Here is a 57,671-nt window from a genome sequence, read left to right on the forward strand (position 1 = left end):
GAGAAGCCTTGATGGGGGACTATAATAATGATCAAAGAACTGATGGTATTGTCGTATTAAGAGTGATTACCAGAGATCAACAGCAATTACATTATTTAGCCCTAGTGATCGATAATAACGGTACTGCCACTAACACCGATACTGTCCTGTTAGCCGATCGAGTAATTGTCGATAATCTGAGGGCTAAAGATGGTATGATCACCGTCAATATGAGAAGATTTCTCCCCCGGGATCCTTCCTGTTGTCCGTCGGGAGTTATCAACCAACAATTTGCGATTAATTCTAGTATTAATCAATTGACTTTACTGAGTACCAACGAAAGTCAACCCACCACCCCAAATGTGCAGGTAATACCCAGTTCTCCCCTGAGAATTAATAATAGTAATCTCCCCTTTCAACCTCCCGCTGGGGCCATCCAAATCCGCTTTTAACCCTGTTTTTAGTGCGTTACGCTGGGTACATCTCCTATTTGTGAATCTACTCAGTTGGGATTCCCTGATAATCTTTTTTTTAAAACTGTGCTTTCTGGGTTTTTTGTCTTATAATTCAGACTCTTGGGGGGTTCTATCCCCCGAGCCTCCTGTGCATTAGTTTTTCGGTGAAATGCTTAGACGCATTTGTTTATATATTTGTACCAGTCTAAGAGTCACTGATAATTCCTGAAGGCAACTCTCCTGACTCCTGACTCCTGACTCCTGACTCCTGATAAAAAATGGACTACAAATATCCCATCCAACGCTGGTATATTGCCGCAAGTAATCCCGAAAAAATTGATAGGTTAGCGCGGGAAATGGGATTATCATCCTTATTAGCAACTATCTTAATTAATCGCGGTATTGATACCCCCGAATTAGCTAAAACTTATATAGATCCCGAAGTGGATACCTTACCCTCTCCCCTGGGAGAATTTCCCGACTTAGAAAAAAGTGTCAATTTATTAGTAAAAGCGATCGCTAGGGGCGATAAAATTGCTATCTGTGGGGACTACGATGCCGATGGCATGACCAGTACATCTTTACTGTTAAGAGCCTTGAGACATCTCGGTGCTAGGGTAAATCATGCCATACCCAGTCGCATGAAAGAGGGATACGGAATTAATCAGCGCATTGTCGAAGAATTTGCCGAATCGGGAGTCGGATTGATTCTCACCGTTGATAACGGTATTTCCGCTCACGAACCGATCGCCCTAGCGATAGAATTAGGATTAAAAGTTATTATCACCGATCATCACGATCTGCCGCCAATTTTACCAAATGCCTCCGCTATTCTCAACCCAAAATTATTAACCCCTAACTCTCCCTATCAGGGATTAGCGGGGGTGGGAGTCGCCTACATTTTAGCGGTGACAACTGCCCAAAAAATGGGCAAATTACAGGGATTAACCGAGTCATTATTAGCATTATTTACCCTAGGCACTATAGCAGATTTAGCCCCATTAATCGGGGTAAATCGTCGCTGGTTAAAACGGGGTTTAAGAAAATTACCCAAATCTCAATTAGTCGGGATTCAATCCCTGATGCAAATAGCGGGAATTAGCGAGGAACAAAAGCAATTACAACCGGATGATATTGGCTTTAAATTGGGACCGAGAATTAATGCCATTGGCAGAATTGGTGATCCCCAGATAGTTATTGAATTATTAACCACCGATGAGGCTGGAATTGCCTTAGAAAGAGCGATGCAGTGCGAACAAATTAATCGTACCCGTCAAGAATTGTGCGAAAAAATTGAAGAAGAAGCGATTAAATTAGTGGAAGAAACGCCGATTCTTTGGCAAAAAGATCGAGTTTTAGTTTTAGTCGAAAAAGATTGGCATCATGGGGTAATTGGTATTGTGGCCTCCCGTTTAGTGGAACGCTACGGAGTGCCAGTTTTTATCGGTACTTACGAGGAAGAAGAGCCAGGTAAAATTCGCGGTTCTGCCAGAGGAATTGAAGAATTTCACGTTTTTGAAGCCCTGCAATTTTGCCAAGATTTACTAGGAAAATTTGGCGGTCATAAAATGGCGGGGGGTTTTAGTTTACCCACAGCTAATTTACTAGCATTTAAACAAAGATTAAGTCAATTTTCTCACAAAATTTTACAAATAGAACAATTAAAACCTTTAATCAAAATTGATACTATCATTGATTTTAAACAAATAAACCTGCAACTTTTTCAGCAAATTGATAGTTTGCAACCCTGGGGAATTGGGAATGAATTACCCGTTTTTTGGACTCCTAACGTGCGAGTATTGGAACAGAAAACCATCGGAAAAAATCATTTAAAATTATTGCTGGCTCAAAGGGATGATACCAGAATTCAAGCCCTAGCTTGGCGTTGGGGCGAATATTGTCCTTTACCAACTCGTTTAGATATTGCCTATAAACTCAAAGAAAATACTTGGAATGGTAATACAACCATAGAAATTGAATTAGTGGGAGTGCGATTACCCCAAGAAAATGATAATGTTAAAAAAGCAATTTTTATGCACGCCGATAAAATGTATCAATGTAGTTTTTGGGGTGATGTAAACGAGATTCGCATCAAAAATGAACAGGGCGATATTTTAGTCGTGCAGAAAGGGCAGCGCATTGGTTTATTAGGCAAAAATCGGCAACAAGCTAGAGAAGTCAACGTGACTGAACCCCGTTTTTATACTTTAATTAAAGTTGCCATCAAAGCTTTGGCTATCTAGCAACACCCCCAAAAAAAGCTCCTTGACGATGAACCAAACCATAGTGATCAAAATCGGTACTTCCAGTTTGACCGATAATGAAACCAGTCAATTATCCCTCTCCACGATCGCCGCTTTAGTGGAAGTCCTCACCCGGTTGCGTGCCGCCGGTCATCGGGTGGTATTAGTATCTTCCGGGGCCGTGGGGGTGGGCTGCCGTCGTCTGGGAATACAGGAAAGACCGAAAAAAATCGCCCTCAAACAAGCGATCGCCGCCGTCGGTCAAGGTCGTCTGATGCGGATCTATGATGACCTCTTTACCAGTCTTGGTCAACCGATCGCCCAAATTTTGCTGACCCGTCCCGAATTGATGGAACGCACCTGTTATGTCAACGCCTATAATACCTTTCAGGCTTTGTTTGAATTAGGGGTGATTGCCATTGTCAACGAAAATGATACGGTGGCGATCGATGAGTTAAAATTCGGCGATAATGACACTTTATCAGCCCTTGTCGCCAGTTTAATCGAGGCTGACTGGTTATTTATCCTCACCGATGTGGATCGCCTCTACAGTGCCGATCCGCGGCTATTTCCCGAAGCGGCGGCCATTGCCCGAGTTACTCCTGCGGAATTAGCGCAACTATCGATCGATGCCGGTAGTAGTGGCAGTCAGTGGGGGACCGGGGGTATGGCGACTAAATTGGCCGCGGCCCGGATTGCCACCAGCGCCGGGGTAGAAATGGCGATTACTAGGGGACGGCAGCCCAGTAATATCTTAAAAATTATGGCAGGAGAGGCGATCGGAACCCGTTTTGAGGCCCAAAAACGCAGTGATAACGCCCGCAAACGCTGGATCGCCTACGGACTAATGCCCATGGGTCAAATCTATCTCGATGCTGGGGCGATTCAAGCCATTTGTCAGGGGGGAAAATCTCTCCTCGCGGCCGGGATCACCAAAGTGGAGGGGGAATTTAGCGCCTCGGAATCGGTGCAATTGTGCGATCAAGAAGGCCGGGAAGTGGCCCGGGGAATTGTTAATTATAGTAGTGAGGAGATAGATCGAGTGAAAGGTCAACATTCCGAGCGTATTGCCAGTTTATTGGGTTATAGGGCGGCGGAAACCATCATTCATCGCGATAATCTCGTCATTTTGAGTGCCTCGTCCACCACCTCGACTAATCAGGGATAATTCCGCCACCCAGAGCCGGTCCAGCCAATGCCTTAAATGTAAAGAAATGTCTCAAAAAAACAACAAATTGTTAGACAAGCAAGAGAGTTAGACTGGGGATGTCCCCCGAAGTTCAACGCTGTGAGATTATAAATAAAGCGAAACTCAAAAATGTCTTTATTGCTGTTGGGAGAAACTTAATAATGCGAGACGCGGTAACTAGCCTGATTAGAAAATACGATGTCACCGGACGTTATCTCGATCGAGATGCGATCGATAATCTTAAACAATATTTCGCCTCGGGAACTGCCCGTCTAGCTGCCGCCGCCCTAATTAACGCTAATTCGGCGGCGCTCGTGCGTGGGGCGGCGATTCGTCTATTTGAAGAAGTTCCCGAATTGATCCGCGCCGGGGGTAATGCCTACACCACCCGTCGTTATTCTGCCTGTCTGCGGGATATGGATTACTATCTCCGCTATGCCAGTTATGCCCTAGTAGCTGCTGATACTAATGTTCTAGATGAGCGGGTACTGCAAGGACTGCGGGAAACCTATAATTCCCTCGGTGTTCCCATCGGTCCGACGGTGCGCGGTATCCAAATCATGAGCGAAATGATTCAAACCATGGCTACTGAGGCGGGTATTGCCGACACATCTTTTATCGCTGAACCCTTTGATCATCTGACTCGCGAATTAAGCGAAGTGTCTATCTAAATTCAGTTATCAGTTATCAGTTATCAGTTTTGTTCGTTCAATCAATGAGTTGGTTTTTTGCTGGCTAGAATTGAGTAAAGTCTTCCTTTACTGCGGTCAGATAACCGAGTTTCTTAGTAGATTCTTTTGATGAACAGCAAACAGTTACTCTCATGAGAGTAACTGTTAATCTCGGCATCCCCTTGGCGTTGTCAAATTAAAAGATGAGCCGAATCAGCACCGGAACTGAAATTACTTTGATAGCAAGGATTGCATTGCATCTTTCATATTCTGCTCTGACAACGCCCGTTTTTTAGTTGACAGTGTTGAGGGAATCTAATTGACTGTCTATGCTGCTTTTTCTTGAAGTTAGGATATTTAGCTCTACCTTCAAAGAAATTGAGCAAAGCACTAGAAAGATTGAAAGGGACTTGTTGTAGCACTTGCGATGGTGCTTCGGTTAGCCATTCCTATTCTTTCTTGAGAGAAGGCAGTAGCTTGATTATTTCATTTCTGCTGTTTGCTTGTAGGTTTCAGATGTTAAGTTTAGGGCGTAATTGTAAAACCATATTTTTAACCTTCAATGCTCTCTTTTTTGTCAAGTACATCTTATACCATTTTAGATGAGCTTACCCTAGCAACCTTAAGTGAACACTACTGTGCGATTAGCGTAAACCAAAACCCGATTTTGCAAGTGTAAACGTACCGCTCGCGCTAACACCACCCTTTCTAAATCCTTACCTTGACGAATTAAATCTCCTACGGTATCGCGATGGCTAACTCTGACCACATCCTGCTCGATAATTGGCCCCTGATCGAGATCGGCAGTGATATAATGGGCGGTAGCTCCAATAATTTTTACTCCTCGATCGTAGGCCCGTTGATAGGGATTAGCTCCCGCAAAAGCTGGTAAAAAAGAATGATGAATATTGATAATATTGGGGAAAAAGTTAATAAAATCTGGGGTGAGAACCTGCATATATTTCGCTAAAATCACTAAATCTATCCGGTATTCCCGCAGTAAATCTAATTGTCTGGCTTCCTGTTCAATTTTGGTTTCGGCGGTAATAGGAAGATGATAAAACTCAATACCAAATTGATTGGCAACTGATTGTAATTTTCGATGATTGCTAATAATTAAAGGAATTTCTGCCCTAATTTCTCCCGCCTGTTGTCGCCATAATAAATCGAGGAGACAATGATCCTGTTTTGTCACCCAAATAGCTAGACGCGGGACAGCATCGGAAAAATGTAGGGACCAACTAGCCTGCAAAGGTTTGGCAATAGCGGCGAAAGCTGGTTCGATCATCCCACGGGGTAAATTAAACCCCTCTAATTGCCATTCTATCCGCATCAGAAACAATCCCGCCGAAAAATCCGTGTGTTGGTCGGCGTGGATAATATTGCCGCCATTAGCGTAGATAAAATTAGCGATTTTCGCCACCAGACCAATCTGGTCGGGACAAGAAATTAACAAGGTTGCAGTGGCAGCAGTCATAAATTATCGGCGGCAAGAATTGACTTTTTCTATCCCTAATTTATTACAATTTTAGGCACTTCGTCCCTTTGATGCACAAAAAAGATCGTTTGTCAATAGCGATCGCCGATTAAATTTCTGGTTAAACTGATAGGCTCTTCCCTTGCTCAGAAGTGGCAAAATGCCGCTCGATTAGGGAGGGGACATCTTGGGGAGCTACCTGATTATAATGCTTTTTATCGGGCATAACCACCAGATTCGGGCCTTTTTTGCACTGTTTTAAACAGCCGGTTAATTTAATATTCACCGCTTCTCCCAGTCCTTTTTCCTCTAAACTACTCTCTAACCTTTGGCAGACTCTCGCACCGCCATTTTTCCAACAATCGGACTTCTGACAGATTAAGACGGTGGCTTTTTGCGCTTTTACTGGGGCCACTTCTGGGGTTTTTTCCCCGGATAAATGCTCAATCCCCAGTACCCTCAGTTTTAATTTTCCCTTCTTTGAACGAATACTACTTTCTCCCGTCACTTTTAGCCATGAGTGGAGAGCAATATTAAGAGGTATGTGGTCTCGCAGTGGTTTTTCTGGCTTAAACCAATATTCCCGTTTATCAACACTGATTCTCAGGTATTTTACCTTATATCCGTCCTTGAGGACAAAACCGAGGAATTGACCGACTACTTGAAAGGGAACCATGGTAGTTACAGATTTTGACATACTTTCTCACTTTTTACTCTCAGATTGCTAATTTTTCTCAAGGATTATGCTTGCCAACGGGTTTCTAGTCAAGCGATTAAACAGCCTCGGGAAGCCTCTATCTGTCGCAGGACAATCCACAGCTATAAAAGTTGAGCGGAGGCATCGATGCGAACCCGCAAAGGCTGATGGAGCCGGCATTGACATTCAATGTCTAGGGCCTGCAGCTGGTGGTAAACCTGCCAGCGATCCCAAGCACTAAGATGGAAGATTTTCTCACCTTCCGATGGCCATTTGTCTATACCCATGGGGCTTTTAATTGAGAACTATTAGCAATATAACTCTAGGCTGATGTTCTCAGTATAACCGACAACTGCAAATAATTGTCAATAACCCGAAGAAAAAAAAGTTACCCGGTAGCGGCGATCGGCTAAAATCTTGCTTGTCCGCTTTGCCGACAGGAATCCCTACCGCCTACAATTGTCAAAGAGATAAAAATGGAGATAACAAGAATTTATTAACGAAAATTATGGATAAAAAAGCTCAAAAAACCGATAATTCAGCAGTTCTCTATTTTGATGGTGGTTCTCGCGGCAATCCAGGGAGAGCAGCCGGTGCAGCGGTAATAGTTTTAGCCGAGGGTAATTCCTTGACTACGACTAGATATATGGAGAGAGCCACTAATAACGAAGCTGAATACACGGGATTGATTATTGGATTGGAAAAAGCCCAAGAATTAGGCTTAAAAAGCCTAGAAATTTGCGGAGATAGTCAATTAGTCATCAATCAAGTTAAGGGGGACTGGAAGGTAAAAAGCGATAGTTTACGTCCCTTTTATCAGCGTGCTTGTCAATTAGTTGCCCGATTCGATCGCATTAGCTGGTGCTGGATTGAACGAGCTAAAAATAGTGTCGCTGACGCTGCTGCTAATCAGTGTATGGATGCGGCGAAAAAATCGCCAGAAAAAGCGGAGGAAGGCGAAACTAATCTCGATATTCTGCTCCAATCCCTGAAACCAATCCTAAATACTGAAGAATTCGTTTTCTCTTCCCTCACAGCAACAGCACTAGAACAGCTACAATTAAACCCTATCTGTCAATTTCAGGAAGAGGAGGGCATAACGGTGATTATTCCCCGTCAGCAAGCCGATCGCAAGAATTTGCAGTACAAATATATTTATAGACAAATTACTCTTTCTGTGCATTCTAGTTTAGCGGCGGTGGGATTTTTAGCGGTAATTAGCGAGAAACTGGCCGAAGCAGCAATTAGCGTCAATGTCATTTCTGGTTATTATCACGATCATTTATTTATCCCTAGGGATAGGGTGACAGAAGCGATGGCTATTCTCGAAGAAATTAGCCGCTCATAACAGTTATCAGTTATCAGTTAGCAGTTATCAGTTATCAGTTATCAGTTATCAGTCATTAGCAGTCAGGAGTCATACTAAATCCGTTGAGTATAAGCTACATATCAGGACAGGCAAAAGGCAAAAGGCAAAAGGCAAAAGGCAAAAGGCAAAAGGCAGCTTTGTTCTCCCCACACCCCACACCCGTTCGGACTTCGGCGTGAGCTCAGTCGAACGCTGATCTCACGGCCGAAGCCCACACCCCACACCCCACTCTCCACTTCCCACTTCCCTTTAAACAGGATTTATTTTTATGGTTCTTCCGAACTTACACTGTAGAAAATTCCTCAAGCTCCCGCTCTGCCCAGCAATGCTCTAAAGTTGATAAATATCAATCTGACAAAAACTCAAAGCCTTATTATACAAGCTTTACAAGCATGAGTTGTTGATAGTTTTACATGACAGGTTCGGTAGAGCCATTTTTATTTATTCTCCCCACTCCCCAATTCATCATTCATCATTCATCATTCATCATTCATAATTTATCATTCTCTTGCTGCGAGCGGATGATATCGATGGTACTTTTCAGCACACTAGCGATGGGAACTGCTATCAATAAACCGAGAATTCCTGCCACTTTGCCCCCGATAAAAAGAGATAGAATAATCCAGACGGGATTAAGTCCGATCATACCTCCCATTAACCGAGGGGCGATGACATTATCATTAATTTGACCGACAATAATAGTCAGGGTCAAAACTTTTAACCCTAACCAAAAATCTTGAAACATCAGTAGGGTACTAATGCCAATAATGGTAAAGGCACTGGCAAAAGGAATTAATGTAGTTAGACCGATCGCCACCCCGAATAATAGGGCATAATCGACCTTGAGAATCACAAAAACAAAAATTTGAGCAAGGCTGAGAATTCCTGCTAAAATGGTTTGACCAGCAAAATAGGTTTCAAAAGTTTGACGAATAATCGTTCTTAATTTGAGATTCCAGGGAGCAGGAATCCAGCTTAAAATTCCCTCCCAAATTTGTTCGCCATAGAGAACCAGAAAGACGGTTAGAACTAGAACAAAGAGAATGTTTAGGATACTGTTGATAGTTCCCAGCACAAAGCTTAGTAATTGAGTGCTAAGAGTTTGTAAAACATTGGTTAGTCGTTCCGATAACTGGGTGATTGATTGCTCGATATAAATCGCATATTTCTGAGTTTTATCCCACTTTTCCAAATTTTGTATCTGTTCGGTTCCCGACTCGATCCACTGGGGCAAACTATTGATTAAACTGCTTAATTGTTCGACAATCTGGGGAATTAAAATTAAACCTAAAACAATTAAAATTAATAGGGCAATTAAAAAGACAATAGCGATCGAACCACTGCGATTAACCCCGCGTCTTTGCAGCAGTTTGATGGGAACATCTAAGACAAAAGCTAGTAAACTAGCAGTGACAAAAATACTGACTAAGGGTTCTAGATAGCTAAATAATTGGAATAATAACCAACCATTGAGAAATAAGAGCGGAAAAACTAGACTTAGCCGCAACCAACGAGGTAGTTGCTTAAAAAGCTCTATCATTAATTTTGTCCTGAGAGAGTATCGATGTATGTAAAAAGAGACTTTTCTAACCAGAAATCCTCTTTCAATCTACCATCTCCTCGCCACTTTTTTGGTTCCAGTAACCCTGAAACTCTTATCCTAACTGTATGGAGCTAAGCGGATTCGAACCGCTGACCCCCTCAATGCCATTGAGGTGCTCTACCAACTGAGCTATAACCCCTTGAAGACCATTTTTGAATATAGCTTAAATAGAATCATTTTGTCAAGGGGGGACGAGAAAAAAATTTGTCCCTCACAATGCGATCGCTGATAAGACAATGGTAAAACAATCGCCCCCATTTAGACAGGAGCCGGAATTTGGGTTAAATAGGTTAAACAGTGACCCATGAGGAAATAAACTACTAACATAGCCGCTGCCGCTGCTGCCACCAAGGTTCCCGCCAGCATCAAGGAAAACTCTTGCTTGTCGAACGCTTGCTGCATCAGATGCAATGACCAAGCCACAAGACCGAGGTCAAAGATGAGAATCGGAACTAACATATTTTAAATTTTGTTAACTTTCCTCTATTCTAATACATAATTTTCCCTGGGGATAATCGGAGGGAAGTTAAAAACAGGGATTTTTTGCCGGTTTCTCGATCACGGCTGTCAGCCGTCGGCCATTGACTTTCAGTAATAGCTGTAAACCTTGCTCTTCTTGGGTTTCAGTCCGAAGAAATTGGCAGTAACTAATAGCATTAACCGACTCAATCACTAGATTAAGTTCTGCAAATCTGGCTCTCATTTTCCCTAGCTAACGCACGGGTACTTGTTGATTTTGCAGATAATTTTTGACCTCAGCGATGGTTAATTGACCATAATGGAGTAAAGAAGCCAATAAAGCCGCTTCTGCCCGCCCTTCCGTCAATGCTTCGTAAATATGCTGACAATTACCCGCTCCTCCCGAAGCAATCACAGGAATCTCCACCCTTTCAGCGATCGCTTTTGTCAAGGCCAGATCGTAACCCGCTTGCGTGCCGTCGGCATCCATACTGGTAACTAACAACTCACCCGCCCCGCGTTTTTCCACTTCTTGGGCCCATAATAAAGCATCAATACCCGTATTTTCGCGTCCACCCCGAACATAAACCTCCCAACCGGGGTTATGCACATCCTTACGTCGTCTAGCATCGATCGCCACCACAATACACTGTTTACCAAAGCGATCGCTGGCTCGATCAAGCAATTGCGGATCTCGCACGGCAGCCGAGTTAATGCTGACTTTATCGGCCCCGGCTCTTAACAAATTTTTAATATTTTCTAAGGATTGGATACCACCCCCCACGGTCAGAGGAATAAAAACCTGTTCCGCCGTGCGATAGACTACATCAATAATCGTGTCGCGATCTTCATGGGTAGCAGTAATATCAAGAAAAACCAACTCATCAGCCCCTGCCTGATTATACAAGCGGGCCAACTCCACGGGGTCGCCAGCATCCTGAAGATTGACAAAATTAACCCCTTTCACTACCCGACCTTTATTGACATCCAAACAAGGCAAAATCCGCTTCGCTAACATATCCTAGACTCTTGATTGTAACAATGGCCATCAAACGATCGCATAATTCCCCCCCGGCTGCCCAGGAAAATCTGCTCACTGCCAATCCCACTATAGAAGAAACGGAAAAAGCAGAAGCGCAGATCCGTCCGCAATCCCTAGAGGATTATATCGGTCAACAGGACTTAAAGGCTAATCTAAAAGTCACCATCGCCGCGGCCAAAGCTAGACAAGAAGCGATCGATCATTTGCTCTTCTACGGGCCGCCGGGATTAGGAAAAACCACCATGGCTTTAATTTTAGCGGCCGAGATGGGAGTAAATTGCCGCATTACCGCCGCTCCCGCTTTAGAGCGTCCCCGGGATATTACCGGCATCCTGATCAATCTTAAACCCCGGGATATTCTTTTTATCGACGAAATTCATCGACTGAATCGGGTGACGGAGGAGTTATTATACCCGGCGATGGAGGATTATCGACTGGATGTGACGATTGGCAAGGGTCAAGCGGCGAAAATTCGCAGTATTTCTTTACCTCCCTTTACTTTAATCGGTGCTACTACCAAAGTTGGCTCTTTAACTTCGCCTTTGCGCGATCGTTTTGGCATGATTCAACGTCTGCGCTTCTATACAGTGGAGGAATTGACCACAATTCTTCTCAGAAGTGCCACTATTTTTAATATTCCCATGACTGAAGCAGGTGCGATCGAAATTGCCCGTCGCAGTCGGGGAACTCCACGCATTGCCAATCGTTTATTAAAACGGGTACGCGACTATGTGCAGGTGAAGGGAGAAACTATGATTACCCCCCAGTTAGCCGCTGAGGGATTAAATCAATTAAATGTGGATTCTATGGGTTTAGATTGGACTGATCGATTAGTATTAAAGACGATGATCGAACAGTTTCAAGGCAGACCCGTGGGATTGGAAGCGGTAGCGGCAGCCACGGGGGAAGATGCCAAGACAATCGAGGAGGTCTATGAGCCTTATTTATTACAAATAGGTTATCTTAATCGTACTGCCCGGGGTCGCGTGGTGACGGCCGCCGCCTACGAACATTTAGGATTACTGGCGAAATTGCCGAAAAATAAGGATCAGAGTTTGCCTTTGTTTGAGTTGTAGTTTTCTAGATATTACAGCGTTTCTCCGATAGATGAGCTAAGTTTTTGCGTCTGAAATCCTTACTTCGGCAAGGTTTAATCTATACTTCACCTTTACGAGAAAGGCTGTAGGAATAATCCGGTCGCTTCTGTCCCTTCTCAATTAACACTTCTTGTTGCGCTGACTAAATTACAGCGTTTTAGCTCATTTGTGTCTTTAAATACTGCCTTGACTGCGTGAAATCACACCAGTCTTTATACAAAGGCTGTATCATAATCAGAGTGAATGACATTGTTGTGATTGCTTTCCGCTTCTAATCTAGATGTATTGGGATTTGTCAAAGCTAATTGCAATAGTGATCCTTTACAGCCAATGGTTCTTTAAGTCTGTTAGCACGCTATGTCTGTTCTAAATAAAGAAAATCTTAAGCTGGAAACTCTTAGCCTGTTTCAAAAATACCAAAAAACAGGCGAGAATAAGTTACGGGATCGGATTATGGAGTTGAACCTAGGATTAGTCAGAAGGGAAGCTCATCATTGGGTCAATCAATGCCATGAAACTTACGAAGATTTAGTGCAGGTTGGCTGTATGGGGTTAATTCGGGCGATCAATCGTTTTGACAGCAGCAAAGGTCATGCTTTTAGTTCTTTCGCTATTCCCTATATTCGCGGCGAAATTCAACACTATTTACGCGATAAAGGTTACACGGTTCGGATTCCTCGCCGTTGGTTGGATTTAGGCAGACAAGCGACAAATGTGCGTCGGGATTTCCAAACTGTCCACAACCGTCAACCCAATGATACGGAAATCTCCCTCGCTTTAAATATTTCCCTCGAAGAATGGCAAGAGGTAAAACTGGCTTTCCAAAATCGTGAACCTCTTAGTCTTGATGTGACGGTTAATGATGAGGATAATAATACTTGTTTAAAAGACCTCGTTCCCGATCCCCGTTATCGCAGCTTTCAACTTTGTCAAGAGGATTGCATTCGTTTACAACAGGCACTGGCTCAATTAGAAGACAAAACCCGTCATATTCTCGAATTTGTCTTCCTTAAGGATCTTACTCAACGGGAAACCGCCGAACAATTAGGCATTAGTGTTGTCACCGTCTCCCGTCGGGTGAAAAAGGGTTTAGAAATGCTCAAGGAAACTATGGTCCAGGAAGCGTTTTAGCAAAATTATCTTGGCTCCAATAGCAGGTAATTTAAAACCGCAGCTAAATATTCATACTGCTCGATCGAATTATAGTAGTGAGCAGAAATCCTCACAATTAATGAGGCTTCTCCCCAAGAAATTATCGGCACTTCAATCTGATATTTTTCCCACAGTTGTCTGGATAAATCTTCTGCTGTCCAAGCATAACTAGGAATTAGAATTGAAGACATTGATCCGATCATTGATTCTGGACAAGGATAATTGACCTGCAAGGCATGACAAAGTAAATTTCTGGCTTTTAAAACCAAATTATGATTCCTCGCCATCAAACCTAGTAAACCATCAATAGAGAGAGAATTTAAAAACTCGATTGCTTTTGGCACTGATAAATAAGCGGTGGGATCATCGGTTCCCATCCAAGCAAATTCTAACTGAAAACGGGAGCGATCTTGTCGAGGAGAATTAGCCCCATGGCTAATAGTTAAAGGTCGAATTATTGCCTGTTTATCCCCGCGCACATAGAGAAAAGCGGCTCCCTTGGGACTACATAACCACTTATGACAATTAGCAGTATAATAGGTGGGATTAATTGCCCCGATATTAAGGGGTAAAAAACCTAAAGCATGAGCGCCATCGATGAGAGTATCAATACCCAGATTATTTAATTCTTGCACAATTTCTGCGATTGGCCAAATTAAGGCCGTGGGACTGGTGACATGATCTAAAACTACTAATTTTGTCCGGGGAGAAACAGATGCTAAAATTGCTTGACTAATTTCTAAAGGAGACTGCACAGGGAAGGGAATTTTAGCGATAATTACCTTTAAACCCCATCTTTTAGCTATATGTTTAACTGCATTAGCACAAGCATTATAAGTCTGATCGGTGATCAAAATTTCCTCATTTTCCTGAAAAGTGAGAGAATTTAACACCGCATTCACTGCTGTGGTTGCATTGGGAACAAAGACTAAATCATCGCTATTTACTCCCACTAAATCCGCTAATTTTTGCCTAGCAATATCTAATAAACCCTCTAATTCTCTCCCCAAAAATGCTAAAGGTTGTCTTTCCATTCGTTCCCGCAATTGTTGCTGATAATCCAAGACTATTCTAGGGGTTGCACCATAGGAACCATGGTTGAGAAAATAAATATTATCGGGAATTAACCAAGAGTTTTTAGACATATTGAATTAATTTGATTTTATTCAAAACTAGAAAAAATAGCTGAAAAATTGCCTATTATATTCAGCTTCTAACTACCTAGTATATTAACGATGGATAATTTCAGGGACAAAAGTTTCTCCATCTATGAGAGGATGATTTTCTGGAGATTGATATTTTCCCGTTTTCACTTTCTGTTGGATTAGATGCTCTTGTGGTGGGGGAAGATGTAGGTTCATAGGTATTAGGACTATCTACTGAGAAAATCAACTTTATCTTAATTTTAAGCTAAAGATCGACAAAAAAAGCTCTCCTGGAAAAAGGAGAGAGGAGAGAACGAGTTAGAAAAAATTATTAATGTAACCATCCCTTCAGACGACGCGCGACTTGAGGACGACGTAATTTTCGCATCGCTTTAGTTTGAATTTGACGTACTCGTTCGCGAGATAAATTGAACATTCCTCCCACTTCCTCTAGGGTATAGGGTTGACTGGTAGCTAAACCATAACGGAGGGAGATAACATCTTTTTCCCGTTCCGTGAGAACATCACTTAAAACTGCGAAAATTTCTTGACGCATCATCATCTCATTCATTTTATCTTCGGGAAGTTGTAGATCATCATCTTCCAACAGATCCACTAATTCCGTATCTTCTCCTTTCCCCACACGATGATTTAAAGAGAGAGATTGACGACGCAATTGTAATAATTGCCGCAATTGTTCGGGAGTCATTTCTAACGCTTCCGCGAGTTCCCGTTCATTGGGATTGCGCTGTAAATCTTGCTTGAGAATGCGCTGCGCTTTTTTGAGTTTATTGAGTTTTTCGACAATGTGAATCGGTAAACGAATCGTGCGCGCATCGTTAGCAATGGTGCGGGTGATTGCTTGTCGAATCCACCAATAAGCATAGGTAGAGAATTTATAACCTTTATTGGGATCAAATTTTTCCGCCGCACGGTTGAGTCCGATCGCACCTTCTTGAATTAAATCTAAGAAAGGAACCCCGCGATTTAAATAGCGTTTAGCGATGGAAACCACCAAGCGCAAATTAGAACGAATCATTTTCCGTTTAGCTGTTCTTCCCCGATAAAGACGGTTTTCCAGTTGACGTTCATTATCTAATTGTAAAGCGATCGCCCATTCCGTTTTCGTCGGGGGACGATGTAAATTTTCTTGCAGTTTTTGGCGCACTTCTTCCGCTTCCATCAGAAACTTAACCGAGTAGGCTAATTCAATTTCTTCTTCCCCATTAAGCAGGGGATAACGGGCCATTTCTTTAAAAAATGCCCCAACAGTATCTTCATTGCTGCCTTTACCGTATCCTGTGCCACTACCTGCACGAGTGGTTTTTAGGGTTTCCGGTAAAGGTTCAGTCAGATCTTCGTCAGTTCTTTCAGCAAAATCCACGCTGTCCAGTTCTAAAGGATTTGTCTCAAGGGCAATGATTTGATTAAAATTATCATCGGCGGCTAGTTTAGAGATTTTCATAAGCAGTTATGGATGGAGTGGGATTATAATAGCGGGGAGAAACTGAGTTTTTCCCAATGGGCTGATTGTTACATTGAATTTTCGGGGAGCAGATTTTTTAAACGTTTTCTTAATTAATGGCGGCCATTTCTGGGATATAATTGCGCGATTCTGTGTCGATGGTTACAAATCGCCGAACCAGACAATAAGATTTTCTGGTGAATGGGAGGAGCTTTTTGTGTTTCTACTCATACACTCTAACTAAGGTTTTTGGTATTTGACTAGGTAAAGATTACGCTTCTTAACAATCAAGATAGTGGTCAGCTTTTTATTACTATTTTTCGCTTTTTTTATTGAGAACTATTCTCAAGTTTTGACTAACTATGCTTCGATTTAATAGCTAATAGCCAATAATTATCATTTGGGAAGACTTTACGCGCTAAAAATCAAAATTTGTGGGCAAAAAAGCCATATTTAAAGTTTTTTTAGACAAAATTAGCTAGTTTTATTCCCCCTCAAGCTTTAAACTATAATTTAAACACCCCATTCTCCCCAACCCCCAACCCCTAACTGATAACTGATAACTGATAACCATGCTCGATTGCCATGCTACTCTAACTGTAGCGGAACCTCCCACACCTTACCAATTAACCACAACTGGGCAACCGTGGTTAGAGGTTTTGGTTGATCGCCCTTATCCCAGAGATAGTCAAGAGGATCAGCAAATATTAACCTATAGTATCCCCCGGGATTTAACGGTAGAAATTGGCGATATTTTAAGCGTTCCCTTTGGTTCTCAGGTAATTGGGGGAATTGCTCTTAGATTTCTCGAAAATTTGCCCGCAGGACTAGAAGAAAATCAAATTCGTCCCGTGGAAGATGTCATTGCTAAGGGTTTTTTTCCCGATAATTATTGGCAGTTATTGACTAAAATCGCCCAATACTACGCAACAGATTTAATCACCGTTGTTCGCGTCGCTTTACCTACGGGTTTACTGCGAAGTTCCCAACGTCGCATCAGATTAAAACCAGAAGCGATTCCCCCTGGTGCGGAAGTTTTTTGCACTCCCCTCTCCCGTCAGATTTTATCCCTGCTAAAAAATCAAAAAGAAGGCGATTATTCGGCGAAATACCTGCAAGAAAAAGTAAAAAATGCTAATTACGGTATCCGAGACTTAGTTAAGCGCGGTTGGGTAGAAAGTTATCTAGAAGCGCCCAAAAGTCCCAATATTAAACAAAAAAAAGCCATTACCCTGCTAATAACCGACTTTCCTGCTGATTTAACCGAAAATCAACGCAAAATTGTCGAAATCTTACGCCACCAGGGAGGAGAAATGTGGCTGCCAGAATTGGCACAACTCGCGGGGACAAAGCATTTTAAACCACTAATTGACAAGGGTTATGTGGTGATTGAGGACCGGGAATTTCTGCGCTTATCCTCGGCGATTATGAGCAGGGATCAACCAAAAACACTCACTTCTAGTCAAAAACAAGCCCTAGAAGCTATTCAAACCCTGAAAGGTGGTGAAAGCCTCCTCTTACACGGAGTTACAGGATCGGGTAAAACAGAAGTTTATCTACAGGCGATCGCACCTGTCCTAGCAGCGGGTAAATCTGCCTTGGTTTTAGTCCCCGAAATTGGATTAACACCGCAACTAACCGATCGCTTCGTGGCCCGTTTTGGCGATCGAGTCTATGTTTATCATAGCGCCCTCTCCCAAGGAGAAAGATACGATACTTGGCGACAGATGTTGACAGGAACCCCACAAGTTATTATCGGGACGAGATCGGCGATTTTTGCCCCTTTACCCCATCTAGGCATGATTATCCTCGATGAAGAACACGATAGCAGCTTTAAACAAAGTCAGTTACTCCCCACCTATCACGCGCGTACCGTGGCTAAATGGCGCGCTCAATTAAACCATTGTCGCGTAATTTTAGGTTCGGCCACGCCATCCCTAGAAACATGGCTAGAATCCCAAGCTAATCCCAGTCTTTACCTATCTTTGCCCGATCGCATCCAAAATCGCCCCTTACCGCGGGTGGAAATCGTCGATATGCGAAGGGAATTGCAACGAGGCAATCGTTCTCTTTTTAGTCAATCCCTGCGTTCATCTCTGGAAACCCTGCGCGACAAGGGAGAACAGGCAATTTTATTCGTCAGTCGCCGGGGTCATAGTACCTTTGTATCTTGCCGAAGTTGCGGTTATGTGCTGGATTGTCCCCACTGTGATGTCTCTCTCTCCTACCACCACACCGAACCGGGAGCGCAAGAATTACTCCGCTGTCACTACTGCAACTATGGTCGCATTCATCCGAAACAATGTCCTGAATGTGGTTCTCCCTATCTAAAATTTTTCGGTACTGGCACTCAGCGAGTCACCCAAGAATTAACCAAAGAATTTCCTGATTTGCGCTGCTTGCGTTTTGATAGTGATACCACCCGCAACAAAAATGCTCCCCGGGAACTATTAAAACTATTTACTGATGGTGAATACGATGTCCTAGTTGGAACCCAAATGCTCACCAAAGGATTAGATATCGAGCGAGTTACTTTAGTGGGAATTATGGCTGCCGATGGTTTACTTTATCACTCCGATTATCGCGCCTCCGAACGCGCTTTTCAAACCCTCACCCAAGTAGCAGGGAGAGCAGGAAGGGGAGAAAGAGAAGGAAAGGTAATTATCCAAACCTATACCCCTGAACATCCCGTGATTAGAGCAGTGCAAACCCACGATTATGAGGGTTTTGTCGAGACGGAATTAATGCAGAGAGAGGGTTTAAATTATCCTCCCTATGGCAGTTTAGTATTAATTCGCTTTAGTGGTTTAGATGGGGAAGCAGTGCAGAAAAGTGCCGAAAATGTCGCAGAGGAATGTGTTAATAATTTCGGTCCCGATTGGGATATTTTGGGACCTGCACCTGCAACAATTATGCGCGTGGCTAACCGTTATCGCTGGCAAATTCTGTTAAAATTATCGGGAGAAAAGGCTGATATCGGTCGTCTTTTTCTTCCTCTGAAAAGCTTAGTTTTACCCAAGGTAAGTATGGCGATCGATGTGGACCCCTTGACGATAGAATAATCAGGGATGGATAATGCGCTCGCAACGCGCTCGCTACGCGAGATCGCCATTGTTCACGAGTGCAACCAGTTATCTAAATCCGTCAAAGTGTTAAAGTCTAATAAAGCGAGTCCTAAGTCTTCTAAGCGCTCTACAGGAAGATTACGGATGGTTTCTTCTAGATTCTGGGGTATTTCTCCGAAACGTCGCTGAAGTTGACGGAGGACTAACTTTGCTTCTCCTCTTTGTTCACCTTGCTGAACCGCTTGTTCTCTATCCTGTTGGTAAAGTGGAGCTAAACGCATAATAAACTCCCTATCCTCCTGTGTTTTTTTCGATAATGCTTCTAGATTTCTACTCAAATTATACAATAAGTTTAAGGAAGCCGATTTTAGGGGATTATTCGGCGATAATCTCTCTAATTCATCGATAGCTCTCTCTCTTGTTCCTCCTCTACCCAATAATCTTAGCCATAATGTCTCTGGGATTGCGGGTAACTGATGAATGACGACAATAGCTGTACCTAAACCCTCTGGGAGAAAATAAACTCCTTCTCCCCAATTGGGTTGTAATTGAGCCGTAAACAGGGATAAAATGCGCTCACTAGCTGTAGGGGTGAGAATCCATAACGTAGGTATCTCCTCCTCTGATATTCTCTGTTTATTTCTCTTTGCTTCTCTCTGGAAGATTTCACGGATAGCAAAGCGCTTGGATAGACAATCATTGATACCATCAAGGGTAATCCCATTGCGATAGGGTTCCAATAAACAGGGATTTTGGCATAATTTGCCTAATAATCCTAACTGAGAGGGAATTTTAGAGATATTAGGGCTAAAATACACATCAATTTCTTTAATTTCTGAGGTGACTTCTTTGCTGACAACTACTGTACCGTAGGGAGAAAGAAGGGTTTCTAGGAAGTCTTTGCTAAATTTATCCCAAATAAAGCGAGTCATTTCAGTTATCAGTTACCAGTTATCAGTTATCAGTGACTACCACCTAAACTCGGTAGCTTGAAAAAGGTTAATTACCTCAGTTGCTGATTTTAGCCTCTAGATTAATCATCGAGAATTGAGCAAGCGATCGCATTTATGATCTGATTCTAATTTATTGAGGGTCAGTAATAATAGTGATAATTGACATTTCTTAAGATTTTATCTCCGACTACTGATAATTAACATTAACATCGACAAAAAAACTTTCTAAAATATGCTTAGATAAAGGTAAATATTGACATTTGCTGTTAAATTAGTCAGCTTATTGCGCCAAAAAGGAAACAAAAGGGGGTATAGTAGATAGGGCCGCTTTTAATTTGGCTGCTGCTAGTCCCTCTGGTTGATTGAGTTTAGCCAGAATTTGGTTTAATAATTCTAAGATTTGTGCAGAAGCAAGTTCCGGGGGTGGTTCTGTGGTAATTACTGTCAATTCTGTGACAATTTCTGCTACCATTACCTCCGCGTCAGGAAAAGATGCTTCTTGACTGTCGCTGGCGATTAAATCCCATTTTTCTCGTTCAAAATCCCGAATTTTTCGGCGTAAATCTTCGATCTGCTGCTTGATCCTAACTTCTTCTTCCGGTCCGATTATAACTAAAGTGTTTCGCTTTCCCGCTAATTGTTGTTTTAAGCGTTGAATATTGTGTTCGAGGTTTTGTAATTCGTCAGTAGCCATGGGAAAATAAGCTTAAATTAGCCAATTAATTCAATTATGATCTATCCATCTAGAAATGTCATTCCTTTGGCTGTCCCCCACTCCCCAACACCCAACCCCCTCACGGATCACAGAAAAAGCCTAGCTCAATCTGGAAATTTTGATTATGATTATTAAGTAATTGACCTGTATTTGTGATATAGATTCAAAGGAGAGAAACGGTGTCCACAGAAGTCATCGAAAAGCGTTCCACAGCGACAATCCGTAAACCAGCACCGCGTTATCGCGTTTTACTCCACAATGACGACTTTAACTCGATGGAGTATGTGGTTCAGAGTTTAATGCAAACGATCGCCGGTATGACGCAACCCCAAGCAGTCGATATCATGATGGAAGCGCACACGAATGGTACAGCCTTGGTGATTACCTGCATCCAAGAACACGCGGAATTTTACTGTGAAACCTTGAAAAATAAAGGTTTAACCAGCAGCATCGAACCCGATGAATAAAAGATTACGGGTAATTGCCACTTACCCAGTCCCCCTGCGACTGGGGGTTTTTATTTTGCTCTTACTTTTTCTCTGGTTGCCGATCGCACTTCCCCTCTATCACTTTTTTGCCACTAATGCTAATCTGGTCTCAATTTTGACCCTTTCTGTTCTCTATCTGGAATTTTTGGGGTTATCCCATTGGTGGGGACGGACAATTTATGGCGATGAGGGATTAGCTGGTTATGGGTTGATTTGGCGAAGAAAAACGCCGATCGAGTTAATTAACGGCTTGGCGATCGGTTTATTTTTCACTTTCTCGCTTTTTCTGTCCCAAGCTTTCCTAGGTTGGTTAAATTTCTTACCCGCAAATCCCCCAATCAGCAAAATCATCCTAGAGGGGTTTTTAGTCGCTTTAGCGGTGGGTTTCGCCGAAGAATTATTATTTCGGGGCTGGTTACTGGGAGAATTAGAAAAGGATTATCGTCCCGCTATCGCTCTAGTGATTAGTGCCTTAATTTTCGCTTTTGCTCACTTTATTAAACCTTTAGCCGAAATTATCCGCACTTTTCCCCAATTTCCTGCCTTAGTCTTGCTAGGATTAATTCTCGGTTGGGCAAAACGCGCCTGTGGTGGTAGTTTGGGTAAAAGTATCGGTCTGCACGCAGGTTTAATCTGGGCATACTATATATTAAATGTGGGTCAGTTAATTAAATACACTGGTACTGTTCCCGATTGGTTAACTGGAATCGATAAAAATCCTTTAGCGGGAGTAATGGGTTTACTTTTCCTGACAATTCTCGCTATCTGGATCAGAAAAAAAGCAGTTTTGAGTGAACGATAGGGGATTAAATCAATTACTATAAAGGGGAAATTGCCCATCATAGCTATACCCCATGAATCGATTATTATCTTTTCTAGAATATCGCCCGCGTTTGCGTAATATCCTATCTTTTTGTTTCTCTCTTATCGTCATGCTGTTGATCGGTGTAGGCAAAGTCACAGCACAAGATTTAAATAATTCTACTGTGGATTTAGTTGCTAATATTTGGATGTTAACAGCCGGCTCTTTAGTATTCTTTATGAATGCGGGTTTTGCCCTGCTGGAAACGGGTTTTTGTCGTACTAATAACGCCACTAATGTCTTAGCTAAAAACCTAATTGTCTTCTGTATTTCTGCCTTGGCTTATTGGATGTTTGGTTTCGGCTTAATGTTTGGCAATACATCTGCACTAAAGAATAGTTTCTCTGGTGGTACAGGATTTTTCTTGGAAATTTTAACCCCCAATAATCAATACAGTCAATTCCAAGAGGTGTGGAAAGGTCGTTCAATTGCCACTTTATTTTTCTTTCAATTAACTTTTGCGGGAACTGCGGCGACCATTGTATCGGGAGCAGTGGCAGAAAGGGTTAAATTTTGGGCATTTTTGCTATTTAGTTTCTTTTTAGTCGCTTTTTCTTATTCTCTTACTGGACATTGGATTTGGTCATCGGAAGGGTGGTTATATAACTTATTTAAGTTTCGAGATTTTGCCGGTTCAACGGTGGTGCATTCGGTGGGAGGAATGGCCGGATTAGTGGGTGCTTGGTTACTAAAACCGAGAGATGGACGCTTTGGTTATAATCGCAAAACCGATCGTTATGAAGCAAAAGAAAGGGGAAATTTTGCCCCCCATCAGTTAGGTTTTGCCACTCTTGGTTGTTTCATTCTTTGGTTAGGATGGTTTGGTTTTAATGGTGGTTCGGCGGTAAATTTGAATGATGTCCCCATGACAATTACTACCACGATGATTGCCGCTGCCACTGGGGGATTTTTGGCATTAATTTTTAATCCTTTAATTGGCCACAAAGCCAGTTTATCCACAATTATTAACGGCATTTTAGGCGGGTTAGTGGGGATCACGGCATCCTCAGGTTATGTTAATATCAAATCAGCTATTATCATCGGTGGTATTAGTGGCATTATTGTCTTATTGGGGGAAGAATTTTTAATTAAAACTAGAGTAATTGATGATCCAGTGGGAGCAATTCCAGTACATCTTTTTTGTGGTTTTTGGGGAACAATAGCAGTGGGTTTATTTAGTAGCAAAGATGCGTGGGAATTCTCCCTGGGACTAACACAGGATAGTCCTATATCTCAAGTCACTTTTCAATTTTTTGGATGGATTGTAGTCATGGCATTTACTTTTATTTTTAGTTTAATTCTCTGGCTAATGATTGGCAATCTACTCTATTATATGCAAATAATTGTTTTACGTCAAAAAAAACCACAGCTTAATTCCTCTCCTGTTGTCGGGAGTCAACCCTTCAATATTCCTGACATATTCTCCCTATTTTGGTCACGGGGAAGGGAAGGAATCCGGGTATCATTATCCGAGGAATTAAATGGTAGTGATGGGGTGTTTAGTGATTGAAAAATTGATGTTTATTTAATAAGTTTTTGGCAATCTGGATTATCTTGCAAAGCTCGATCGATATCCGATTTCCAAGCTCTGTCATTATACCAACGTTTTGCCCAATATTGAGCGTCTTTAAAGTTATGGGAAGTTGGGGGGATTTTGCACAAAATTTCAAAACCACCTTCTCTACCCGGCACATTAGCCACAAAATTATCGGCAGCTAGTCCTATTGCTTGCTGAATTAACATTAATTCATTTAATTGAGTCCCACACTTGTCAGAAAACTGATTACCTTGTTTCCTTTCCAATTCTTGCAGTTGTTGAATATTCTTTTCTAAGCTAATCTCAAAATCTCGTTGATCACAAATTTCTGGAGGTGGTGCCATCACATTAGGAGCATTTTCAGGAGTTTTTAATGACCAAAAAGTAAATCCAAGAAAGGCTAATAGTGCCAAGAAAGATAATATTTTAGTTAAATCAGCAGGAGAATTTTCCGCATTAACTAATTTTTCCAATTCTTTTTTGACCCATTGAAAATTGAATACCTCTTGATAAATTCGATTAGTAACTTCTAGATAGTCACCATTTTTAATCACTAATTCTGCTTGCTGAAGTGCCAATTTTTCGGGTTTATTATCAGCCAAGACTCTCCCCTGCAAAATATCCTGATAGGTTTCTAATCTTGACCTAACATTTGCATCAGGATTTAAGAGAATGTTTTGTATTTTTTGAAGATGGACTGCCGCTTTATTTTGTGACCAATTTTCTACAATATGTTTCTGAATTAATTGTTCAATTTTTGGTTTTTCTTGTCCTTCCCGTAACTCATTTTTATTGTCGATTAGCAAACGAATAACTATTTTGGTTAACTCCAAGTTACCCCCTGTCCAAGCTAGAGTTTCCTCAATTAAAGTTGCTCGTTGGTTTTCCTCAAATTCGGGCGTTAATTTTTCTTCAGCCAGTTGATATGCTTCCCTTTGACTTGCTATCTGTGCTTTTCGCCTGCCTGGGATTTGACTTAACTCTAAAGAAGGCTTTTCCGACTCATTAATGTCCTGATTTTGACTCCAAGTTAAAGCTTCTTCTAAATCTTGATCAGGAAGAAGTTCCGGGGTACTAGCTACCAATTCCGCTTCTGGGTTAATCAGGATTTGTGGTAATTTGGCGGCGGCTAATAATTGCAATTCCTGACTGAGGGTGATTTCTTCCCCGCGACCCCATTCTAATAAATCACTAGCTTGTTTTAATTCCCTAATAATAACCGGAGCGAGAGTACGATAGGAATGTTTGGGGTTAGCCAGGGCCGATTGGGCATTTTTAACTAAATATTGCCATTGTTGCTGTTCTGAAGCCAATTGAGACAGAGATAACATTAATTTTTGTAATTGCTGACGGGAAGCACTGGTTTCTTCCTGTTTGAACAGTTGTAACATCTGTTTGAGGATATCTCTAACGCTGATGGAGATAGAAGAAGCCGCCGCAATAGCTGGGGTAGATTTTCCCCGGCCGAGAAGATAGTTAAGATGGGCCTGTAATTCGGCAAAAGTCGCTTCACCGTTTTTAACGATCGCATCAGCTTCCTCGGCTTGCAAACCCAAGGGCTCCTGCAGCTTATCGATCAATATCTGAAGCAGATCATAACTCTTGAGGAACAAAGACTCTAATTTTTGATCCACTTCTAGGGGATTTTCTTTCAGTATTTTGAAAGCATCCTCAAGACGGTGAGCAGTTTTTTGGATACTGCTATAGCCTAACATGGCCGCCCCTGCCTTGACGGAATGGGCGGCACGAAACATCTCGTTCATCTGTTCAGTGTTGTTCACTAGATTGCCTAAGTCTAAAATCCCCTGTTCCAAAGTTTCCAGGTGTTCTTTTGCTTCTTCGATGAAATACCCGAGAATTTTCTGATCGTTAGCGGAGTCCAAGGTCTTATCCCCTTTATCACGATGCTGTCTAGTCCTAGATTGCCCAGTTTTTCAGTAAATATATCAGGGACTCTTCAATCATTATAAATACATTAACAACTGCCTGCGAGCATCTCACGGAAAAATTAATACGATCTAGGGTTCGGGGGTTAAGCTTTTTGTAATTTAAATTACTTTTTGAGACAAGGTAAGCGGCATTCATGCAAAAATCAACAGTAAAGGGATTGGAGGAGATTCGGCTAATCTAAGAATAATTGGTTTAAATGCGTCTTCGCTTATAACCCCCCAAAAGCTTGGATTAATTGATAAAACCGAAAGTAAAGCCCAATTTTAGCCATTATCCCAGGAATTAAATTGTAGTGATTGGGTCTGTAGCCTACTGACAATTACTGCTGTCTCCAGTCTATTAATAAGATATTAGAGTTGTCCAAGGAATTTTAAATATCCATTATCGGGCCTTTAGACACGAAACTGCTAAAGAATAGAACCAAACTATATTATTCTATCAGTCCTCAATTTAATTGAAACAGCTATACTTACTATTCCCGATCGATTAACTGGAATTGATAAAAATCCTTGAGGGGGAGTGATGGGTTAACTTTTCCTGACAATTCTCACCCTCTGGACCAGAAAAAAAGTAACCGATGTAAAACCTAGCAGTTAGACTGTCTTCTCTCCCTGACAGGTGTTTTCAGTGGGTTTTTTCGCCCATAAGTAGGGTTGGCTGAATAAATCTAAAAACCTTGTTAGATAAGACTTTTAGACTTTTTTGAAATCCAAAAGTGCCGGATCTGGGAGTGATCGGGGGTAAAATCCCTGGACTTTTTCCCTGAAAATTGGCTAATTGACCACCTGAAAATCGGTAAAACCCTACACCCCACACCCTGCCCCCACGAAAAACTTTTTGCCGCAAACCCTAAGTATTAAGGGGTATGCTGCCGATATTTGCGATGATTGACAATTTTCTAGCGATCGAGCCTTTCCACTAGCGAAATTCGAGTTTATCATAAAAAGAAATCCTCTCTCAGGTAAGAGCGGTAGTATGGCTTACTCGACACAGCAGTTAATTGAAATCCTCGAGCGAGAAATGCACGCCACTTGCAAAGGGGAACGTCTGTTACTCTCTCCGGCGGAGCGCATTGATAATCCGGTGATTGCCAAGGCGATCAATCTAGAAAAGGTGGGCAAAGTCTTCGCCTATCAAGATTTTCGCCGCCAAATTCACGATTATCAACAAAAATATCAGGTTTCGGGCATTATCTGGCGTGTTTGTCAATGGGGCGATCGCACTCTTCGTTATCCCGAAATTCATAATCAATTAGTTGCCGTGGCAGGTGACAAGGAAATTCTCATGGCTGCCAAAGCCTCGGTTTTAGATTTTTGGAACAGTATCACCCCTAATATGAATTTTTGGTGGGCGCTTAACTCCCGTCGTCCCATTTCTGCCGATTCTCTAGCCGAATTAGTTGCCCAGTCCGAATGGGCGGAATTAGATGTGGCACGCACGGAATTATATCTCGGCCTCTGTTGGGGTAATCCTTTAGAACACCAGTATCAATGGGCGCAACCCTTTTCCGGTTGTCATCGCATTATCGCCGCCGTCGATGAACCTAGTTCGATTAAGGTGTGAGGGCGATTGATGTCTTGGGAATTATGAATTATGAATTATGAATTATGAATTATAGCGTTTCCCAATCTCATGAGGTACACCAAAATCTTAACTCCTGAATCCCGACTCCTGAATCCTGAATCCTGAATCCCGAATCCTGACTCCTGACTCCTGACTCCTGACTCCTCAAAACCTAAGACTCTGTACCTCACAACTATGGGAATTGCTATATAAATTGGGGTGTGGGGATAATAAATAAAAGCTGCCTTCTGCCTTCTGCCTCCTATTGTAAAGTTTTGTTAATTTTTCTGGGATTAGGGCGTTTTGTAAAAATAGATACAGAATTGTATGTTATATATATTAGTGGGTGATTAAAAAAGTTCAAAGTGCGATTTGCAGCTCGGAGGGAATGATTATGTCTACAGAACAACAAGCTCGTGCCTTAATGATGCGTCACCACCACGCCGTCAAAAATCGTCAACAATCGATGTTAGACAGAAGTGCTTCTGAAATCGGTATTGACAATGACAATAGTTGCGGAGAAACCGTTCAACGTCGCTTCTCGTCCGACTTTTCTTCACAAACCTATGATCGCTCTGGTGCTACTCTGAGTTAGGCTCTTAGATTTCGCTAAAGTATCAGCTTTCAATCTTAGAATTAAGTGAACAATCAGCCCACACAAACCGAGATCGGGAGGTGTGGGTTTTCGGTTTTTAGAGATAGGGGTCAGTCTTGGGCCGATTACGGGGTTTCATCGGGATTTATGCCTAATTGCCGTAATTGCGCCGCTAAACGTTCCGCCCGTTGACGTTCGCTTTCGGCCTGTTGAGAGGCTGCCTGGGCGCGTTGACGTTCAATTTCAGCGTTCTGACGTTCTATTTCGGCTAATTCCGCAGGTAGGAGGATTAAATTGCCGTCTAGGTCATAAAAACGCAGCCAAGGGGCTTCTTCTCGTTGGATGCTGCCCATCCAGACTCCTAACCATAATCCCAAACGTTGACACCATAACCAACCGCGGTGATCGGGAATAATTTCTTGATAGCATTGATTTTGGTCTAAAGCCCAACCTTGCAGGGAAGTGGCATCAAAGGGATTATAAACGAAGTATTGGGAACAGCGAAAAGTCCGCTCATAGAGTTTTTTTTTGGTAATTAAATCGATTTTTGCGGTGCTTTCTGACATTAATTCTACGATCACATCGGGATAACGTCCGTTTTCGTTCCAAACCACCCATCCTTGTCGTTTATAACTACCATCGATATCGAGGACAACGAAAAAATCCGGGCCACGAAAATCTTTATTAAAAACCCGCTCACGGCTAAAGTAAATAAACATATTACCGCCAACAAAAAAGTCCTCTCGATCCTGATAGGCTTGTTCGATAGAATCGATTAACACATTCATGGCCTTGCGGTGACGGTGCGTTTCCAAAGGTTCTCCATCATCAAAAATCAAGTCTTCAGGGGGAATGGGTGGTTCTTCCCAATCGATAACTGGAGGAGTGAGGGGTTGAGTCATCGGGGTTACGTCCAGGATAGAGATGGTTTTATTTTATTTGTAAGACGAGGCGATATTTAGGTTGTCCAGTTCTCAATTTTTCCATAGCTTCATTCACCTGGGAGATAGGATAGATTTCTGTCACCGGTTCAATGCCATGGCGGGAGGCAAATTCGATCATTTTATTGATGGTACTGGGACTACCCAAAGGACTGCCAGAAATCGATTTTTGACCCATAATCAAGGGAAAAGCATAGGTAGCCATGGGTTCAAGAACAGCCCCAACAATGTGCAGACGACCCTTGGGACGTAAACAGGCGATATAAAGACCCCAATCGAGATTAACGTTAACGGTAGAGATAATGAAATCAAAGTAATTTTGTACCGATTGCAAAGCTTCGGGGTCTCTGGAATTGATAAAATGAGTCGCGCCTAGTTCTTTTGCTTCTGTTTCTTTGTCGGGACTACTGGAAAAAGCGGTTACTTCGCAGCCCCAAGCTTTGAGGAATTTTAAGGCTATATGGCCCAATCCACCAATACCAATGACACCAACTCGGGCCGTGGGTTTAATATTAAATTGGACAATGGGATTAAAGACGGTAATACCACCACAAAAAAGCGGGCCAGCTTTAGCAGCATCTAACTGGTTCCCCAGGGGAACTAACCAACTATGATGAGCGCGGACTCTGTCGGCAAAACCGCCATGGCGACCGACGATAGTTCCTTCGGCAGTAGCACAAAGGTTTTGATCCCCCGACATACAAGTTTCACAGGTGGAACAGGAACGGGAAAACCAACCCAGACCGACTCTTTGCCCTAATTTTAATTCTTTGACTTTAGCACCAAGAGCGGCGATTGTACCGACCACCTCATGACCGGGGACAAAGGGATAGGTGGTCAGTCCCCAATCGTTATCGAGCATACTTAGGTCACTGTGGCAAATGCCGCAATATTCCACCGCGATTTCTACATCTTCATCCGCTAATATACCCGGATCGTAGTCAAAAGGCTCTAGTTTTCCCCCTTTTTCTCGGGCAGCATAGGCTCTAATCATGATTAAGTCCTCTGGGATCGGTTTATTGCTTATCTTATCCTAAATTTATCTGAGTATGGCTTGCACTAAATCCTGTTTAAAAGGTATAGGAAAGTGGGAAACACCGGAGCGGGGGGAAACAATCCATAACTTGGGAGTTATACTAAATCCGTTGAGTATAAGCTACTTATGAGGACAGGCAAAAGGCAATAGGCAATAGGCAAAAGGAGCAATAGATAATCAGTTTTTAATAACCAGATTTAGTATTAATCATAGTATTAAAAACGGATTTGATCTTACCAGCGATCGCCAAATTCCCAAAAGGGTAATTTTTTTATACTACAAAGCAAAGTGCGGAATAGGGGCTAGAAGCATGAGCAAAATTACTGGTTTTGGGTTACTCTTGATATATGGTCCACTACACCGATCCGGGCGGGCTTGCGGACTTTACCGACAAGTTTTGTTAGCCTCGGAGGGAAACTACCAGCTTTCATCCGAGGCAAGATTAGGCGAGGTAAAAAGCCCTTTTCTAATTTGGGGATAATTTTTGTCAGCGATTGTATCCTATTAACTATCGTTATTATTAGAGCGTCATGGGAAAAGTCATCGGCATCGACTTAGGGACAACCAACAGTTGCATTGCCGTACTCGAGGGAGGTCAGCCGATTATAGTTCCCAACTCGGAAGGGGGAAGAACAACTCCTAGTATCGTGGGATTCGGCAAGGCCCAGCGCCTAGTGGGACAACTGGCCAAACGTCAAGCGGTAACTAATGCCGAAAATACCGTCTATAGCATCAAACGCTTTATCGGTAGGCGTTGGCAAGACACGGAGGCAGAAAGGGGACGAGTTGCCTATCATTGCCAACGCGGTCGCGATGATACCGTCAATATCAAAATTCGTGGTCGGGAATTTACCCCCCAAGAAATCTCGGCCATGATCCTACAAAAATTAAAGGCCGATGCCGAGGCCTATCTGGGAGAACAAATTAACGAGGCCGTGATTACAGTTCCCGCCTATTTTACCGATGCCCAACGTCAAGCCACTAAAGACGCGGGCATGATCGCAGGACTAGAAGTATTAAGAATTATTAACGAACCCACCGCCGCCGCCCTGGCCTACGGTTTAGATAAACAAAACGAAGATCAACATATCCTCGTTTTTGACCTAGGGGGAGGAACCTTCGACGTTTCCATCCTGCGACTGGGGAAGGGAGTCTTTGAAGTGAAAGCCACGGCCGGCAATAACCATCTTGGGGGGGACGATTTTGATAACCTCTTAGTGCGGTGGCTGGTGGAGAACTTTCAAAGTCAAGAAAACATCGATCTGTCCAGCGATCGCATGGCGCTCCAAAGACTGCGAGAAGCCGCCGAAAAAGCCAAAATCGAGCTTTCTAGCATGATTACCACCTCGATCAATCTCCCCTTCATCGCCGCCGACGAAACTGGCCCTAAACACCTAGAATTGGAACTAACTCGCGCTAAATTCGAGGAATTAACCAGAGAATTAGTGGAAAAAACCCTCGGACCCGTACAACAGTCCCTCAAAGATAGCGGACTGCAGCCTAGCGATATCAATCGTGTTATTCTCGTTGGTGGTTCCACCAGAATCCCCGCCGTACAAGAATTAATCTCCCGTTTCTTTTCTACCGGCCAGATTGATCGCTCTGTTAACCCCGATGAGGCCGTTGCTTTGGGGGCAGCGATTCAAGCCGGAGTTTTAGGTGGAGAAGTAGAAGATATCCTCCTACTCGATGTCACCCCCCTTTCCCTCGGCATTGAAACCCTCGGCGAAGTCTTTACCAAAATTATCGATCGCAATACCACTATCCCTACCAGTAAATCTCAGGTTTTCTCCACCGCTGCCGATGGTCAAACTTCGGTGGAAATTCATGTTCTCCAAGGAGAAAGGGCCATGGCCCAGGATAATAAAACCCTGGGTAAATTTCTCCTGACAGGAATTCCTCCCGCTCCTAGGGGGGTGCCACAAATTGAAGTGGCCTTTGAGATCGATGTCAACGGCATCTTGAAAGTGGCCGCCAGCGACCAAGGCACCGGCAAAGAACAAAGCATTTTAATTAGCCATACTGGAGGGCTGAAACCGAACGAAATTGAAAAAATGCGCCTAGAAGCCGAAAAATACGCCGAATCCGATCGCCTTCGTCTGCAAATGATCGATATTCGCCACCAATCCGATAGTCTTTTCTATAGCTACGAAGTCACCCTCAGGGAAAACAGTCAGTTAGTCGCCCCCGATATCCGGCAACTGGCCGACCAGAAGCGGCAACAGTTGGAAATCGCTCTGCGCGACCCCTCTATATCCCCAGAAAAGCTAAAAACCACCTTGGAAGAATTTCGTCAGATTGTCCTCGAAATCGGTACCCGCATCTACACGGGTGGACAAGAGCAAAACCAACCCCTTAACGGTACTGGGTTTGAATCGATCGATGTCACCGAAAAACTGACTCGACCCACCCGCACCCAAGCCACTTCCTCGAATACCTTCACCAACAGGTCAACCCTCTCCCGCACTAGAACCGGAACCTATAGTAATCTGGAAACTAAATCCACCCAATCGGACAGGGATGATGATCCCTACGATGGGGAAGAAATGAGCGCCAGTGACTACGAGGCCGTAGATTAAAAAGTGATCAGTAATCAGTTATCAGTGATCAGCTTTTTTCTCCCCACTTCCCACTTCCCCACTTCCCCACTTCCCCACTTGCCACTTCCCACTTCCCCACTTCCCAACCCCTAGCCCCCACCGAAAAAAATAGTAGGGATAACCCAACTAAACTATTATGTATACTTTGTTAAAGTAACAACTAGACCGAAAGTTTATTTATAAATTGCCAGCAGAACCATAGCCATCTATGCCCACTGATTACTACGAAATTCTAGGTGTCTCGCGAGATGCCGGTAAAGAAGACATCAAACGCGCCTATCGTCGTCTCGCCCGAAAATACCATCCCGATGTTAACAAAGAACTGGGAGCCGAAGAACACTTCAAAGAAATTAACCGCGCCTACGAGATTCTCTCGGAACCAGAAACCCGCAATCGTTATGACCGCTTTGGTGAAGCTGGGGTTTCTGGGGGCGCTGCTGGTTTTGATGCCGACAATATGGGCGGTTTCGCCGATATATTCGAGACAATCTTTAGTGGTTTTGGGGGCATGGGCGGCCAAGCAACGACCCGCCGACGCACAGGCCCTACCCGGGGTGAGGATCTACGGCTCGATTTTAGACTAAAATTCCGCGAGGCAGTGTTTGGCGGCGAAAAGGAAATCCGGATCCGTCATCTGGAAACCTGTCAAACCTGTAAAGGCAGTGGGGCCAGACCAGGAACCAGTTCCCACACCTGTACTACTTGCAATGGTACTGGTCAGGTGCGCCGCGCCACCCGCACTCCCTTCGGCACTTTTGCTCAGGTTTCGGTCTGTCCCACCTGTGACGGCGCTGGCGAAGTGATCGAGGAAAAATGCGATGTTTGCGGCGGTTCCGGACGCAGACAGGAAACCAAAAAACTGAAAATTACCATTCCTGCGGGGGTTGACAACGGCATGAAATTGCGCGTTGCCCGGGAAGGTGACGCAGGACTTAAAGGCGGGCCGCCGGGGGATTTATTCGTTTATCTAACCGTGGAAAACGATGGGGAATTTCAACGGGAAGGCAATGATATTAAATCGGATATCTCGATTAGTTATATCCAAGCGATTTTAGGATGTACCATCAAAGTTAATACTGTAGATGGCCAAGAAGACCTGACTATCCCTGCCGGTACTCAACCGAACACCGTACTGATTTTAGAAAATAAGGGGGTTCCTAAATTAGGCAATCCCGTCAGTCGCGGTGATCATCGCATTACCGTGAAAATCTCGATTCCTGCCCGTGTCACGGGAGAAGAACGGGATTTACTGGAAAAAATAGCGAAAGTTCGCGGGGAAACCGTGGGCAAAGGCGGCATCGAGGGATTTTTAGGTAATATCTTCCATAAATAACTATGACTTTAGACCTGCGCGGCACTCCCTGCCCGATTAATTTTGTCCGGACAAAATTGCAATTAGAGAAAATGACCGCCGGGGAACGGTTGGAAGTCTGGTTAGATGCCGGGGAACCGATCGAACAGGTTCCCACTAGCCTGACAGTGGAGGGTTATCAGATAGAATCGATCGAGGACCGAGATAGCTTTTTTGTTCTCAAAGTCTATCGCCCCGATTCCTAAATGGTAGATGCACAATTAACCGATTTATACGGTACAGTGGTGGCTGTACAGGCGAATTTCTATCAGGTACGCTTGGATTCTGCCGTTATGGGCGAGAATCTCCTCTGTACCCGTCGCGCTCGCTTGCAAAAAATCGGTCAGTCGGTGATGGTTGGCGATCGGGTGCGCGTGGAGGAGGCCAATTTTGATGATCGGCAGGGTGCGATCGCAGAAGTCCTCCCCCGCAGTACCGAGATCGATCGGCCAGCCGTTGCTAATATCGAGCAGATTTTGCTAGTTTTTGCCCTTGCTGAACCCGTCCTCGATCCTTGGCTGATCAGTCGTTTTTTGGTGAAAGCCGAGTCCACAGGCTTAGAAATTGCCGTCTGTGTCAATAAAATCGATCTGGGGGAAGCGGAACAAATAGAGGTCTGGGGCGATCGCCTAGCTGGTTGGGGATACCGGCCCTTTTTTGTCAGTGTCGAGAAAAATCGGGGATTTGAGGCTTTATTGGCACAATTAAACCATAAAATCACTCTCTTGGCTGGTCCATCGGGGGTGGGAAAATCGAGTTTAATTAATTGTCTAATTCCTGAGATTAATCAACGGGTGGGGGATGTGTCGGGAAAACTGCAAAAAGGTCGTCACACTACCCGTCATGTGCAGTTATTTGCTTTACCAAATCGGGGTTTATTGGCCGATAGTCCGGGGTTTAACCAACCGGATATTAACTGTTCACCGGAACAATTAACTTTTTATTTTCCGGAAGTGAGAGAGCGTTTAGCTTTGGGAAATTGTCAATTTAATGATTGTACTCACCGTCGGGAACCTAACTGTGTGGTTAGGGGAGATTGGGAACGTTACCAACATTATTTAGAGTTTTTAGAAGAGGCGCTCGCACGAGAACAGTCATTACAGAAAACTAGCACAAAAGAGTCAAGTTTAAAGTTAAAAATTAAAGAAGCAGGTCAAGAAACCTACGAACCCAAATTAGCTAATAAAAAATATCGTCGTCCTTCCCGTCGCGGCAAAAATCAAGATCAGGAACGCTACGAAAATAAAACTCTCCAAGATATTTATAATGATGATTCTGAATAGAATCGGTTAGGTTGCCTTTATCTTTAGGGTTACTTTATAAATACTGTCTAAAGATGAAAATTTAACAGCAATGATTGTATCTATGGGTTTTATCTGAACTATTTTTTATTTTTAGTCTCCCCCTTTTGGAATTAATTTAACTTATCTACGAACTAAATTTTTAAGAGTTCTAGAGTTAGCTATTTTCCATGTTCCCTCGTCATTTTCAAGATTATAGCGAACCAATGAGGTAGTAAAAGCACTATTTTTTCGATCAATTTTACCCTGATTATTATAGAGGGTTCTTTCTTCAGTAACCACCACATCCACTGTAGCTTGATCCCCAGAGGCTGTAAAATTATTAACTGAATCTATTCTCTGAACTCCATAGATATAATAAGCACTATTATTAGCTAACCATTCGGAAGAACTTTCTTGACCATCAGAGCGCTTTATTTTGTCATTATAAGCTTTACCTGTAAGTAATTCTTCTCCTAAATAGGTTTGATAGGAAGGACCATAAATATCTCTTTTTGCCTTTAACCAGCGCTCGATTAAATCCACCGCTTCGGAACGAGAAATAGAGTTAACTGTCCGTTGAGGAACAGGTGAATAGACGGGTTCAGGATCCTGTGAGGTATCGATGACACCTTGGGTGATTTTAACTTGATTAAAGTATTTAATTAGTTGCCTTTGTAAATCTTGAGCGCGATTTAAGTCACTAAAAGTTGCTACCTGAATATTACCATCATTAACAAAAGCATCGCGACAAAAGTTATTTTTAACTCTCTCTAAACTATCCTCATCAGTTACTACAACTTTATAGTAAGTATCGGTGATATTCTCATCTCCACACACAGGTTTAGGAAACTCATTATTAATGGTAATATCTGAGTCTTGATTTTCTGGGGAAGGTGACGGAGAAATTGATTTATCTCCAGAAAAATTTGAGAGATAATAACTTAAAACAAAACCACCTAAAATGCCAGTACCGATCATACTTCCTATAATTATCGCTTTCACCCATTCAGGTAACGTGCGGGGATTAGAAACAGGTTTTGACGTTACAGGAGAAATTACCTGAGTAGGAGCGGGAGTAGGAGCAGGAACAACGATATTTGTTGCTACAATTGATGGGGTATTTTGTAGCGCCTCTAACATCTCTTTTGCAGTTAAATAACGTTCGTTAGAGCGAGGTGAAATAGTCTTATCTAGGACGGCTGCTAAACTGATATTAGTATCTAAAGCGAACTGCCGCCAATAAATTTTTCCTGTCATCGGATCGCTCTCTAGCATTTCAGGAGTTTTGCCGGTTAGTAGATAAATAGCCGTCAATCCTAAAGCGTAGAGATCACTACTATAAACCGGACGACCGATCGCTTGTTCTGATGGCATAAAACCTGGAGTACCGATAACAATAGAATTAAGAGAATGGCCCGAATTAGAAACCACCGTTCCCATAGTTTCTTTAACCGCACCGAAATCAATTAGGATCGGTAAATTATCATAAATTCGTAGAATGATATTATCGGGTTTTATATCTCGATGGATAATTTTTTGTCCGTGAACATAAATTAAAACCTGTAGAATACTAACTAAAATCTCTTTGACTTGATCATCGCTAAAAACTCCTTTACTCTGTATTCTTTGGCTGAGAGTTTCTCCCTCGATAAATTCCTCGACTAAATAAAATTGATTATTTTCCTCAAAATAAGCGTATAGTTTGGGAATTTGGAGACTATTTTCGCTCAATTTTTCTAGGATAGCCGCTTCTCGCTCAAATCTTTCTTTGACGAGATTGTGAACCTGGGGATTATCATTAATCGGTTTTAGCTGTTTAATCAGACAGAGACGTTTTGATGGCATTTGGCTATCTTCTGCCAAAAAAGTCTCTCCGAAACCACCATCGGCAATTAATCGCAAGACTTTGTAACGATTTTGTAGAATTAAATCCGTCATGGGGAAATATTACTGTTTACTTAACAATCTCCACCGATAACTAATAACTGAGGTGATGGTAGGGCAAATCAGATAAAGAGGGTATTTAATTGACCATTTATGTGGATAATCTAAATCCATCTGGACTACAAATGTTGCATCCTGTAATAAAATTTAATATTTAGCAGTAGAAACATCCTATCGTGACAACATTTGTTAACATTTTATGACTTTATCTATCCAGTGTAAAAAGCTGATTTTTTGACACACATAAGCTGGAAGATAGCGCGTGATCAGCGATTGATAAAGCATAGATTTGAATGCCGATTTTCTTGAGATTTTTTGTGATTAGGACACCAGCAATAATCTAGGGTTCGTCCCAGGCACTTTTTGCTTTTTTGAAAACAGTTTAATCTCAATTGGGTGGGTTACGTTATGGTGACACATTTTACACTGTTGATTGATAGCGATCAACACTGGGAAACCATTATTAAAATGCGATCGCTTGGAACTTTTCCTATTCCCTTTGAGTTGCTTGTCTAACCTGTTCAATCTCTAATTCTAAAGCTTGTGCTATCTGTTCCAAGTTTAATCCTAAGACCAATAAACGAGGAATAGAGGCTAATTTGGCCGCTAATTCGCCTTCTTGTCGGCCTTCCTCTAAAGCTTCCTGATACACTTTAGTTTGTTTTAAATCGCTTAAACTAAACATCGCTTCTATCTCCTTTCTACTGACTTGGGGTAACTTATAAACCAAAATTGTCTCTATCAATTCTAAAAGTTCTTGCTGTTGTTTGAACTTAGGGAATTCTTCTCTAATCCGTGGAATTAATTGTTTTCCTTGCTCGATCGCTCTGGCGGTTGGTGCTACAATTAATTGTAACATCGATATACCCAGGGATTCCCCTTCCCTTAATTCCTCGAGATAAAAACGTAAAATCCTGCCGGAGTTGATTAACTCCCCATAACGAGCCGTCTCCACGCTTTCCACTGAACGCCGAGGATAAATAACTACTCCCTGCCAGTTGTTGCTTAAGTCCGTTTGGTGGAGATAGAGGAAGATTTCACTGAAGAAACGGGAATAAAACCTATTATCTTTCTGAAATTGTACTTCTAGGAAATAAATAGGCTGATTGTTTGTATCAGGCAAAAAGACTCCATCGAGACGAAAGGACAATTGTTTAACTTCCACCGAGGAGAATTGATAAGAATTGGCGGTTTCGGGGGGAAGGTTCAACAAATCAAAGAAACAAGCGGGAAATCTTTGTAAGAGTTGATAGAAAATACTGTCAGTTTTCACGCAATTAAACTCAAAAAGAGGCCTCCAGTTTAGCAGAAGTTTTTTATTGTGTTCTTCAGGAAGCTCCTGTTTTTGAGCAATTGGGATGACGAAGTAAAAGCTTTTTCGGTAACTTATCCCCAATTAAAAGAAAGCTTGAGAAATTTTCATTGTTGCCGATTTTTACTTGATGGCTACCGGCAAAAGATAGCCACCGGCAATTGTATCAATTTGTAAAAGATGGTTGACGTTTATGCCAATCGGTGGATTGTTCGTAGGCGTGGGCGACGTGAAATAACTGATCTTCGCGTAGCACATTACCGACTAATTGTAAACCAATTGGCAAACCTTGCCCATCAAAACCGCAGGGAAGACTTAACCCGGGTAAACCGGCTAAATTGACGGGAATAGTCATTAAATCCGATAAATACATACTCAGAGGGTCCGCCGTTTTTTCCCCAGCTTTAAAAGCTGTGGTCGGTGAAGTGGGAGAAACTAACACATCTACCGATTGAAAAGCTCGATCGAAATCCTCTTTGATCAAAGTCCTGACTTTTTGTGCTTTCAGGTAATAAGCATCATAATAACCCGCCGAGAGGGTATAGGTTCCCAACATAATCCGGCGCTTAACTTCCGCACCAAAACCCTTGGCGCGAGTCTTGGTGTACATATCAATCAAACTATCGGCATCTTCCCGAATACCGTATTTAACCCCATCGTAACGGGCTAAATTCGCCGATGCTTCCGAGGGGGCGATAATGTAGTAGGTGGGCAATCCGTAACGGAAACGGGGACAGGAAATCTCTTTAATCGTAGCACCGAGAGCCTTTAACTGCTCTAAAGCTTGATTAACTGCCTCAGCAACCACCTGATCCAAACCTTCCCCGAAAGTTTCCTTAATTACGCCAATTTTTAACCCTTTTAAACTGGTTTTCAGGAATTGGCTATAGTCGGGAATCGGCAGATTGAGACTGGTAGAATCTTGGGGATCGTAACCTGCGATCGCTTGTAATAAAATCGCCGCATCTTCTACGGTACGACCAAAGGGACCGATCTGATCGAGAGAAGAAGCGTAAGCCACTAAACCAAAGCGAGAAACTAAGCCATAGGTCGGTTTTAGCCCGACAACTCCACAAAATGAAGCTGGTTGACGAATTGAGCCACCGGTATCCGATCCTAGGGCCACCACGCATTCTTGAGCGGCCACAGCCGCAGCCGAACCCCCCGAAGATCCCCCCGGCACCCGGGATAAGTCCCAAGGATTAGCAGTAACGTGATAACCGGAGTTTTCGGTGGAACTCCCCATGGCAAACTCGTCTAAATTGGTTTTACCGACGATAACTGCTCCTAAATCCCGTAATTTTTGGGTAACGGTGGACTCGTAGGGGGGGACAAAATTCTCTAAAATCCGGGAAGCGCAGGTGGTGGGGATACCCTTGGTGCAGAGATTATCTTTTATTGCGATGGGAATACCTGCCAAGGGATGCAGAGATTCACCCCTGGCGATTTTCTCGTCCACTTTTCGGGCTTGTGCGAGGGCTAAATCTGGGGTTAAATGGAGAAAGCTTTTTACTTGTGGTTCGAGCGCTTGAATACGAGCGAGAAATTCTGTGGCGATTTCGACGGCTGTTTTTTCTTTATTGACGAGTTGTTGATGCAGTTGACGAATCGAAGTCATGTTCAGTTACCGGTTACAACTACCGTCAGGAGCAAGCAACAACCCCGGACAGCAAAGACTATTTTAGCGTCAGTTTGGCTGTCGGTCAGCTAATCCCCTAAAATTAAGGGAATGCCTGGGAGGAAAACTAGAGTTATGACTTTTAAGCTCTGGCAATTGGATAATTTAGACTACGATTAACGGCTCTTCTAGAACTCTGGGGAAGATAGAATTAAGATATATAGCCCGAAATTGAGAGGTGTTCTATGGTTAAGCCAAACCCACCCTAATCAACGTTTAAATTAATTAATGACTACCGCGACAACTATAGAAACTTATTTCTAGAGGTTAGAACATTTGCATATTTTAAGTATCTACATCTGGGACTAATTTCAGATATAACCAGATTTGGTATTAATTCTAAATCTGGTCGATGGGGAAGAAATAATGGTGGTTATAGACGAAAAGGGAGACAAAAAGATATGGTGGGAGCTTATTGGCACTTGGGAGAACTGAAAAAACAGTTTTATCAAGGACGGGAATTATGGCCGAGAAATACTGGTAAAAAGCGATAAAGCTCCCGAAAAAGAGCGGAAGTTAGGGAACAGGTTCCTCCCTATCCACTTTCAGGGTTTGGTTTTGGAGAGATTGCTGAAGTTCTTGCCAGCGAGTTTCTGCCAGTTGTTTTTGTGTTTGCACTTCTTGGTCATTGGAACGATAACGAAGTGATTCTTGATAAGCTTGAATCGCTCGCTCGTATTGACCGAGTTTAAAGCAACTATTGCCTAAACTTTTCCAGGTTTCGGGGTTATCTTTTTGTCTTTGAATCGCCTGTTGATAGGCGGTTATGGCTTGGGAATGGTCGCCTAAACGATACCAAGCGTTACCGATACCGATAAAAACTTCGGCTTTTTGGGAAGAAATGCGGCGAGCTTTTTCGTAGGATGCGATCGCTTCTTGAAATCTTTCCATTTGATGAAGTAATGCTCCTTGATTTAACCAAGCTTGATAATAATTAGAATTGGCTTCAGTTGCTTGCGTAAATGCCTCCAAAGCTTCTGAATTGCGGCCTAATTTTTGTAGAATAATCCCTTGACTATAGTGAGCTTGGGAAAATTGGGGATTAAATTGTCCGGCTTTGCTATAACTTTCTAAAGCATCATTAATTCTATTTAATTGATACAAACTATTACCTTTTTGATACCAAATTAAGGCATTATCTGACTCGATCGCTAGAGCCTGATCGTAGGCTTTAACTGCCCCTTCATAATCCTCAAGATTTTGTAATGACCAGCCTTTTTTATACCATATTTTTGCATCATTTTGTTGAAAAGTTAACAATTTTTCAAGAGCTTTTTGGGCGGCGGAATATTGTTGCAGTTCTAGATAAATATCGGCTTTACCTTGCCAAGCTTGACTAGCAGCAGGATTAAGAGATAACACCCGCTCAAAACTTTCTAAAGCCTCCTGATTTTTATCTAATTTATCTAAAGCTTCCCCGCGACCGAGCCAAGCTTGCCAAGCGGAATCTGGGTTAATTTGAATAGCTTTTTCGTAGGTATTTAAAGCTTCCGAGTATCTTTTTAAAGCCAATAAAGCATCAGCTTGTCCTTGCAATGCCTCAAGGTAATCGGGATTAATTTTTAAGGCTTGACCATAGGAATTAAGGGCATCGGTATAACGTTTGAGTTGATAAAAAGTCTGACCTTGTTGATAGTAACCAAGAGAATTACGAGAATTTTGCCAATAGTCAAAACCCAGATAAGCACCAGCTATTAAACCAATTGTCCCCGATACAAACAAGATTTTTGTTAGCCAAGATTTCCCTTGACGAGCAACTTGACCTTGAGGTTTCACATAGGTAGTTTTCGGAGCGAGATGATGAATTTTCCCTAATTTTATCAGAGCGATTAATGCTTCACTGGCACTGGTATAACGCTGACGAAAATCATAGCGGATCATGCGATCAATAACATCACTAAACTCGGCGCTAGTCATGGCCAAATGTTGCCAGAGAATTTCCCCCGTGCGAGAATCCAATGGAATATCTTCGGGAGCTTTACCAGTTAAAGCTTGTAATCCAATCATACCAGTGGCGTAGATATCGCTACTAAAACGGGGATAACCTTGGGCCTGTTCACTGGGGAAATAACCGGGGGTACCGATAGCGACTGTAGAAACGGTTTTACCTTCTTGAACTACTTGAGTGCTAATTTGTTTGACAGCGCCAAAATCAATTAAAACCAATTGATCATCTTGACGACGACGAATAAGATTGAAGGGATTAACATCGCGATGGATCACCTGTTTCTGATGGACAAATTCGAGAATTGAGAGAATTTCTGTTAATAAAGCCACTACTTTCTCTTCATTTTGCCTATAGACACCGGCAGTAATTTCTGTGGCTAAATCTTCCCCTTCAATGTATTCTTGCACGAGGAAAAATTGCCCATTTTCCTCAAAATAAGCAAATAAACGAGGAATATGGCGATGATTGCCCAATTCTTGCAGGATTTTCGCCTCGGTTTCAAACAGTCGTCTAGCGATGGCTACAGTTTCGGCATTCCGGCACTGGGGTTGAAATTGTTTGATCACACAGCGATTTTGATTGGGTAACTGGCGATCGCAGGCCAAGAAAGTCTGTCCGAATCCCCCTTTTCCCAATTGACGGATAATTTGGTAGCGATGACTAAGGATTTTTCCGGCAGCGAGTTCCATAGACGATGGCAATCCAAGGTTTTTTACTATTCTAGGCTTTTCGGCTCTCTTTTGCGGTCGCTGGACAAAATGGGTAAATTCTGCCATTCTACTTTTTTCCCTATAGAGAGGGAAAAAATTCCCTGTGGAGGGGACTGACATGACAGGCAGAAGAAAATAATCTAGAAATAGAGAAAGTTCACTGTTGTTTTTTGAGAGGATAACCGCTATGTCTATCAATCCTGTTACTAGAGCCAGCACAGCTTTACTGATTACCCTGCTCATGGGGTCGATGTCCGGCACTTTTCCCGTCCTCGCTCAAAGTAATATTAATCGGCCACGTCTCATCGCTCAACAAATCTCGATTCCGGCGGGAACAGTTATCCCTTTGAATTACGAGAAAGCCGATAAAATTTTAGTTTCTAAAAGTGATGTTATTCCTCTGACTTTAACCGTAGCCAGAGATATTCGTAACCGGAATGGGAGTGTGGTGATTGCAGCGGGAAGTGAAGTCAAGGGTACTTTACAAGCGGTGGGCCAAGGTGTGCGCTTTATTGCCGATGAAATTGCCCTCGATGGGGGTAATCGCACCATTCCCCTCAATGGCACTTCGCGATTAATTACTACCACTGAAACCGTGCGTAAAGGGGCAAAAACTCAAGATATCTTAGCGGGAACCGTCGCCGGTGCGGGGGCAGCCACAGCGATCGCTGCTCTTACGGGCGATCGCAAGATTGAAGTTCTCGACGTTTTAGCGGGGGCAGCCGTGGGAACCTTTGCAGGATGGGGTTTACCGACGGCGGGAATTGTCGGTGGTAGTTCCGTGCAGTTATACTCTGTTAACCCCGATCGAGATTTAAATATTACCCTGCAATCGCCCCTAGTGATTAGAGATTAGTAAACGGCAAACCTTAACCAAATCCGCCAGCAGACGGATTTGGTGTCAACTCATTGGTTATTTCTGGATTTAAACGGAGCGATCGATTTGTTAGATTTTTAATAGTCCGTCTGTCAACCAATAGACAGAAACAGTCAAAACATCAGAATCAGAGATCAAAGTATGAAACTTCCTACAGGGTTACGGCGAACTATTACCCACGCTTTGGCAACTTTTCTGGGAGTTATGCTCGGTTTTAGCAGTTTAGCGGCGGTAAATGCTCAAAATCTGCCCACTGCTGCCACCGATCTGGCCAGAATCCCCCCGGAGATGACGGCGGAAAGTTTTGTCGCTAAGGCAGTGGCCCGCACGGGTGCGGCAGTGGTGCGAATTGACACCGAAGCGATCATTACTCGTCCCAATAGCCCCTTTTTTGATGATCCTTTTTTTCAGGAGTTTTTTGGGGAACAGTTTCGTGTTCCCACCCAGCAGCGAGTGGCGGGCCAGGGATCGGGTTTTATTATCGATGGCAGTGGTTTAATCTTAACTAATGCCCATGTGGTCGATAATGCCGATAAGGTAACGGTAACTCTAAAAGATGGTCGTAGCTTCAAAGGAGAAGTACGCGGTACTGATGAGATCACTGATTTAGCCGTAGTGAAAATTAATCCCCAAGGGGAAAAATTACCTGTAGCCGTCCTCGGCAATTCCGCATCCATACAAGTGGGGGATTGGGCGATCGCAGTAGGCAATCCCGTCGGTCTAGATAATACGGTAACTTTAGGAATTATTAGCACGATCGGGCGCTCGGCGGCTAAGGCGGGTATTCCCGATAAACGCATTGATTTTATCCAAACTGATGCCGCTATTAACCCGGGTAATTCCGGCGGTCCTTTACTCAACGCCCAAGGAGAAGTCATCGGCATCAATACGGCGATTCGTGCTGATGCCATGGGCATCGGTTTTGCCATTCCCATCGACCGGGCCAAGCAGTTACAAGCGACCCTAGAATCAGGTCAAAAGGTGGCCCATCCCTATATCGGTGTGCAGATGGTTAATCTAACTCCCGATTTAGCCCGGGCTAATAATCAAAACCCCAATTCTGCCATGATCGTCCCGGAAGTGTCGGGAATTTTGGTGGTGAAAGTCCTACCCAATACCCCCGCCGAAAAAGCCGGCATCCGTCGCGGGGATGTGATTGTCAAAGCTAATAATCAACCGGTTAGCGATGGCGCTCAGTTACAGGAAATGGTGGAAAAAACTGGGATCGGTCAATCTTTACCCCTAAGAATCAGAAGGGGCGAAAGGGCGATCGATCTCACCGTAATCACCGCCCAAATGTCGAATCAGTAATCAGTAATCAGTTATCAGATGTAAGTTTTCAGTTTAACGCCAGTTCGGTTTAAGGGAATTTTGCCATAGCTTCCACGAAAGAATAGGAGTTTCAGGCTACGGTAGCATCAGGGTTTTAGCTTATCCCGAACTGAGGTTAATTCCTTCTTTCAAAACTATACCTATTAATCGTTTCCCTTTTTTTTAAGTTTCTTCTCTTTTTGTTAAGAAAGATCCGACTAATGGATAGCCTTGATAAGGGGGGTGTCTGGTAATTTTTAACGCCTACCTACTTAACTCAGAAAGCGATTATACTCAATGATTGAAGACTATTGGCTGGTGATCGATGAACCAAGACAACGAGATTAGTCATTTACTAGACCTCATGCCCGCTTCGGGAAGGATGATGACGCGCATTGTCAGCAAACCCGAAAGCCCCAAGGTAATCGAAACTAATTTTCCCCTGCCCTGGCAAAGAGGAGTCAGACCGATTCCAATTAATTTTGACCTCTGGCGGCAATTATCAAGATCCCAACGGGATTTAGTCTTGTTAAGGGCTGTCTCTGTTTTAACGGCAGTAAAATGGTTTAAACCCGATATCGATCGAGCAATTGCTCTGGCTGGTATGATCGGTTTAACCGTGGAAACTCTGCAAACCGATGCTGTCGGTATGGCAGTGGCTGGGGGTTTAACTGCCTTGGCAATTAACCGGATTTGGCGGGAAAAACGCAGCCCCCAACGGGAATTAGACGCGGATGAAGCAGCCCTAAAAGTGGCCGTTAGACGCGGTTACACGGAAACCGAGGCCGCCAAAAGTTTATTATCAGCTATTGAGACTATAGCCGAAATTGAAGGGCGATCGAGTCTCAATTTTAACGAGTTATTGCGCTGTCAAAATCTGAAAAAATTAGCCAATCTCTCCTTTGTTGGTGTTCCCGATCAGGTGAGACAATCTTAAAGTCAGTTGTTTTGGCTATCAGCTTTCTTTTTACCGATTACCGATCACTGATTACTTAAATCCCTAACCCTAAAATAACTACTATAAAAATATTTTTCTCCTTGCTCAATGGCTGTGATTGACTCTTTAGAAAAAGCCTTAAAATATTACTTTGGCTACGATCAATTTCGACCGAATCAACGCCAAATAATTGAGGCTGCTTTAAATAATCAGGATTTATTAGTAATTATGCCCACCGGAGGCGGTAAATCTCTCTGTTTTCAGCTACCTGCTTTAATCAAAAAAGGGGTGACGGTGGTGGTTTCTCCCTTAATTGCTTTAATGCAGGATCAAGTAACTGCTTTAGCTGATAATGGTATCGGGGCAACATTTCTCAATAGCACTTTAAACGCTAAACAAGTTAGAGACAGAGAATCTTTAATCCTGCAAGGAAAAATTAAACTGTTATATGTTGCCCCAGAAAGATTATTATCGCCTAGTTTTTTAGACTTTTTAGCTGTTATTGATAATTACCTCGGTTTAGCCTGTTTAGCAGTGGATGAGGCACACTGTGTCTCCGATTGGGGTCATGATTTCCGCCCTGAATATCGACAAATTAAACAAGTCCGTCAACGCTTTCCCTCCGTGCCAATTCTGGCTTTAACTGCCACCGCTACCCAACAGGTGAGGGAAGATATTATCCAACAATTAGGATTGCGAGATACTTCCATTCATATTGCTAGTTTTAATCGTCCTAATCTTTATTATGAAGTTCGACCTAAAAACAGTAAATCTTATCAGCAATTGTATCAATATATTAAAGGACAAAAAGGGTCTGGCATTGTTTATTGTATCAGCCGCAAAACCGTCGATCAAGTTGCCGAACAGTTACAAAAAGATGGTATTAATGCCCTACCTTATCACGCCGGTATGGATGATCGGGAAAGAAGCGAAAATCAAACCCGTTTTATTCGGGATGATGTGCAGATTATGGTGGCGACAATTGCCTTCGGTATGGGGATTAATAAACCGGATGTACGCTTTGTCGTTCATTACGATTTACCCCGCAATTTAGAGGGATATTATCAAGAATCTGGCCGCGCCGGTAGGGACGGAGAACCAGCTAAATGTACCCTCTTTTTTAGCTTTGCCGATGCCAGAAAGATTGAGTATTTTATTAACCAAAAAACCGAGCAAAATGAACAACAGAAAGCCCGTCAACAATTGCGACAGGTGTTAGATTATGCCGAAGGGACTGAATGCAGAAGATCTAGTGTACTAGGTTACTTTGGAGAAAGTTTTGCGGGTAACTGTGGTAACTGTGATAACTGTCGGAATGGGAACAATTCTGAGGATTGGACAATCGAGGCACAAAAATTTTTATCCTGTGTGGCGCGGACGGGACAAAAATTCGGTATGATGCACATAATCAACGTACTCAGGGGAGGAAAAGGCGAAAGAATCACCCAATATCAACATCATTTATTATCCACTTATGGCATCGGTAAGGATAAAACTCTCGGGGAGTGGAAACGTTTAAGTCGTTCCCTTGTCCAGCAAAATCTATTAGTAGAAACTGAAGACGATTTTAGAATCTTGAAACTTAATCAACACAGTTGGGAAGTGATGCGGAAACAACGTTCCGTCTTTATTGCCGTCCCCCAAAAAGCTAACGGTCCAATCTTGGGAGACGACAATCCCAATATGGTGGAAAGTGATTTATTATTCGAGCGCTTGCGGCAACTGCGGAAAAAAATTGCCGATAGTCAAGGGGTTCCTCCCTACGTTATTTTCCATGATTCTAGTCTGCGTTTGATGGCCCAATCAAAACCCCGGAGTTTAGGGGAGTTTCGTCAAATTTCTGGAGTAGTACACAGCAAAGTCCAACAGTATGGGGATATATTTATAGCGGCAATTAATGATTTTTGTCAGGATAGTCTTCCCTCTACTCAATTCCTGACTCTCCAATACTATCAAGATGGTTTGAATGCGGAAGAAATCGCTCGCAAAAGAAGCTTAAAAGTCTCAACCATCTATGAACATTTAGCTAAATTGCTAGAAGCGGGTTACGAAATTGATATTAATCAGTTAGTCTCTAAAAATAAACAGGAATATATTCGTTTAGCGATCAAAAAAGTGGGCGATCAATCTCTGAAAACTCTCAAGGAAAATCTGGGAGATAATTATAGTTATGAGGAAATTAAATTAGTTGTTGCTTGGCAAAGACGACTTTAAAAGCTATAGGAGAGGGGGAATTATAAATTATGAATTATGAATTATAAATTATGAATTATGAATTATGAATTATGAATTATGGCTCTACCGAACCTGTCATGCAAAACTATCAACAACTTATGCTTGTAAAGCTTGTACAATAAGGCTTTGAGTTTTTGTTAGATTGATATTTATCAACTTTAGAACATTGCTGGACAGAGAGGGAGCTTGGGGACTTTTCTACAGTGTAAGTTCGGAAGAACCTGAATTATTAAGTGGGGAAGTGGGGAAGTAGGGAAGTTTTTTCAGTGTTGCCAAAGGCACGGCGTAGCCGTCCAGTAAACAGTGAACTGATAACTGTTTACTGATCACTGTTTACTGAATTAAGCAGACCCTATTTAGGGGACAAGCGTTCTTGAATTTTATTAATCGCCCAGCTGAAAATCGCCCCCGCAATTAAAATACTAATAGCAGGATTGAATAGGGGCAGCCAAAGACGCTGAAAAAGTTTAAATCCTAGGGGAATTCCCGTGGATTCACCAATAACAGCCACGGCAAACCAGAGAAAACCCGCTATCACTAAAAACACATCAAATATTAAGATTCTATTCAACCACTTGACAAATTGCTCTTTCATTGCATCAAAAACTTAGGTTATTTATACAGTTTATTCACGAAAAAGTATAGCACTGTCACCTTAATCCCAAGCTCTCCAGAGCCAAGCTAGTCCGGCAGTAATAATTAAAACTTTAGTTAACCAATCTCCCCAGCGCACATATAAAGTCCTCGTATCCCGTCGATAAATTGTTTCGCTATGGATTTGATATTTATCTAAATCCGATAGCCAAAGGTGATTACCGTGGGGATCGACAAAAGCAGAATAACCTGTATTGGTGGCCCGGGCCATCCATCGATCGGTTTCGATCGCTCGCATGGTATCCTGAGCATGGTGTTGAGCGGGCATGGCGTGGCTATAATGGGCGTTATTAGAAGCAGTAATAATAAATTCGCCTCCCCTAGCAGTTTGACGGCGAAAATGTTCGGAAAAAGCCGACTCGTAACAAATGCCCACAATGATTTTACCGAAAGGACTGTCAATAATTTGATCGGCATCTCCCTGGATTAAATGCGCTTGCAAGGGAGAAAGGCGATCAACAATTCCGCCCAAAATTTCCTGAAAAGGAACATATTCGCCTAAAGGCACGAGAATTACTTTATCATACCGACTAATTACCTGTCCCTCGCCATCAATGGTCAAGAGACTATTATTATAACCCTTGTCCACCTTGCCGAATGCACCTAACCAGATCGGCGTTTTTTTGGCTAAAATTGCCGAATAAATTGAGCTATTATTGACTAAGTTCTCCCAATAGTAGGGTAAGGCGGTTTCAGGAGTTAAGACGGCATCTACTCCTTGATCGGCGAGAATTTGATAACCAGAGGTGTAACCTTCGATCGCCTTTTGAAATCCTAGGGGCGAAAGTTTAATCGTGTTGGGAATATTGCCCTGAATTACGCCAATTTTTATCCCTAAATCCCTTGACTTTTCGATCGGTTTATGGTATGTATTCCATCCCCAGAGATGGAGGCTAAAACAAATGAGGAGGGGTAAAGAGAGAAAAGCGAGATTTTGCCGCGACTGACGGATTAGGAGCAAGCTTTCGGCGATTAAACCGTTAACTGCCACAATTGCCGCCGTTATCGTCGTAAAACCCGATAATTTTCCCAATTGCAGAATCAATAAATTATGGGGACTTTGACTATAAGCAAGGGTAGTCCACCAGAGAGGGGATTGACTCCAGAGAGATTCTAACCCACACCAGAGGGCAGTGCCGATGAAAACCCGTAGGAGAGCATCGCGAAAAGATGACTGATTAACACTTTTGTTGACATAAAACATGACTAACGTCCAAGTTAGCACGATCGCAGTTCCCCAAAAAGTAATAAACAACCAACAAAACAGAGCAATTAACAAACTCGCTAACCAAGGGACACCCATCCACGTCATCGGGTGAATTCCCGTGATCCAGAATAAAGCCAGACCATGGTAGGCAAAACCCCAGCCAAAACCGTATAAAAGCTGTTTTTTTAGGGATTTTTCCGCTAATCTCACAACCATCCACAGGGGGACGAGAGAAATCCAAGCGAGTAACCACCAAGAAACCGGCGCTACTGTTATCCCCATCCCCACACCGGCCAAAATTGCCCAGAGAAAACGCACCATCTTTCACTCCAGTCAGGTTAAACTCGTCTGACCTACTAGATCAGAGTAGCTAGAGGGAAGACAAAAAACAAGAGACATACAGAAGTTTTTCAGCACATCTACAATAGATCAGTTAGCGAGTAAAAAAGCCCCTCGATCAGATGCTATGGCAAGCTATAGACTCAGATAAACAGGGAGATGGGGAATGTCACCCTCACCCTAAAAGCCTAAACTCGGACTGAATAAGTGATTGAATACATGGATAATTTTAACCCCAAATTAACTACTCTGGCTCTTGTCTTGAATGTTGAGGAAAATCTCGAAGATATTTTTCGGAAAATAGCTAATACAAGCGCTCATCAATTGCGAGCGCAGCACTGTTCAATCCTGTTAAGCTCTCCACAGGAATTAAAAGGGGAAATTACCGATTATCTAGAAGTTTTTGCCCATTATGATGATCTATCACCCTTGGCTGATCAAGAAATAATTAAACTCGATCAAGCTATTGCCGACAATGTAGCGACTACAGGGAAACCTTTACTAATTAAGGATATCACTCGATCGCCATTTGCTAGTGCAGCCCGTTATCCCAAAAGATCAAATAATAATAGTTTTATGGCCGCGCCGATTATCCTCAATCAGCAGGTAATCGGAGTAATTAATCTCAGTTTTCCCCTAGACAAAAAACATTTTGAACCATTAGATTTAGAAATCTTGCAGTTATTCGCTCAACAGGCAGCCCAATCCCTGCAAATTTTTCATTTGCAAGGGATATTAAAATCTCGTTTTGTGACTATGGCAGTGACTAGAGAAATAGCAGAAATTCAGTGCGAACATTCGATCGCTGTCCATCCCTATCCCCCGAAATTAGCCAAAATTGTCGCTAAGGCTTTTTTTAAAGAATTAACTCAGGCCGGTTTTGGAACTCATCAAGTTATTGAGATTGCTAATGAGGTTTTGAATTTACTACAAAAGACTCTTAATAAACATAAAAATCGTCTGGAAGGAAAAGATTGAGCGCTAGTCAAGGGTTAAAATCGACTCACTTGCCACTCCCGTACAGTCCTAAGTACCTAAGCAAAATTAATTACACATATCTAACCACCTCTTGCCTCTTGCCTTTTGCCTTTTGCCTTTCTTCACTAGGAAATTTATTTTGCACGACTACTTAAGAAGTAATTGAGATATTTAACAGCTTAATTTACTGATTACCGCTGCCATCCTGCCGTCCTAATTCATAGACACCAGAGGCAACACAGGCGAGAATACCGACACTAATCGGCCAACTTTTTCCTAAACTAATCTCAATTAACCAATCGGAGAAACCACCGAGAATGAGAAAGGGAATAATACTAAAGATAGAGGCATAAAAAGCATTTTGGGATTCCCTGGCGACGCGAGTTTTTTCAAACTCCTCTAGGGAAGTATAGAGGAAACGCTCGGCAAAATTAAACCAGCGATAGAAAATTTCTATAAACCAATTTCGTACCCCAGCTAACCCCAAATATAATGCTAAAGACCAGAGACAGCTACCAGCAATAAAGGCCGGAGAAATATTGATAGTGAAGGGCAGAAAGTCGATTACCATAAATGAGAGCCACAGAAGTGGTAAATTTGAGCGAACGGCTCGATCGATCTTAACAAGTCTTGGCCTTTGTACCAAAAAGATGAAAATTCTTCAGATTGTTCCTTCGATTTCCCTTGTTTACGGTGGCCCTAGTCAAATGGTACTCGGTTTGTCAGCAGCCTTAGCACAACTGGGCCAGGATGTGACTATTATTACCACCGATTCCAATGGTGACACGGGACAAGCACCCCTAGATGTGCCTTTGGGGGTCCCTGTTAGTCAAAATGGCTATCAAATCTATTATTTTCCCTGTTCTCCCTTTCGGCGCTATAAATTTTCCCTTGATTTGTTTACTTGGTTGGCAAATAGGGCAAAAGATTACGATATCGCCCATATTCATGCTTTATTCTCCCCGGTAAGCAGTATATCGGCTTCGATAGCTCGTTATCATCAACTACCCTATATTCTCCGTCCCCTAGGCACCCTCGATCCGGCAGATTTGCAAAAAAAGCGGCAACTTAAACAAATATATGCCAATTTTCTCGAAAAACCCAATTTAGCGGCGGCGGCGGCAGTTCATTTCACCAGTCAGCAGGAGTGTCAAACTGCCGAAAGATTTAATATAAAAACTAAGGATATTGTCATCCCCCTAGGGGTAGATTTTTTTGACCCACAAGCTTTACCAGTAAAGGGTTTTGCTCTTCCCGAAAATAAACCGATCATTCTCTATATGTCCCGTCTTGACCCGAAAAAAGGTCTAGATTTATTGCTGCCCAGTTTAGAAAGGTTGTTAGAAAAAGGCCTAGATTTTCATTTTGTCTTAGCAGGAGGTAATCCCCAGGACCGAGACTACGAAAATCGCATTAAAAATCAGATCGAGCGGTCAATATTGGGCAAAAATACGACAATTACCGGATTTGTCACTGGAGAAGTAAAAAATAACCTCCTCGCTAGGGCCGATTTATTTGTTTTACCTTCCTACTATGAAAATTTTGGCATCGCAGTGGCAGAAGCCATGGCTGCTGGAATTCCCGTGGTGATCTCGGACCGGGTGGATCTGCATCCTGCGGTGACGGCAGCGGCTGCGGGATGGGTGACAGCTTGTCAGCTTGAGGATTTAACTAATACTTTGGCAACGGCTATCACTAATCCTGAAATTCGCCAACAACGGGGGAAAAATGCCAGGGATTTAGTCTTAAATCAATATAGTTGGTCAGCGATCGCTGAACAGCTGCTAACTGTCTATCAAAATCTAGTCTGAGCTATCGATCGTCCCCTGCTCGATCGAAGTCACAGACAGATTAAGATTTAGGCCATGAGGATGATCAGCACTAAAAATGCCAGTAGGGTTAAACCTGATTGCAGAAAGACGGGAAGCGCAAAAGAATTCATAACAGTGGCTCACTTTTCTAGGGATGGCTCTATTTCCAATATACGCTTTCATCTCCGCTAATTCCTCATATTTCCGTCCCCAATGTCATCATCTCATCATTTATTCATCCCATAGGGAGCATTTTAATACAACTGTACGGAACTTGGTCACTCCCCACCCTGTTAAGTAGCTAAGTAGTTAGGTGTTAAAAACTATCGGATCCCCCCTTATCAAGGGGGGATTAAGGGGGGATCGAACCCAAAATCTATCTTCAATTTAATTATAACCAGCTACTTAACTTAAGTTTCAGCGCCATGATTATAATTAGGGAATGATAGAAATTCTTAGGCAATAGGATCACATCAGTGTTGATAAATCATCTTTTCTTCGGCGCTTTTCTACCCCTTGATACTCTCCTGTCCACCCAGGGGATTATGGTTATGCTTCTGGCCGCTTATGCTTTAGCCATGTGGATGTTTCTAACTAGCGCCCCAAAAGTTCATACAATCATGGTGACAGATTTGGAGACAGCCCGACAATTTTATGAAGGACTTTTAAATTTGCCCACGGCCGATGTCCCCCTCCATTACTATTACAATTATGAGCAGACGATGGGCAATAATATGATTGACCCATTTTATATGTCTAGTAATCCGGCTGTGACTACTGCCAACCCTTCTTTGGGAGATCAACCCCAGGGTTTATGGTATCAGTTAAAGAAAAATACCCAACTGCACATCGTTGCTGGAGCAACCGCAGGTTATAAGGATCGTCATCGTCACGTTTGTTTTGATCACGATTGTTTAGAACAAATTCTAATGCGGGTGGAATCACGACGCTTAAAGTATAAAGTTCGTCGCAATAAACCTTTAAATTTTTTGGTCAAAGATAATGCTGATCGCGTGATTGAAATGGCCGAAGTCTCGAATTAGTTAACGTTAATTAGATTGGGGGCAACTATAACGGTAAATAACTAAACTTATGAATGCTCAACTGCTCACAATCGTTTTAATTTCCTTAGGGGTAGGTATTGGTTTAGCCATCCTACTCCTAATTTTAGTCAAGTTAAGACGCTTCAATCAACAGGTAAATAGTATCGTCGATTATCACTCTCTCATCGGTTTAATCGGAGTTGTTCAAATCCCCTTCGATAAAAATAGCAAGGGGAAAGTGCGAGTTAATGTCGGAGATAGTCTGATCGATATAGTCGCGATAACGGAAGGGGAAGAACAATTTAATATCGGTGATCAAGCATTTATTCTCAGTTGCCGAGACAATAAGGTTTTAGTCATTGCGGAAAAGTATATCAGAGGCGATTTTTAATTTTTTCTAAACCAAAGGGTAACTAACTATGAATAGTCAAAATAATTCCTATCTCATCCAAATCAATCCCAATCAATACGACGACAACAATAATAACAACAGTGCCGCCAATTTATTATTGAATAGTGTTCCCATTGCTTTATTGATATTTCTGGGGATCGGTGCGATTTGGTTTATCAATTCTTTTCTGTGTATTTGTAAACCCAATGAAGTGGTAATTCTGAGTGGGATGAAACGCAAATCAAAAGATAGACAGGATGTGGGGTATCGAGTGGTATCGGGGGGTCGAGCGATTCGTATTCCAATTTTAGAAACCGTTAAACGCATGGATGTCACCACAACCCCGATCAGAATTGAGATTAAAAATGCCTATTCTAAGGGCAATATTCCCCTGAATATAGTGGCCATTGCTAACGTGAAAGTTAGTTCTAAACCTGAAATAGTCGGCAATGCGATCGAACGTTTTTTAGATCGAGATCGAGAAGAAATTATTCGCGTAGCTAAAGAAACTTTAGAAGGAAACCTGCGGGGTGTAGTCGCAACCATGACCCCCGAACAAGTGAACGAAGATCGCCTAAAATTTGCCGAAAGTATTACCAGTAACGTCAGTCAAGACCTGTTTAAACTCGGTTTAGAAATTGATACTCTCAAAATTCAAAATGTTGCCGATGACGTGGATTATCTTAACTCCCTCGGACGGGAAAGAATCGCTTTAGTCATGCGTGATGCTGAAATTGCTGAATCAAATGCCCTCAATGAAGCTGAACAAATAGTCGCGGAATGTGAGGAACAAGCAACCGTAGCTAAAACCCGCGATCAAATTATCATTTTAGAGCAAGAAAATGAGTTGAGAAAGTTAAAGGCAAAACTGGAACAACAGGCAAAATCGGAAGAAGAAATAACTATTGCTGCCGCTAAGGAAAAACGTGCTATAGTTGAGGAAAAATTGCAACAGGTTAGGGCAGAATTGGAAAGATTACGTCTCCAAGCAGATCAAGTTTTACCCGCAGAAGCGCAGCAGGAAGCTGAAACTTTCCGCGCTAGAGGAGAAGCGGCAATTTTTGAAGAAAATGCTAAAGCTGAAGCCTTGGTTAACGAATTATTCGCGGAAGTCTGGCAAAACACCGGCAGCGAAGCAGAGGCAATTTTCTTGATTCAACAGTTAGAAACTATCCTAGAGGAGGCGATTAAAATTCCTAGACGCTTACACCTCGATCGAGTTAATATCGTTGATAATGGTGATGGCAAATCCCTCGCTACCCTGATCAAAGTCTATCCCGAAATCGTCAATCAATTCCTCGCCAGTGTCCATCAAACCCTCGGTATTGATGTGGTGGGAACTCTCACCAATAAAATTGAAAAATAGCAGTCAGAAAACCTACTAGACAGGCCTTCTAAAATAGATTGTTACCGAGATCGAGCAGGGTTAAAACCGCACTCGATCTCACCGCTAAGAATCCCCGTCTTTTGCAAGCGGGGAGATGTCAACTCATCAATACTTGGGACTCTATCAATCAATTTTCCCGGCCGAAGCAGCATTGACTATAAACTTGCTAAAACCTCTTTAGCTGCGGCCAAAGTCCGTTCGATATCGGCCTCTGTGTGAGCTAAAGAAGTAAAACCGGCTTCAAACTGGGAAGGAGCTAGATAAACGCCTCTTTCCAACATTCCCCGGTGAAAACGACCAAATTTAGCCACATCGGCCTTTTTGGCATCTTCATAGTTATGCACGGGGGAGCCGGTGAAAAACATTCCGAACATGGCACTGATATGACCTCCAGAAACGCTATGACCAGCATCTCTGGCCACTTTCAGCAGCCCTTCAATTAAGGATTTGGTCACTTTATCGAGATATTCGTAGGTGCCGGGGCGCTGGAGTAACTCGAGGGTTTTAATTCCTGCTGTCATGGCCAAAGGGTTGCCGGATAAGGTTCCCGCTTGGTACATCGGGCCAGCCGGAGCCACCATCGCCATAATATCAGCGCGACCGCCGTAGGCCCCCACCGGCAGCCCACCGCCGATAACTTTGCCGAGGGTGGTTAAATCGGGGGTGATGCCGAATTTTTCCTGAGCGCCACCGTAGGCGATGCGGAATCCGGTCATTACCTCATCAAACATTAATAGGGACCCGTATTCCTTGGTTAATTCCCGCAATCCTTCTAAAAAGCCAGCATCCGGCACGATAAAGCCAGCATTACCCACCACTGGCTCTAAAATCACCCCGGCGATCGAGTCGGGATTTTCGACAAAGAGGGCTTTTACCGCTTCCAGGTCATTGTAGGGGGCGGTTAAAGTGTTGTTAGTGGTGGTTTTGGGAACCCCCGGCGAGTCGGGTAGGCCCAGGGTGGCTACACCAGAGCCAGCTTTAACCAGGAACATATCGGCGTGACCGTGGTAACAGCCCTCGAATTTGATGATTTTATCCCGGCCGGTAAAAGCCCGCATTAAGCGCAGGACGGACATACAGGCTTCGGTGCCGGAATTGACAAAACGCACCATTTCAATGCTGGGAACGGCATCAATCACCATTTCAGCGAGAATATTTTCCTGGACACAGGGAGCGCCGAAACTGGTCCCTTTATCTAGGGCCTGGTGCAGGGCGGCAATCACTTCGGGATGGGCATGACCACAGATAGCCGGCCCCCAAGTTCCCACATAGTCGATGTATTCGTTACCGTCCACGTCGCGAATATAGGCCCCTTTGACGCTTTCAAAAACGATGGGTTGACCACCGACGGATTTAAAGGCTCGCACGGGGGAACTTACGCCCCCCGGCATTAATTTTTGAGCGGCTGTAAAGATTTCTTTCGATTTTGTTGTTTGATACGAAGATGTGCTAACCAATCCTGTCTCCTTGTCTACTTGAGTCTATCGGTTTCGGGGAATGCCCAGAGCTTTGTTTTGTTAACTTCCTGCTGCTTGTTCCATTTTAAAGATCACTGGCCTACATTTTACGCAATTTTTTCCCTAAGAAAGGCGCTGGTCGGCTCAAGTCTCGCTCTTCTTGACTTGTAGCTTGATGGTTAACAGCTGATGTAATTGGCTGAGAAAGGGCAAAAATTTCACTTTTGACAATTTTTCCACAATCTTTTCAGAATTGCTCAAAAAAACCTAGCAATGGGCGAAGTTATTGCTATTGATAGATTTTAGCCCGGAAAGAGCGATCAAAAAAAGCTCCGGTTTTCCACAGATTTTCCACAGGGGAATTCTTGCTATTATTTTTTAGCGTACAAAAAAACTATTCCTGCTATGAAATTTACCAGTAGTCAAAGCGAACTCAACAGCAATTTATCCCTAGTTAGTCGGGCCGTTGC

50 protein-coding genes, 1 tRNA gene and 1 pseudogene (2 of these 52 cut by a window edge) are annotated in these 57,671 nt (G+C 42.9%); 27 read left to right on the plus strand and 25 right to left on the minus strand.

Annotation, left to right across the window (positions count from 1 at the left end):
* From N0824_RS06970 to apcB, 4 genes are all read left to right on the plus strand, one after another.
* Window positions 1-431: the 3' portion of a hypothetical protein gene (locus N0824_RS06970; protein ID WP_108936232.1), read on the plus strand. 211 nt of this gene lie to the left of the window's left edge; the window shows 431 of its 642 coding nt (coding positions 212-642); its start codon lies off the left edge, out of view; it ends in the stop codon at window positions 429-431.
* A 281-nt stretch (window positions 432-712) separates the two neighbouring features.
* Window positions 713-2,677: a single-stranded-DNA-specific exonuclease RecJ gene (gene recJ / locus N0824_RS06975; protein WP_108936233.1), complete on the plus strand. Its 1,965-nt coding sequence runs from the start codon at window positions 713-715 to the stop codon at window positions 2,675-2,677.
* Between the two features lie 28 nt (window positions 2,678-2,705).
* The gene (gene proB / locus N0824_RS06980; RefSeq protein WP_233256376.1) at window positions 2,706-3,845 is read left to right on the plus strand and encodes a glutamate 5-kinase; all 1,140 of its coding nucleotides are present in this window, start codon (window positions 2,706-2,708) and stop codon (window positions 3,843-3,845) included.
* 98 nt (window positions 3,846-3,943) lie between these two features.
* Window positions 3,944-4,537, plus strand: a complete 594-nt coding sequence (gene apcB / locus N0824_RS06985; RefSeq protein WP_199224890.1) for an allophycocyanin subunit beta — start codon at window positions 3,944-3,946, stop codon at window positions 4,535-4,537.
* 287 nt (window positions 4,538-4,824) lie between these two features.
* Here the strand turns inward: apcB and N0824_RS21275 are convergent.
* The 4 genes and pseudogenes from N0824_RS21275 to N0824_RS20930 form a co-directional block, all read right to left on the minus strand.
* Window positions 4,825-5,084 (minus strand): annotated as a pseudogene (locus N0824_RS21275) (RNA-guided endonuclease TnpB family protein); the annotation flags it as partial.
* A 75-nt stretch (window positions 5,085-5,159) separates the two neighbouring features.
* On the minus strand, window positions 5,160-6,014 hold the full coding sequence (gene purU / locus N0824_RS06995) for a formyltetrahydrofolate deformylase (protein ID WP_108936235.1): 855 nt from the start codon (window positions 6,012-6,014) through the stop codon (window positions 5,160-5,162).
* 121 nt (window positions 6,015-6,135) lie between these two features.
* Window positions 6,136-6,711 (minus strand): (2Fe-2S) ferredoxin domain-containing protein, encoded by a 576-nt coding sequence (locus N0824_RS07000; RefSeq protein WP_108936236.1) that lies wholly within the window; start codon window positions 6,709-6,711, stop codon window positions 6,136-6,138.
* Window positions 6,712-6,833: 122 nt separating this feature from the next.
* A complete protein-coding gene (locus tag N0824_RS20930) occupies window positions 6,834-6,998 on the minus strand; it encodes an Asr1405/Asl0597 family protein (RefSeq protein WP_199224891.1) in 165 nt (54 codons plus the stop codon).
* 221 nt (window positions 6,999-7,219) lie between these two features.
* Here N0824_RS20930 and N0824_RS07005 point away from each other — a divergent pair, with 221 nt between their 5' ends.
* A complete protein-coding gene (locus N0824_RS07005) occupies window positions 7,220-8,059 on the plus strand; it encodes an ACT domain-containing protein (RefSeq protein WP_108936333.1) in 840 nt (279 codons plus the stop codon).
* Window positions 8,060-8,570: 511 nt separating this feature from the next.
* Here N0824_RS07005 and N0824_RS07010 read toward each other — a convergent pair.
* The 5 genes from N0824_RS07010 to hisF all read right to left on the minus strand — a co-directional run bounded on the left by N0824_RS07010 (window position 8,571) and on the right by hisF (window position 11,160).
* Window positions 8,571-9,620 (minus strand): AI-2E family transporter, encoded by a 1,050-nt coding sequence (locus N0824_RS07010; protein ID WP_108936237.1) that lies wholly within the window; start codon window positions 9,618-9,620, stop codon window positions 8,571-8,573.
* Between the two features lie 129 nt (window positions 9,621-9,749).
* Window positions 9,750-9,822: transfer RNA gene (locus N0824_RS07015), tRNA-Ala, on the minus strand.
* A 119-nt stretch (window positions 9,823-9,941) separates the two neighbouring features.
* Window positions 9,942-10,142 carry a hypothetical protein gene (locus tag N0824_RS07020; RefSeq protein ID WP_002796074.1) on the minus strand — a complete coding sequence of 67 codons (201 nt, stop codon included), beginning with the start codon at window positions 10,140-10,142 and terminating at the stop codon, window positions 9,942-9,944.
* A 67-nt stretch (window positions 10,143-10,209) separates the two neighbouring features.
* Window positions 10,210-10,386, minus strand: a complete 177-nt coding sequence (locus N0824_RS20935) for a hypothetical protein (protein ID WP_199224892.1) — start codon at window positions 10,384-10,386, stop codon at window positions 10,210-10,212.
* Between the two features lie 9 nt (window positions 10,387-10,395).
* Window positions 10,396-11,160, minus strand: a complete 765-nt coding sequence (hisF, locus tag N0824_RS07025) for an imidazole glycerol phosphate synthase subunit HisF (RefSeq protein WP_108936238.1) — start codon at window positions 11,158-11,160, stop codon at window positions 10,396-10,398.
* A gap of 23 nt (window positions 11,161-11,183) precedes the next feature.
* Here hisF and ruvB point away from each other — a divergent pair, with 23 nt between their 5' ends.
* Both ruvB and N0824_RS07035 read left to right on the plus strand, forming a co-directional pair.
* A complete protein-coding gene (gene ruvB / locus N0824_RS07030) occupies window positions 11,184-12,260 on the plus strand; it encodes a Holliday junction branch migration DNA helicase RuvB (protein ID WP_108936239.1) in 1,077 nt (358 codons plus the stop codon).
* 378 nt (window positions 12,261-12,638) lie between these two features.
* Window positions 12,639-13,412, plus strand: coding sequence for an RNA polymerase sigma factor SigF (locus N0824_RS07035; protein WP_108936240.1), 774 nt, complete (start codon window positions 12,639-12,641; stop codon window positions 13,410-13,412).
* A gap of 5 nt (window positions 13,413-13,417) precedes the next feature.
* On the opposite strand, the gene N0824_RS07040 is transcribed toward N0824_RS07035, so the two are convergent.
* The 3 genes from N0824_RS07040 to N0824_RS07045 form a co-directional block, all read right to left on the minus strand.
* Entirely contained in the window at window positions 13,418-14,578 is a 1,161-nt protein-coding gene (locus N0824_RS07040; protein WP_108936241.1) for an aminotransferase class V-fold PLP-dependent enzyme, read from the minus strand.
* A gap of 84 nt (window positions 14,579-14,662) precedes the next feature.
* Window positions 14,663-14,794, minus strand: a complete 132-nt coding sequence (locus N0824_RS21565) for a hypothetical protein (protein WP_255420517.1) — start codon at window positions 14,792-14,794, stop codon at window positions 14,663-14,665.
* A gap of 115 nt (window positions 14,795-14,909) precedes the next feature.
* A complete protein-coding gene (locus tag N0824_RS07045; RefSeq protein WP_108936242.1) occupies window positions 14,910-16,043 on the minus strand; it encodes an RNA polymerase sigma factor, RpoD/SigA family in 1,134 nt (377 codons plus the stop codon).
* Between the two features lie 572 nt (window positions 16,044-16,615).
* On the opposite strand from N0824_RS07045, the gene priA reads away from it, so the two are divergent.
* Window positions 16,616-19,105, plus strand: coding sequence for a primosomal protein N' (priA, locus tag N0824_RS07050; RefSeq protein WP_108936243.1), 2,490 nt, complete (start codon window positions 16,616-16,618; stop codon window positions 19,103-19,105).
* Between the two features lie 53 nt (window positions 19,106-19,158).
* On the opposite strand, the gene N0824_RS07055 is transcribed toward priA, so the two are convergent.
* Together N0824_RS07055 and N0824_RS07060 are read right to left on the minus strand one after the other, a co-directional pair.
* A complete protein-coding gene (locus N0824_RS07055; protein ID WP_108936244.1) occupies window positions 19,159-20,040 on the minus strand; it encodes a DUF4351 domain-containing protein in 882 nt (293 codons plus the stop codon).
* Window positions 20,041-20,341: 301 nt separating this feature from the next.
* Complete coding sequence (locus N0824_RS07060; RefSeq protein WP_108936245.1) at window positions 20,342-20,755, minus strand: hypothetical protein; 414 nt, start codon at window positions 20,753-20,755, stop codon at window positions 20,342-20,344.
* A gap of 200 nt (window positions 20,756-20,955) precedes the next feature.
* Here N0824_RS07060 and clpS point away from each other — a divergent pair, with 200 nt between their 5' ends.
* The 3 genes from clpS to N0824_RS07075 are packed head-to-tail and all read left to right on the plus strand — an operon-like array spanning window position 20,956 to window position 23,636.
* Window positions 20,956-21,243 carry an ATP-dependent Clp protease adapter ClpS gene (gene clpS / locus N0824_RS07065; RefSeq protein WP_002738526.1) on the plus strand — a complete coding sequence of 96 codons (288 nt, stop codon included), beginning with the start codon at window positions 20,956-20,958 and terminating at the stop codon, window positions 21,241-21,243.
* The gene (locus N0824_RS07070) at window positions 21,236-22,066 is read left to right on the plus strand and encodes a CPBP family intramembrane glutamic endopeptidase (protein WP_108936246.1); all 831 of its coding nucleotides are present in this window, start codon (window positions 21,236-21,238) and stop codon (window positions 22,064-22,066) included. Before clpS ends, N0824_RS07070 begins: the two co-directional genes overlap by 8 nt.
* A 52-nt stretch (window positions 22,067-22,118) precedes the next feature.
* Complete coding sequence (locus N0824_RS07075; protein ID WP_108936247.1) at window positions 22,119-23,636, plus strand: ammonium transporter; 1,518 nt, start codon at window positions 22,119-22,121, stop codon at window positions 23,634-23,636.
* Between the two features lie 11 nt (window positions 23,637-23,647).
* Here the strand turns inward: N0824_RS07075 and N0824_RS07080 are convergent, their stop codons facing one another.
* Window positions 23,648-25,546 (minus strand): Hpt domain-containing protein, encoded by a 1,899-nt coding sequence (locus N0824_RS07080; RefSeq protein ID WP_108936248.1) that lies wholly within the window; start codon window positions 25,544-25,546, stop codon window positions 23,648-23,650.
* Window positions 25,547-26,588: 1,042 nt separating this feature from the next.
* Between N0824_RS07080 and N0824_RS07090 the strand changes: the two genes are divergently transcribed.
* Entirely contained in the window at window positions 26,589-27,176 is a 588-nt protein-coding gene (locus N0824_RS07090; RefSeq protein ID WP_108936250.1) for a hypothetical protein, read from the plus strand.
* A gap of 394 nt (window positions 27,177-27,570) precedes the next feature.
* Window positions 27,571-27,771, plus strand: a complete 201-nt coding sequence (locus N0824_RS07095; protein WP_108936334.1) for a hypothetical protein — start codon at window positions 27,571-27,573, stop codon at window positions 27,769-27,771.
* 125 nt (window positions 27,772-27,896) lie between these two features.
* Here the strand turns inward: N0824_RS07095 and N0824_RS07100 are convergent, their stop codons facing one another.
* Window positions 27,897-28,673, minus strand: a complete 777-nt coding sequence (locus N0824_RS07100; RefSeq protein ID WP_012267413.1) for a Uma2 family endonuclease — start codon at window positions 28,671-28,673, stop codon at window positions 27,897-27,899.
* Between the two features lie 28 nt (window positions 28,674-28,701).
* The gene (locus tag N0824_RS07105) at window positions 28,702-29,706 is read right to left on the minus strand and encodes an NAD(P)-dependent alcohol dehydrogenase (RefSeq protein WP_012267412.1); all 1,005 of its coding nucleotides are present in this window, start codon (window positions 29,704-29,706) and stop codon (window positions 28,702-28,704) included.
* 572 nt (window positions 29,707-30,278) lie between these two features.
* Here N0824_RS07105 and dnaK point away from each other — a divergent pair.
* The 4 genes from dnaK to rsgA all read left to right on the plus strand — a co-directional run bounded on the left by dnaK (window position 30,279) and on the right by rsgA (window position 34,982).
* Window positions 30,279-32,327 (plus strand): molecular chaperone DnaK, encoded by a 2,049-nt coding sequence (gene dnaK / locus N0824_RS07110; RefSeq protein ID WP_108936251.1) that lies wholly within the window; start codon window positions 30,279-30,281, stop codon window positions 32,325-32,327.
* A 229-nt stretch (window positions 32,328-32,556) separates the two neighbouring features.
* Entirely contained in the window at window positions 32,557-33,681 is a 1,125-nt protein-coding gene (gene dnaJ / locus N0824_RS07115) for a molecular chaperone DnaJ (protein ID WP_108936252.1), read from the plus strand.
* A 2-nt stretch (window positions 33,682-33,683) separates the two neighbouring features.
* Window positions 33,684-33,905 (plus strand): sulfurtransferase TusA family protein, encoded by a 222-nt coding sequence (locus tag N0824_RS07120; RefSeq protein WP_002738399.1) that lies wholly within the window; start codon window positions 33,684-33,686, stop codon window positions 33,903-33,905.
* Complete coding sequence (gene rsgA, locus N0824_RS07125) at window positions 33,906-34,982, plus strand: small ribosomal subunit biogenesis GTPase RsgA (protein WP_108936253.1); 1,077 nt, start codon at window positions 33,906-33,908, stop codon at window positions 34,980-34,982.
* 141 nt (window positions 34,983-35,123) lie between these two features.
* Here rsgA and N0824_RS07130 read toward each other — a convergent pair whose 3' ends face one another.
* From N0824_RS07130 to N0824_RS07145, 4 genes are all read right to left on the minus strand, one after another.
* A complete protein-coding gene (locus tag N0824_RS07130) occupies window positions 35,124-36,920 on the minus strand; it encodes an IMS domain-containing protein (protein WP_108936254.1) in 1,797 nt (598 codons plus the stop codon).
* Between the two features lie 496 nt (window positions 36,921-37,416).
* The gene (locus N0824_RS07135; protein ID WP_108936255.1) at window positions 37,417-38,199 is read right to left on the minus strand and encodes an Rpn family recombination-promoting nuclease/putative transposase; all 783 of its coding nucleotides are present in this window, start codon (window positions 38,197-38,199) and stop codon (window positions 37,417-37,419) included.
* A gap of 205 nt (window positions 38,200-38,404) precedes the next feature.
* Window positions 38,405-39,856: an Asp-tRNA(Asn)/Glu-tRNA(Gln) amidotransferase subunit GatA gene (gatA, locus tag N0824_RS07140; RefSeq protein WP_108936256.1), complete on the minus strand. Its 1,452-nt coding sequence runs from the start codon at window positions 39,854-39,856 to the stop codon at window positions 38,405-38,407.
* Between the two features lie 576 nt (window positions 39,857-40,432).
* Window positions 40,433-42,553, minus strand: a complete 2,121-nt coding sequence (locus N0824_RS07145) for a serine/threonine-protein kinase (RefSeq protein WP_108936257.1) — start codon at window positions 42,551-42,553, stop codon at window positions 40,433-40,435.
* Window positions 42,554-42,761: 208 nt separating this feature from the next.
* On the opposite strand from N0824_RS07145, the gene N0824_RS07150 reads away from it, so the two are divergent.
* From N0824_RS07150 to recQ, 4 genes are all read left to right on the plus strand, one after another.
* Window positions 42,762-43,430 (plus strand): hypothetical protein, encoded by a 669-nt coding sequence (locus N0824_RS07150; protein ID WP_108936258.1) that lies wholly within the window; start codon window positions 42,762-42,764, stop codon window positions 43,428-43,430.
* Window positions 43,431-43,592: 162 nt separating this feature from the next.
* Window positions 43,593-44,762 carry an HhoA/HhoB/HtrA family serine endopeptidase gene (locus tag N0824_RS07155; protein ID WP_108936259.1) on the plus strand — a complete coding sequence of 390 codons (1,170 nt, stop codon included), beginning with the start codon at window positions 43,593-43,595 and terminating at the stop codon, window positions 44,760-44,762.
* 325 nt (window positions 44,763-45,087) lie between these two features.
* On the plus strand, window positions 45,088-45,699 hold the full coding sequence (locus N0824_RS07160) for a DUF3318 domain-containing protein (RefSeq protein ID WP_046660621.1): 612 nt from the start codon (window positions 45,088-45,090) through the stop codon (window positions 45,697-45,699).
* Window positions 45,700-45,807: 108 nt separating this feature from the next.
* Window positions 45,808-47,913, plus strand: coding sequence for a DNA helicase RecQ (gene recQ / locus N0824_RS07165; protein ID WP_108936260.1), 2,106 nt, complete (start codon window positions 45,808-45,810; stop codon window positions 47,911-47,913).
* A 373-nt stretch (window positions 47,914-48,286) separates the two neighbouring features.
* Here the strand turns inward: recQ and N0824_RS07175 are convergent, their stop codons facing one another.
* Window positions 48,287-48,529: a hypothetical protein gene (locus N0824_RS07175; RefSeq protein WP_108936261.1), complete on the minus strand. Its 243-nt coding sequence runs from the start codon at window positions 48,527-48,529 to the stop codon at window positions 48,287-48,289.
* A 60-nt stretch (window positions 48,530-48,589) separates the two neighbouring features.
* Window positions 48,590-50,116, minus strand: coding sequence for an apolipoprotein N-acyltransferase (gene lnt, locus N0824_RS07180; protein ID WP_108936262.1), 1,527 nt, complete (start codon window positions 50,114-50,116; stop codon window positions 48,590-48,592).
* Between the two features lie 237 nt (window positions 50,117-50,353).
* Between lnt and N0824_RS07185 the strand changes: the two genes are divergently transcribed.
* A complete protein-coding gene (locus N0824_RS07185; protein WP_108936263.1) occupies window positions 50,354-51,112 on the plus strand; it encodes a GAF domain-containing protein in 759 nt (252 codons plus the stop codon).
* Between the two features lie 184 nt (window positions 51,113-51,296).
* Here the strand turns inward: N0824_RS07185 and N0824_RS07190 are convergent, their stop codons facing one another.
* The gene (locus tag N0824_RS07190; RefSeq protein WP_002739650.1) at window positions 51,297-51,683 is read right to left on the minus strand and encodes a hypothetical protein; all 387 of its coding nucleotides are present in this window, start codon (window positions 51,681-51,683) and stop codon (window positions 51,297-51,299) included.
* Between the two features lie 79 nt (window positions 51,684-51,762).
* Here N0824_RS07190 and hpsP point away from each other — a divergent pair, with 79 nt between their 5' ends.
* From hpsP to N0824_RS07210, 4 genes are all read left to right on the plus strand, one after another.
* A complete protein-coding gene (hpsP, locus tag N0824_RS07195) occupies window positions 51,763-52,923 on the plus strand; it encodes a hormogonium polysaccharide biosynthesis glycosyltransferase HpsP (RefSeq protein ID WP_108936264.1) in 1,161 nt (386 codons plus the stop codon).
* Window positions 52,924-53,399: 476 nt separating this feature from the next.
* Window positions 53,400-53,966, plus strand: coding sequence for a hypothetical protein (locus N0824_RS07200; RefSeq protein WP_002784990.1), 567 nt, complete (start codon window positions 53,400-53,402; stop codon window positions 53,964-53,966).
* A gap of 49 nt (window positions 53,967-54,015) precedes the next feature.
* Window positions 54,016-54,357: a hypothetical protein gene (locus N0824_RS07205; RefSeq protein ID WP_046660627.1), complete on the plus strand. Its 342-nt coding sequence runs from the start codon at window positions 54,016-54,018 to the stop codon at window positions 54,355-54,357.
* Window positions 54,358-54,385: 28 nt separating this feature from the next.
* Entirely contained in the window at window positions 54,386-55,723 is a 1,338-nt protein-coding gene (locus tag N0824_RS07210; protein ID WP_108936265.1) for a flotillin family protein, read from the plus strand.
* A gap of 176 nt (window positions 55,724-55,899) precedes the next feature.
* Here the strand turns inward: N0824_RS07210 and hemL are convergent, their stop codons facing one another.
* Window positions 55,900-57,201, minus strand: a complete 1,302-nt coding sequence (gene hemL, locus N0824_RS07215; protein WP_108936266.1) for a glutamate-1-semialdehyde 2,1-aminomutase — start codon at window positions 57,199-57,201, stop codon at window positions 55,900-55,902.
* A 405-nt stretch (window positions 57,202-57,606) separates the two neighbouring features.
* Here hemL and dnaN point away from each other — a divergent pair, with 405 nt between their 5' ends.
* Window positions 57,607-57,671: the 5' end (the start) of a DNA polymerase III subunit beta gene (dnaN, locus tag N0824_RS07220; protein ID WP_108936267.1), read on the plus strand. 1,084 nt of this gene lie beyond the right edge of the window; 65 of the gene's 1,149 nt are visible here — the first part of the coding sequence; it begins with the start codon at window positions 57,607-57,609; the stop codon falls past the right edge of the window.

Source organism: Microcystis sp. 0824 (genome assembly GCF_003112475.1).
Lineage (GTDB): Bacteria > Cyanobacteriota > Cyanobacteriia > Cyanobacteriales > Microcystaceae > Microcystis > Microcystis aeruginosa_C.

Excerpts from the sequence above, each read along its gene's own strand:
- recJ (WP_108936233.1), top strand. The coding sequence starts at position 713 with ATGGACTACAAATATCCCATCCAACGCTGGTATATTGCCGCAAGTAAT.
- proB (WP_233256376.1), top strand. The coding sequence starts at position 2,706 with ATGAACCAAACCATAGTGATCAAAATCGGTACTTCCAGTTTGACCGAT.
- apcB (WP_199224890.1), top strand. The coding sequence starts at position 3,944 with ATGTCCCCCGAAGTTCAACGCTGTGAGATTATAAATAAAGCGAAACTC.
- purU (WP_108936235.1), bottom strand. The coding sequence starts at position 6,014 with ATGACTGCTGCCACTGCAACCTTGTTAATTTCTTGTCCCGACCAGATT.
- N0824_RS07000 (WP_108936236.1), bottom strand. The coding sequence starts at position 6,711 with ATGTCAAAATCTGTAACTACCATGGTTCCCTTTCAAGTAGTCGGTCAA.
- N0824_RS20930 (WP_199224891.1), bottom strand. The coding sequence starts at position 6,998 with ATGGGTATAGACAAATGGCCATCGGAAGGTGAGAAAATCTTCCATCTT.
- N0824_RS07005 (WP_108936333.1), top strand. The coding sequence starts at position 7,220 with ATGGATAAAAAAGCTCAAAAAACCGATAATTCAGCAGTTCTCTATTTT.
- N0824_RS07010 (WP_108936237.1), bottom strand. The coding sequence starts at position 9,620 with ATGATAGAGCTTTTTAAGCAACTACCTCGTTGGTTGCGGCTAAGTCTA.
- N0824_RS07020 (WP_002796074.1), bottom strand. The coding sequence starts at position 10,142 with ATGTTAGTTCCGATTCTCATCTTTGACCTCGGTCTTGTGGCTTGGTCA.
- N0824_RS20935 (WP_199224892.1), bottom strand. The coding sequence starts at position 10,386 with ATGAGAGCCAGATTTGCAGAACTTAATCTAGTGATTGAGTCGGTTAAT.
- hisF (WP_108936238.1), bottom strand. The coding sequence starts at position 11,160 with ATGTTAGCGAAGCGGATTTTGCCTTGTTTGGATGTCAATAAAGGTCGG.
- ruvB (WP_108936239.1), top strand. The coding sequence starts at position 11,184 with ATGGCCATCAAACGATCGCATAATTCCCCCCCGGCTGCCCAGGAAAAT.
- N0824_RS07035 (WP_108936240.1), top strand. The coding sequence starts at position 12,639 with ATGTCTGTTCTAAATAAAGAAAATCTTAAGCTGGAAACTCTTAGCCTG.
- N0824_RS07040 (WP_108936241.1), bottom strand. The coding sequence starts at position 14,578 with ATGTCTAAAAACTCTTGGTTAATTCCCGATAATATTTATTTTCTCAAC.
- N0824_RS21565 (WP_255420517.1), bottom strand. The coding sequence starts at position 14,794 with ATGAACCTACATCTTCCCCCACCACAAGAGCATCTAATCCAACAGAAA.
- N0824_RS07045 (WP_108936242.1), bottom strand. The coding sequence starts at position 16,043 with ATGAAAATCTCTAAACTAGCCGCCGATGATAATTTTAATCAAATCATT.
- priA (WP_108936243.1), top strand. The coding sequence starts at position 16,616 with ATGCTCGATTGCCATGCTACTCTAACTGTAGCGGAACCTCCCACACCT.
- N0824_RS07055 (WP_108936244.1), bottom strand. The coding sequence starts at position 20,040 with ATGACTCGCTTTATTTGGGATAAATTTAGCAAAGACTTCCTAGAAACC.
- N0824_RS07060 (WP_108936245.1), bottom strand. The coding sequence starts at position 20,755 with ATGGCTACTGACGAATTACAAAACCTCGAACACAATATTCAACGCTTA.
- N0824_RS07070 (WP_108936246.1), top strand. The coding sequence starts at position 21,236 with ATGAATAAAAGATTACGGGTAATTGCCACTTACCCAGTCCCCCTGCGA.
- N0824_RS07075 (WP_108936247.1), top strand. The coding sequence starts at position 22,119 with ATGAATCGATTATTATCTTTTCTAGAATATCGCCCGCGTTTGCGTAAT.
- N0824_RS07090 (WP_108936250.1), top strand. The coding sequence starts at position 26,589 with ATGGCTTACTCGACACAGCAGTTAATTGAAATCCTCGAGCGAGAAATG.
- N0824_RS07095 (WP_108936334.1), top strand. The coding sequence starts at position 27,571 with ATGTCTACAGAACAACAAGCTCGTGCCTTAATGATGCGTCACCACCAC.
- N0824_RS07100 (WP_012267413.1), bottom strand. The coding sequence starts at position 28,673 with ATGACTCAACCCCTCACTCCTCCAGTTATCGATTGGGAAGAACCACCC.
- N0824_RS07105 (WP_012267412.1), bottom strand. The coding sequence starts at position 29,706 with ATGATTAGAGCCTATGCTGCCCGAGAAAAAGGGGGAAAACTAGAGCCT.
- dnaK (WP_108936251.1), top strand. The coding sequence starts at position 30,279 with ATGGGAAAAGTCATCGGCATCGACTTAGGGACAACCAACAGTTGCATT.
- dnaJ (WP_108936252.1), top strand. The coding sequence starts at position 32,557 with ATGCCCACTGATTACTACGAAATTCTAGGTGTCTCGCGAGATGCCGGT.
- N0824_RS07120 (WP_002738399.1), top strand. The coding sequence starts at position 33,684 with ATGACTTTAGACCTGCGCGGCACTCCCTGCCCGATTAATTTTGTCCGG.
- rsgA (WP_108936253.1), top strand. The coding sequence starts at position 33,906 with ATGGTAGATGCACAATTAACCGATTTATACGGTACAGTGGTGGCTGTA.
- N0824_RS07130 (WP_108936254.1), bottom strand. The coding sequence starts at position 36,920 with ATGACGGATTTAATTCTACAAAATCGTTACAAAGTCTTGCGATTAATT.
- gatA (WP_108936256.1), bottom strand. The coding sequence starts at position 39,856 with ATGACTTCGATTCGTCAACTGCATCAACAACTCGTCAATAAAGAAAAA.
- N0824_RS07145 (WP_108936257.1), bottom strand. The coding sequence starts at position 42,553 with ATGGAACTCGCTGCCGGAAAAATCCTTAGTCATCGCTACCAAATTATC.
- N0824_RS07150 (WP_108936258.1), top strand. The coding sequence starts at position 42,762 with ATGTCTATCAATCCTGTTACTAGAGCCAGCACAGCTTTACTGATTACC.
- N0824_RS07155 (WP_108936259.1), top strand. The coding sequence starts at position 43,593 with ATGAAACTTCCTACAGGGTTACGGCGAACTATTACCCACGCTTTGGCA.
- N0824_RS07160 (WP_046660621.1), top strand. The coding sequence starts at position 45,088 with ATGAACCAAGACAACGAGATTAGTCATTTACTAGACCTCATGCCCGCT.
- recQ (WP_108936260.1), top strand. The coding sequence starts at position 45,808 with ATGGCTGTGATTGACTCTTTAGAAAAAGCCTTAAAATATTACTTTGGC.
- N0824_RS07175 (WP_108936261.1), bottom strand. The coding sequence starts at position 48,529 with ATGAAAGAGCAATTTGTCAAGTGGTTGAATAGAATCTTAATATTTGAT.
- lnt (WP_108936262.1), bottom strand. The coding sequence starts at position 50,116 with ATGGTGCGTTTTCTCTGGGCAATTTTGGCCGGTGTGGGGATGGGGATA.
- N0824_RS07185 (WP_108936263.1), top strand. The coding sequence starts at position 50,354 with ATGGATAATTTTAACCCCAAATTAACTACTCTGGCTCTTGTCTTGAAT.
- N0824_RS07190 (WP_002739650.1), bottom strand. The coding sequence starts at position 51,683 with ATGGTAATCGACTTTCTGCCCTTCACTATCAATATTTCTCCGGCCTTT.
- hpsP (WP_108936264.1), top strand. The coding sequence starts at position 51,763 with ATGAAAATTCTTCAGATTGTTCCTTCGATTTCCCTTGTTTACGGTGGC.
- N0824_RS07205 (WP_046660627.1), top strand. The coding sequence starts at position 54,016 with ATGAATGCTCAACTGCTCACAATCGTTTTAATTTCCTTAGGGGTAGGT.
- N0824_RS07210 (WP_108936265.1), top strand. The coding sequence starts at position 54,386 with ATGAATAGTCAAAATAATTCCTATCTCATCCAAATCAATCCCAATCAA.